The 57,671-nt window shown below is 73.2% G+C and carries 49 protein-coding genes and 1 pseudogene (1 of these 50 only partly in view); 33 read left to right on the top strand and 17 right to left on the bottom strand.

All coding sequences use genetic code 11. The features are described 5' to 3' along the window. On the bottom strand, positions 1–353 hold the start of the coding sequence (locus IF27_RS23480; protein WP_052851731.1) for a glycerophosphodiester phosphodiesterase. It extends 622 nt beyond the left edge of the window; 353 of the gene's 975 nt are visible here — the first part of the coding sequence; its start codon is at positions 351–353; its stop codon lies beyond the left edge, outside the window. Positions 354–537: 184 nt separating this feature from the next. Between IF27_RS23480 and uvrB the strand changes: the two genes are divergently transcribed. Further along, on the top strand, positions 538–2,637 hold the full coding sequence (gene uvrB, locus IF27_RS23475; protein ID WP_052851730.1) for an excinuclease ABC subunit UvrB: 2,100 nt from the start codon (positions 538–540) through the stop codon (positions 2,635–2,637). A gap of 24 nt (positions 2,638–2,661) precedes the next feature. On the opposite strand, the gene IF27_RS23470 is transcribed toward uvrB, so the two are convergent. Then, positions 2,662–5,961: a phosphodiester glycosidase family protein gene (locus tag IF27_RS23470; RefSeq protein ID WP_110946201.1), complete on the bottom strand. Its 3,300-nt coding sequence runs from the start codon at positions 5,959–5,961 to the stop codon at positions 2,662–2,664. 307 nt (positions 5,962–6,268) lie between these two features. Further along, the gene (gene uvrA, locus IF27_RS23465) at positions 6,269–9,196 is read right to left on the bottom strand and encodes an excinuclease ABC subunit UvrA (protein WP_052851728.1); all 2,928 of its coding nucleotides are present in this window, start codon (positions 9,194–9,196) and stop codon (positions 6,269–6,271) included. Between the two features lie 311 nt (positions 9,197–9,507). Between uvrA and IF27_RS23460 the strand changes: the two genes are divergently transcribed. The 12 genes from IF27_RS23460 to pgi all read left to right on the top strand — a co-directional run bounded on the left by IF27_RS23460 (position 9,508) and on the right by pgi (position 21,964). Beyond that, the gene (locus IF27_RS23460) at positions 9,508–10,218 is read left to right on the top strand and encodes a maleylpyruvate isomerase family mycothiol-dependent enzyme (protein ID WP_052851862.1); all 711 of its coding nucleotides are present in this window, start codon (positions 9,508–9,510) and stop codon (positions 10,216–10,218) included. Positions 10,219–10,258: 40 nt separating this feature from the next. Next, a complete protein-coding gene (locus IF27_RS23455) occupies positions 10,259–10,915 on the top strand; it encodes an MBL fold metallo-hydrolase (protein ID WP_052851727.1) in 657 nt (218 codons plus the stop codon). Between the two features lie 47 nt (positions 10,916–10,962). Then, positions 10,963–12,954: an excinuclease ABC subunit UvrC gene (gene uvrC / locus IF27_RS23450; RefSeq protein ID WP_052851726.1), complete on the top strand. Its 1,992-nt coding sequence runs from the start codon at positions 10,963–10,965 to the stop codon at positions 12,952–12,954. A gap of 67 nt (positions 12,955–13,021) precedes the next feature. After that, entirely contained in the window at positions 13,022–13,975 is a 954-nt protein-coding gene (gene rapZ / locus IF27_RS23445) for an RNase adapter RapZ (protein WP_223291184.1), read from the top strand. A 2-nt stretch (positions 13,976–13,977) separates the two neighbouring features. Continuing rightward, complete coding sequence (locus IF27_RS23440; RefSeq protein WP_052851725.1) at positions 13,978–15,033, top strand: gluconeogenesis factor YvcK family protein; 1,056 nt, start codon at positions 13,978–13,980, stop codon at positions 15,031–15,033. Beyond that, positions 15,024–16,001: a DNA-binding protein WhiA gene (gene whiA / locus IF27_RS23435; protein WP_052851724.1), complete on the top strand. Its 978-nt coding sequence runs from the start codon at positions 15,024–15,026 to the stop codon at positions 15,999–16,001. The genes IF27_RS23440 and whiA overlap by 10 nt, the downstream gene beginning before the upstream one ends. A gap of 187 nt (positions 16,002–16,188) precedes the next feature. Continuing rightward, positions 16,189–17,193: a type I glyceraldehyde-3-phosphate dehydrogenase gene (gap, locus tag IF27_RS23430; protein ID WP_052851723.1), complete on the top strand. Its 1,005-nt coding sequence runs from the start codon at positions 16,189–16,191 to the stop codon at positions 17,191–17,193. Between the two features lie 71 nt (positions 17,194–17,264). Next, a complete protein-coding gene (locus IF27_RS23425; protein WP_052851722.1) occupies positions 17,265–18,473 on the top strand; it encodes a phosphoglycerate kinase in 1,209 nt (402 codons plus the stop codon). 79 nt (positions 18,474–18,552) lie between these two features. Continuing rightward, positions 18,553–19,308: a triose-phosphate isomerase gene (gene tpiA / locus IF27_RS23420; RefSeq protein ID WP_052851860.1), complete on the top strand. Its 756-nt coding sequence runs from the start codon at positions 18,553–18,555 to the stop codon at positions 19,306–19,308. A gap of 123 nt (positions 19,309–19,431) precedes the next feature. Further along, the gene (gene secG / locus IF27_RS23415; protein ID WP_052851721.1) at positions 19,432–19,662 is read left to right on the top strand and encodes a preprotein translocase subunit SecG; all 231 of its coding nucleotides are present in this window, start codon (positions 19,432–19,434) and stop codon (positions 19,660–19,662) included. A gap of 107 nt (positions 19,663–19,769) precedes the next feature. Further along, on the top strand, positions 19,770–20,105 hold the full coding sequence (locus tag IF27_RS23410) for an RNA polymerase-binding protein RbpA (protein WP_079032138.1): 336 nt from the start codon (positions 19,770–19,772) through the stop codon (positions 20,103–20,105). A gap of 224 nt (positions 20,106–20,329) precedes the next feature. Further along, entirely contained in the window at positions 20,330–21,964 is a 1,635-nt protein-coding gene (gene pgi / locus IF27_RS23405; protein WP_052851720.1) for a glucose-6-phosphate isomerase, read from the top strand. A gap of 74 nt (positions 21,965–22,038) precedes the next feature. On the opposite strand, the gene pgl is transcribed toward pgi, so the two are convergent. From pgl to tkt, 5 genes and pseudogenes are all read right to left on the bottom strand, one after another. Further along, positions 22,039–22,782: a 6-phosphogluconolactonase gene (gene pgl / locus IF27_RS23400; RefSeq protein ID WP_052851719.1), complete on the bottom strand. Its 744-nt coding sequence runs from the start codon at positions 22,780–22,782 to the stop codon at positions 22,039–22,041. Continuing rightward, the gene (opcA, locus tag IF27_RS23395; protein WP_052851718.1) at positions 22,779–23,918 is read right to left on the bottom strand and encodes a glucose-6-phosphate dehydrogenase assembly protein OpcA; all 1,140 of its coding nucleotides are present in this window, start codon (positions 23,916–23,918) and stop codon (positions 22,779–22,781) included. The genes pgl and opcA overlap by 4 nt, the downstream gene beginning before the upstream one ends. Beyond that, a pseudogene (locus tag IF27_RS23390) lies at positions 23,915–25,340 on the bottom strand (glucose-6-phosphate dehydrogenase). The gene opcA and the pseudogene IF27_RS23390 overlap by 4 nt, the downstream one beginning before the upstream one ends. Positions 25,341–25,347: 7 nt before the next feature. Beyond that, a complete protein-coding gene (gene tal / locus IF27_RS23385; protein WP_052851717.1) occupies positions 25,348–26,469 on the bottom strand; it encodes a transaldolase in 1,122 nt (373 codons plus the stop codon). 35 nt (positions 26,470–26,504) lie between these two features. After that, positions 26,505–28,583, bottom strand: coding sequence for a transketolase (gene tkt / locus IF27_RS23380; RefSeq protein WP_052851716.1), 2,079 nt, complete (start codon positions 28,581–28,583; stop codon positions 26,505–26,507). Positions 28,584–28,964: 381 nt separating this feature from the next. Here tkt and IF27_RS23375 point away from each other — a divergent pair, with 381 nt between their 5' ends. Genes IF27_RS23375 through IF27_RS23365 form a run of 3 tightly spaced genes read left to right on the top strand, consistent with a single transcriptional unit; the run spans position 28,965 to position 31,426 of the window. Beyond that, positions 28,965–29,906 carry a heme o synthase gene (locus IF27_RS23375; protein WP_420822047.1) on the top strand — a complete coding sequence of 314 codons (942 nt, stop codon included), beginning with the start codon at positions 28,965–28,967 and terminating at the stop codon, positions 29,904–29,906. Between the two features lie 40 nt (positions 29,907–29,946). Next, positions 29,947–30,342: a hypothetical protein gene (locus tag IF27_RS23370; RefSeq protein ID WP_190233081.1), complete on the top strand. Its 396-nt coding sequence runs from the start codon at positions 29,947–29,949 to the stop codon at positions 30,340–30,342. Between the two features lie 40 nt (positions 30,343–30,382). Further along, complete coding sequence (locus IF27_RS23365; RefSeq protein WP_052851856.1) at positions 30,383–31,426, top strand: hypothetical protein; 1,044 nt, start codon at positions 30,383–30,385, stop codon at positions 31,424–31,426. Between the two features lie 13 nt (positions 31,427–31,439). Here the strand turns inward: IF27_RS23365 and IF27_RS23360 are convergent, their stop codons facing one another. From IF27_RS23360 to IF27_RS23345, 4 genes are all read right to left on the bottom strand, one after another. Further along, positions 31,440–33,095 carry an alpha/beta hydrolase gene (locus IF27_RS23360; RefSeq protein WP_223291183.1) on the bottom strand — a complete coding sequence of 552 codons (1,656 nt, stop codon included), beginning with the start codon at positions 33,093–33,095 and terminating at the stop codon, positions 31,440–31,442. 71 nt (positions 33,096–33,166) lie between these two features. Continuing rightward, positions 33,167–34,162, bottom strand: coding sequence for a COX15/CtaA family protein (locus tag IF27_RS23355; RefSeq protein ID WP_223291182.1), 996 nt, complete (start codon positions 34,160–34,162; stop codon positions 33,167–33,169). A gap of 52 nt (positions 34,163–34,214) precedes the next feature. Continuing rightward, entirely contained in the window at positions 34,215–34,985 is a 771-nt protein-coding gene (locus tag IF27_RS23350) for an ABC transporter permease (RefSeq protein ID WP_052851713.1), read from the bottom strand. Continuing rightward, entirely contained in the window at positions 34,982–35,920 is a 939-nt protein-coding gene (locus IF27_RS23345) for an ABC transporter ATP-binding protein (protein WP_052851712.1), read from the bottom strand. The genes IF27_RS23350 and IF27_RS23345 overlap by 4 nt, the downstream gene beginning before the upstream one ends. Before the next feature lie 188 nt (positions 35,921–36,108). Between IF27_RS23345 and IF27_RS23340 the strand changes: the two genes are divergently transcribed. The 8 genes from IF27_RS23340 to IF27_RS23305 all read left to right on the top strand — a co-directional run bounded on the left by IF27_RS23340 (position 36,109) and on the right by IF27_RS23305 (position 42,799). Continuing rightward, positions 36,109–36,927: a helix-turn-helix transcriptional regulator gene (locus tag IF27_RS23340; protein WP_052851711.1), complete on the top strand. Its 819-nt coding sequence runs from the start codon at positions 36,109–36,111 to the stop codon at positions 36,925–36,927. Continuing rightward, entirely contained in the window at positions 36,924–38,345 is a 1,422-nt protein-coding gene (gene sufB, locus IF27_RS23335; RefSeq protein WP_052851710.1) for a Fe-S cluster assembly protein SufB, read from the top strand. The genes IF27_RS23340 and sufB overlap by 4 nt, the downstream gene beginning before the upstream one ends. A gap of 100 nt (positions 38,346–38,445) precedes the next feature. Beyond that, positions 38,446–39,627 carry a Fe-S cluster assembly protein SufD gene (gene sufD, locus IF27_RS23330; RefSeq protein ID WP_052851709.1) on the top strand — a complete coding sequence of 394 codons (1,182 nt, stop codon included), beginning with the start codon at positions 38,446–38,448 and terminating at the stop codon, positions 39,625–39,627. After that, entirely contained in the window at positions 39,624–39,965 is a 342-nt protein-coding gene (locus IF27_RS23325) for a non-heme iron oxygenase ferredoxin subunit (protein ID WP_052851708.1), read from the top strand. The genes sufD and IF27_RS23325 overlap by 4 nt, the downstream gene beginning before the upstream one ends. A gap of 7 nt (positions 39,966–39,972) precedes the next feature. Further along, positions 39,973–40,737 (top strand): Fe-S cluster assembly ATPase SufC, encoded by a 765-nt coding sequence (gene sufC, locus IF27_RS23320; protein ID WP_052851707.1) that lies wholly within the window; start codon positions 39,973–39,975, stop codon positions 40,735–40,737. Continuing rightward, positions 40,734–41,993, top strand: a complete 1,260-nt coding sequence (locus IF27_RS23315) for a cysteine desulfurase (protein ID WP_052851706.1) — start codon at positions 40,734–40,736, stop codon at positions 41,991–41,993. Before sufC ends, IF27_RS23315 begins: the two co-directional genes overlap by 4 nt. Before the next feature lie 18 nt (positions 41,994–42,011). Continuing rightward, positions 42,012–42,464, top strand: coding sequence for a Fe-S cluster assembly sulfur transfer protein SufU (gene sufU / locus IF27_RS23310; protein ID WP_052851705.1), 453 nt, complete (start codon positions 42,012–42,014; stop codon positions 42,462–42,464). After that, the gene (locus tag IF27_RS23305) at positions 42,461–42,799 is read left to right on the top strand and encodes a metal-sulfur cluster assembly factor (protein WP_052851704.1); all 339 of its coding nucleotides are present in this window, start codon (positions 42,461–42,463) and stop codon (positions 42,797–42,799) included. The genes sufU and IF27_RS23305 overlap by 4 nt, the downstream gene beginning before the upstream one ends. 125 nt (positions 42,800–42,924) lie before the next feature. Here IF27_RS23305 and IF27_RS23300 read toward each other — a convergent pair whose 3' ends face one another. Continuing rightward, positions 42,925–43,161 (bottom strand): hypothetical protein, encoded by a 237-nt coding sequence (locus tag IF27_RS23300; RefSeq protein WP_052851703.1) that lies wholly within the window; start codon positions 43,159–43,161, stop codon positions 42,925–42,927. 161 nt (positions 43,162–43,322) lie between these two features. Here IF27_RS23300 and IF27_RS23295 point away from each other — a divergent pair, with 161 nt between their 5' ends. Genes IF27_RS23295 through IF27_RS23280 form a run of 4 tightly spaced genes read left to right on the top strand, consistent with a single transcriptional unit; the run spans position 43,323 to position 46,052 of the window. After that, a complete protein-coding gene (locus IF27_RS23295) occupies positions 43,323–43,643 on the top strand; it encodes a DMT family transporter (protein ID WP_052851702.1) in 321 nt (106 codons plus the stop codon). After that, positions 43,643–44,239 (top strand): TetR/AcrR family transcriptional regulator, encoded by a 597-nt coding sequence (locus IF27_RS23290; protein ID WP_052851701.1) that lies wholly within the window; start codon positions 43,643–43,645, stop codon positions 44,237–44,239. Before IF27_RS23295 ends, IF27_RS23290 begins: the two co-directional genes overlap by 1 nt. 10 nt (positions 44,240–44,249) lie before the next feature. Further along, complete coding sequence (dapD, locus tag IF27_RS23285) at positions 44,250–45,236, top strand: 2,3,4,5-tetrahydropyridine-2,6-dicarboxylate N-succinyltransferase (RefSeq protein ID WP_052851700.1); 987 nt, start codon at positions 44,250–44,252, stop codon at positions 45,234–45,236. Between the two features lie 42 nt (positions 45,237–45,278). After that, positions 45,279–46,052: an EI24 domain-containing protein gene (locus tag IF27_RS23280; protein ID WP_338058221.1), complete on the top strand. Its 774-nt coding sequence runs from the start codon at positions 45,279–45,281 to the stop codon at positions 46,050–46,052. 28 nt (positions 46,053–46,080) lie between these two features. On the opposite strand, the gene IF27_RS23275 is transcribed toward IF27_RS23280, so the two are convergent. The 3 genes from IF27_RS23275 to IF27_RS23265 form a co-directional block, all read right to left on the bottom strand. Next, the gene (locus tag IF27_RS23275; protein WP_190233079.1) at positions 46,081–46,620 is read right to left on the bottom strand and encodes a hypothetical protein; all 540 of its coding nucleotides are present in this window, start codon (positions 46,618–46,620) and stop codon (positions 46,081–46,083) included. Between the two features lie 156 nt (positions 46,621–46,776). Continuing rightward, entirely contained in the window at positions 46,777–47,670 is an 894-nt protein-coding gene (dapA, locus tag IF27_RS23270; protein ID WP_110946183.1) for a 4-hydroxy-tetrahydrodipicolinate synthase, read from the bottom strand. Between the two features lie 67 nt (positions 47,671–47,737). Further along, positions 47,738–49,591 carry an endonuclease/exonuclease/phosphatase family protein gene (locus tag IF27_RS23265; protein WP_052851697.1) on the bottom strand — a complete coding sequence of 618 codons (1,854 nt, stop codon included), beginning with the start codon at positions 49,589–49,591 and terminating at the stop codon, positions 47,738–47,740. Positions 49,592–49,831: 240 nt separating this feature from the next. On the opposite strand from IF27_RS23265, the gene IF27_RS23260 reads away from it, so the two are divergent. The 3 genes from IF27_RS23260 (at position 49,832) to IF27_RS23250 (ending at position 54,332) form a co-directional block, all read left to right on the top strand. Then, entirely contained in the window at positions 49,832–51,379 is a 1,548-nt protein-coding gene (locus tag IF27_RS23260; RefSeq protein ID WP_052851854.1) for a hypothetical protein, read from the top strand. A gap of 130 nt (positions 51,380–51,509) precedes the next feature. Beyond that, positions 51,510–52,607 carry a serine hydrolase domain-containing protein gene (locus IF27_RS23255; RefSeq protein WP_052851696.1) on the top strand — a complete coding sequence of 366 codons (1,098 nt, stop codon included), beginning with the start codon at positions 51,510–51,512 and terminating at the stop codon, positions 52,605–52,607. Between the two features lie 171 nt (positions 52,608–52,778). Further along, positions 52,779–54,332 carry a galactose-binding domain-containing protein gene (locus IF27_RS23250; protein WP_223291181.1) on the top strand — a complete coding sequence of 518 codons (1,554 nt, stop codon included), beginning with the start codon at positions 52,779–52,781 and terminating at the stop codon, positions 54,330–54,332. 70 nt (positions 54,333–54,402) lie between these two features. On the opposite strand, the gene IF27_RS23245 is transcribed toward IF27_RS23250, so the two are convergent. Further along, the gene (locus IF27_RS23245) at positions 54,403–55,224 is read right to left on the bottom strand and encodes an NAD-dependent epimerase/dehydratase family protein (RefSeq protein WP_052851695.1); all 822 of its coding nucleotides are present in this window, start codon (positions 55,222–55,224) and stop codon (positions 54,403–54,405) included. Between the two features lie 173 nt (positions 55,225–55,397). Between IF27_RS23245 and IF27_RS23240 the strand changes: the two genes are divergently transcribed. Both IF27_RS23240 and IF27_RS23235 read left to right on the top strand, forming a co-directional pair. Then, a complete protein-coding gene (locus IF27_RS23240; RefSeq protein ID WP_052851694.1) occupies positions 55,398–56,327 on the top strand; it encodes a 5-dehydro-4-deoxyglucarate dehydratase in 930 nt (309 codons plus the stop codon). Further along, on the top strand, positions 56,324–57,541 hold the full coding sequence (locus IF27_RS23235) for a hypothetical protein (protein WP_052851693.1): 1,218 nt from the start codon (positions 56,324–56,326) through the stop codon (positions 57,539–57,541). Before IF27_RS23240 ends, IF27_RS23235 begins: the two co-directional genes overlap by 4 nt. The last annotated feature ends 130 nt before the right edge of the window (positions 57,542–57,671 follow it).

Genomic DNA, 57,671 nt, shown 5'->3' with positions numbered 1-57,671 from the left:
GTCGTGTCGTGGAGCAGCACCAGCTCGCCGTCCGCCGTGCGCTGGACGTCGGTCTCCACCCAGGTGGCCCCGGCCTCGTCCGCCGCGCGGGCGGCGGCCAGGGTGTTCTCCGGCGCGTAGCCGGAGGCGCCGCGGTGGGCGACGACCAGCGGGCCGCGCCGGGGGAGGAGGCCGGACGACGTCACGTCCGTGGCGGGCCCCGCGTCGGCGACCGGCGCGGCGGCGGGGCGGGGGGAGGCGTGCGCCACGGAGACGCCGCCGGGCGCCCCGCCCGGCAGCAGCAGGGCGACGGCCCCCGCGGCGGCCAGGGCCAGGACCTGGCCGGACCGGCGGATGGCGGAATGCTTCGTCATGGGGGGACTCCAAGCTCTTCCGGAAGCGTTTCCAGGACGGACGGGCCGCGGCCGGGACCACGACGCCACGAGCCTCCCCAGCAGGGGAAACGCCTCGGCGGGGAAACAGTTACGTTCGGCTTAACAGACCGGAACCGTCCGTCATCGGAACCTGGTTGTCAGTGGCGGGTCGTACCGTGGGTGCATGCGGCCCGTCTCTCACATCGAACGCACCACGGCACCCTTCGAGGTCATCAGCCCCTACCAGCCGAACGGCGACCAGCCCGCCGCCATCGACGAGCTGGAGAAGCGGGTCAGCGGTGGCGAGAAGGACGTCGTCCTGCTCGGGGCCACCGGCACCGGCAAGTCGGCCACCACGGCCTGGATGATCGAGCGGCTGCAGCGCCCCACCCTCGTCATGGCCCCCAACAAGACCCTCGCCGCGCAGCTCGCCAACGAGTTCCGCGAGCTGCTGCCGAACAACGCGGTCGAGTACTTCGTCTCGTACTACGACTACTACCAGCCCGAGGCGTACGTCCCCCAGACGGACACCTACATCGAGAAGGACTCCTCGATCAACGAGGAGGTCGAGCGGCTGCGCCACAGCGCCACGAACTCGCTGCTCACACGCCGCGACGTCGTCGTGGTCGCGTCCGTCTCCTGCATCTACGGCCTGGGCACGCCGCAGGAGTACGTCGATCGCATGGTCCCGCTCACCGTCGGCCAGGAGATCGACCGCGACGCCATGCTCCGGCGCTTCGTGGACATCCAGTACACGCGCAACGACATGGCGTTCACCCGGGGCACCTTCCGGGTGCGCGGGGACACCATCGAGATCTTCCCCGTGTACGAGGAACTGGCCGTCCGCATCGAGATGTTCGGCGACGAGATCGAGGCGCTGTCCACGCTCCACCCCCTGACCGGCGAGGTCATCGCGGAGCACGACCACCTCTACGTCTTCCCGGCCTCGCACTACGTCGCCGGGCCCGAGCGCATGGAGCGGGCCGTCGCCGGGATCGAGGCGGAGCTGGCCGAGCGGCTGGCCGGTCTCGAAAGCCAGGGCAAGCTGCTGGAGGCCCAGCGGCTGCGCATGCGCACGACCTACGACATCGAGATGATGCGCCAGATCGGCACCTGCTCCGGCATCGAGAACTACTCGCGCCACATCGACGACCGCGAGAGCGGGACGGCGCCGCACACCCTCCTGGACTACTTCCCCGACGACTTCCTCCTGGTCATCGACGAGTCGCACAACACCGTGCCGCAGATCGGCGCCATGTACGAGGGCGACGCCTCCAGGAAGCGCACCCTCGTGGACCACGGCTTCCGGCTGCCGTCCGCCATGGACAACCGGCCGCTGAAGTGGGAGGAGTTCCTGGGGCGCGTCGGCCAGACCGTCTACCTGTCCGCCACCCCGGGGCCCTACGAGCTGTCGCGCGGGGACGGCGTGGTCGAGCAGATCATCCGCCCCACCGGCCTGGTGGACCCGCAGGTCGTGATCAAGCCGACCGAGGGGCAGATCGACGACCTGGTGCACGAGATCCGCGCCCGCGCGGAGCGTGACGAGCGCGTCCTCGTCACCACCCTCACCAAGAAGATGGCCGAGGACCTGACGGACTACTTCCTGGAGCTGGGCGTCCGCGTCCGCTACCTCCACAGCGACGTGGACACCCTGCGCCGCGTCGAGCTGCTGCGGGAGCTGCGGGCCGGGGAGTACGACGTCCTGGTCGGCATCAACCTGCTGCGCGAGGGCCTGGACCTGCCCGAGGTGTCGCTCGTCGCCATCCTCGACGCCGACAAGGAGGGCTTCCTGCGCTCCGGCACGTCCCTGATCCAGACCATCGGCCGCGCCGCGCGGAACGTCTCGGGCCAGGTCCACATGTACGCGGACCGGATCACGCCGTCGATGGAGCGCGCCATCGACGAGACCAACCGGCGGCGCGAGAAGCAGATCGCCTACAACGAGGCGCACGGCATCGACCCGCAGCCGCTGCGCAAGAAGATCAACGACATCGTCGCCACCATCGCCCGGGAGGACATCGACACCCGGGAGCTGCTGGGCACGGGGTACCGGCAGGGCGCCGACAAGAAGCAGAAGGCACCCGTCCCCAGCGCGGGGAAGAACCGCACGGTGGAGCTGACCGACCGCCCGGCCGCCGAGCTGGCGGAGACGATCGAGCAGCTCACCGAGCGGATGCGGGCCGCCGCCGCCGAGTTGCAGTTCGAGATCGCCGCCCGCCTGCGCGACGAGGTGTCCGACCTGAAGAAGGAACTGCGCCAGATGCGGGAGGTCGGCCTCAGCTGACGGCGGGGCGCGGCGGGCCGGTGGTCACCGGCGGACGGTGACCACCGCCTCCTGCCGCACCCCGGCGACCGTCACCGTCAGCGTCACCCGGCCAGGCCGCAGCCCCGTCAGCTCGCCGGTCGCCGGGTCGAACGCCGCCACCGCGTGCCGCCCCGCCGCCCGCGCCGGGCCCACGTGCAGGCCGCGCGAGCCGGTCCAGTCCACGCTGACAGGGAAGGCCGCCGGTACGTCACGGACACCGCTCGCGTCGCGCTGCGTCACCGTCGCCCCGGCGCGCACCGCGCCGCCCACCGCGACCTCTGCCGGGACGCCGAGGCGCAGCCCGTCCACGTGCGGCATCGTCCGGACGGACAGCCAGTCGGGCAGGGCCGACCACGGGGCGCGGCGGGCCGCCGCCTGCTCGGCGCGCGAGACCTCGTCCACCCCGACCAGCGCCCAGCCGGTGAAACCGCCGTCGCCCGGCGCGGCGGCCGGGCGCTTCCCCGCGTCGCCGCCGATGACGTACGGCACGCCGCCGAGGTGGTAGGCGTCGAAGACGCCGACGTGCGCGCCGAAGAACGCCGTCCCCTTGCCGGTGTCCCGGCGGAACCGCGCGAGCCAGTCCTCCAGCAGCGCCGCCTCAAGCCGGTCGGTCAGCTGGCTCGCGGGCTGCGCCGTCGTGTCCCGTGGCGGCACGTGCGCCATCACGACCACCGAGCCCACCGACGGATCGTCCGCCGCCGCGTCCAGCTCGGCCCGCAGCCGCTGGAACTGGCCGTACCCGGCGCCCCGCAGCGTGAGGGACGAGGTGTCCAGCGTGAGGAACCGCGTCCCCCGGTGATCGAACGTGAGCTGACTCGGACCGAACTCAGCCTCGAACTGCTCGATGCTGCCGCCCATCACCTCATGGTTGCCCGGCACGTAGAACCACGGCACGGCGTCGCCCAGCTCCTCCTCGATGACCCGCCGCCCGAACGCGAGGTCAGCTGCCGACCCCTCGTCCACCCAGTCCCCGTTCACGACCACGAAGTCCGGCTCGGCCGCGCGCACCTCGCGCAGCGTCCGGCGCGCGGTGGCGACGATCGGGCTGTCGGGCTCGCGCGCGACGAACTGCGCGTCCGAGACGACGGCGAAGCGCCAGTCACGGCCCGCCGTGTCCGCCGCCGTCGCGATCACCGGATCGGCCACCGGCCCCGCGTCGGGGAGTGACACGTCCGGCGGTGTCAGCGACCGCAGGCCGTCGATGACGACCTCGTCCGCGTACCGCTGGTCGGGCCGCGTCTCCGCCAGGTAGAAGCGCCGCACCGCCAGCGGGTACGCGACGCCGTCCGGCACCGTGAACGTGACCTCGCGCCAGCCCTGCCACGTGACATGGTCGCCCCGTAGCACCTGGTCGGTGCCCTGCGCGTCCACCAGGTGCAGCGACGGCCAGGCGCCCCGCCCGTCGCCCTCGATCCACAGCCGGAAACTCTGCGGCTGGCCGGGCACGGGGATGTCGGCGGGCGGCGACGCGTACGCGGCGCGGGTCGCGGTGCTCAGCCCGAAGTCGTACGCCATCCGCAGCCCGCCCCCCTGCTGACCGGCGGGCTCGGGTGTGAGCGAGCCGCCCGCGCGCGCATGGCTGAACCGCCACGCCGCCGCCTCCTCCGGGGCGTCGAAACCGGCGAGCACCGTCTCCGTCAGCCCGACGGTCACCCCCAGGACGGCCGTCGCCCCGCCCACCGTCACGGTCACCGTGCCCGCGCCCGACGTGGTGCCGGGCGCGGCGCGGACGGTGAAGCCGCCGCGCGCCGTGTCGGGCGTCACCGTGAACCGGTCCCGGTCGTAGGCGAGCCGCACGTCGTCCGGCTCGATCGGCGCCGTGCCCCCCGCCGCGTCGTGCCCGAGCACGCCGAACCGCCCCTGCGCCCCGGCGTCGGCGAGGCCCACGCGGGTCGTCGTCGGCGTGATCCGCGTCAGCTCGCCGAGGACGGTCAGGTCGAGGGAGCCGCGCGCCTCGCCGCGCTCGGCCGTCACCCTAGTCGTGCCGGGGGAGCGGGCGGTGAAGACGCCGGCGCCGTCCACGCGCCCGACGCCCGGCCGGTCCGCGCGCCACCGCGCCGGGGACCCGGCGGCCTGGCCGTACGTCTCGTCGTGCCCCGTCGCGGTCAGCCGCCGCGTCAGGCCGGGGAAGACGCGGTCGGGATGCCCGCCGGGGACGGGATCGGCCGTCGGCGCCGCCGCCGGGTCGGCGGCCGTGGTCACCCGGAAGCCGGTGATCCGGCCGCTGCCCAGCGGCGCCGTGAGCGCGAGGCCGTTGGGCACCGGGCGCTGCCCGCCGTCCGAGGGGCTGCCCACGAGGCGCGGCGCCGGGTCGCCCGGGGCGCGGGCCAGGAGCGTGGTGGACCCGCCGCCGTCCAGGTTGAGCGCGCTCCAGGCGCCCAGGTCGGCCATGAGGACGGCCAGCTCCGTGAGCGTGGTGCCGCCCGAGTGGGCCTGGCGGCCGTCCACGGTCAGGAGGTACATCTCCTGGCCGTTCCGTAAGAAGCCGACCGCCGTCCGGGGCGCGGTGGCGTTGTTCGGCAGCCCCTCCCAGTCCAGCGGCTCGCCCTCGGAGACCAGGACACCGCGCCCGCTCACGGCCGTACGGGGCAGCGGTCCGCCGTCGCCGGTGCGCGGCGCGTACTCCGTGTCCACGGTGTCGCCCGGTGTGAGCCCGGCCAGCGCCGCCGCGCCCGCCTCGCGGCCGAGGAGGACGTACGCGTCCTCGGGCACGGGGCCGCTGCCCGGCGCGTCGCGGACGGCGGTCACCTCGCCGCCGTCCGTCACCGTCACCTCGGTGACGCCGGTCGCGCCCGCCACCGGCAGGGCGCGGTCGGCCGCGCCCCACCGGGCGGTGTAGAGGCCGATGCCGCCGACCGGGACGTCGGCGGCGTTGTACCCGTCGAGCGGGACGGTGCCGCCGTCCGGCAGCGTCAGCGTGCCGTCGAAGTAGAGGTCGAGCACCCGGCCCGCGCCGCCCGGACCGATGCCCACGGCCTGGGACATCGGCGCGGAGGGGGACTGGACGAGACGGCCGTCCGCGATCCCCGCGCCCAGCGGCGCGCCGGTGGCGTTGATGTCGAAGAAGTCCCCGTTGACGGCGGCCACCGTGGTGCGGCCCGCGCCCGGGTCGTGCGCCGCGGCGAGTTCGCCGACGGTCGCCGCCTCGCTGACCCCGCCGGGGGCCAGGTAGTCGAGCCGCAGGTCGCGGGTGAGGTCCACGGTGAGCGCCTGGCCGCTCAGCCACTTGTCCGATTCGAGGCGGCGGAACGACGTCAGGTCGGCGCCGGGCGCGACCGGTTGCTCGGTGCGGACCAGCTCCATGCCGTCGCGGTCCGCCACGCCCGCCGGTGCGGACAGCGGCGCCGAGGCGGCAGGTGCCGTCGCCGCCCCCGGTGGGGCGAGGGTGAGCGTGAGGAGGGCCGCGGCCCCCGCCGCGACCAGCGCGCGTGCCCCGGACCGTGTGCGTACCGTTCCTGCCACCGGCAGCTCCCTCGAACGCGACCGCAGGACGCGCGGGCGGCGCGTCCGGCGGTCAGCGTTCCAAGGGAGCCGCCGCCGCGCCAGAGGGCCTTCCGGAACCCGGGGGGAACGCCGGATGACGCCTGGGGCGCGGTCGGTTGACGGGCGGTCAGTTCCTCGCGGCCACCGCCGCCTTCTTCTTGGCGGTACGGGCGGCACGCGTGTCGCGGCGGGCGGGGGCGGGCGCGTCCGAGACGGCGTCGCCCAGCACGTCACGCAGGAACTTGCCGGTGTGGCTCGACGGTTCGGCCGCGACGTCCTCCGGCGTGCCCTCGGCGATGACCGCGCCCCCGCCGTGACCGCCCTCCGGGCCCATGTCCACGACCCAGTCGGCGGTCTTGATCACATCGAGGTTGTGCTCGATGACGATCACGGTGTTGCCCTTCTCGACGAGGTCGGAGAGCACCGTGATCAGCTTCCTGATGTCCTCGAAGTGCAGGCCGGTCGTCGGCTCGTCCAGGACGTAGACGGTGCTCCCGGTGGAGCGCCGCTGCAACTCGGAGGCGAGCTTGACGCGCTGTGCCTCGCCGCCCGACAGCGTCGGCGCGGGCTGCCCGAGGCGGACGTACCCGAGGCCGACGTCGGTCAGCGTGCGCAGGTGCCTGGCGATGGCGGGCACCGCCTCGAAGAAGCCGAGGGCCTCCTCGATCGGCATGTCGAGCACCTCGGCGATGGACTTGCCCTTGTAGTGGACCTCCAGCGTCTCCCGGTTGTACCGGGCGCCGTGGCAGACCTCGCAGGGCACGTACACGTCGGGCAGGAAGTTCATCTCGATCTTGATCGTGCCGTCGCCCGAGCAGTTCTCGCAGCGCCCGCCCTTCACGTTGAACGAGAAGCGGCCCGGCTGGTAGCCGCGGACCTTGGCCTCCGTGGTCTCCGCGAACAGGCGGCGGACATGGTCGAACACCCCGGTGTACGTCGCCGGGTTGGACCGGGGCGTGCGGCCGATCGGCGACTGGTCCACGTGCACGACCTTGTCGAGCCCCTCGTCGCCCGCGACGCGGGTGTGCCGCCCGGGGACGGCCTTCGCGCCGTTCAGCTCGCGGGCCAGGTGCGTGTACAGGATGTCGTTGACCAGCGTGGACTTGCCCGAGCCCGAGACGCCGGTCACGGCCGTGAGCACCCCGAGCGGGAAGGCCACGTCGATGTTCTTCAGGTTGTGCTCCCGGGCGCCGTGCACCGTCAGCTGCCGCTTCGGGTCCACCGGCCGCCGCACCACGGGCGTCGGGATGGAGCGCTTCCCGGCCAGGTACTGGCCGGTGAGGGACGCGTCGTTGGTCAGCAGCTCCGACAGCGGGCCGCTGTGGACGACGTTGCCGCCGTGCTCGCCCGCGCCGGGGCCGATGTCCACGACCCAGTCGGACGTCCTGATGGTGTCCTCGTCGTGCTCGACGACGATCAGCGTGTTCCCCAGGTCGCGCAGCCGCACCAGCGTCTCGATGAGCCGGTGGTTGTCCCGCTGGTGCAGGCCGATCGACGGCTCGTCCAGGACGTACAGCACGCCGACCAGGCCCGAGCCGATCTGCGTGGCGAGCCGGATGCGCTGCGCCTCGCCGCCGGAGAGCGTGCCCGCCGCGCGGTCGAGCGACAGGTAGTCGAGGCCGACATCCACGAGGAAGCGCAGCCGCTCGTTGACCTCCTTGAGGACGCGCTCCGCGATCGTCTTCTCGCGCGGGCTCAGCTCCATGCGGCCGAGGAACTCGGCGCACTCGCTGATCGACATCCCGGCGATGTCGGCGATGGAGCGGCCCTGGACCGTCACCGCCAGGATCAGCGGCTTGAGCCGGGTGCCGTTGCAGGCGGGGCAGGGGGCCTCGCGCATGTAGCCCTCGAAGCGCTCCCGGCTCGTGTCGGACTCGGCCTCGGCGTGCCGCCGCCTGACGAACGGGATGACGCCCTCGAAGGCGGTGCTGTACGCGCGCTCCTGGCCGTGCCGGTTCTCGTACCGCACTTCGAGGCGGGCCTTGTGGCCGTGCAGCAGGGCCTTCTTGGCGCGCTGCGGGAGGCCGTTCCACGGCATGTCGGTGCGGAAGTTGAGCGCCTCGCCCAGGGCACCGATGAGGAGGTTGAAGTAGCCGCGGGTGTGGCCGTGCGACCACGGGTGGATGGCGCCGTCCTCCAGCGCGCGGTCCGGGTCGGGGACGATCAGCTCGGGGTCCACCTCCATCCGCGTGCCGATGCCGGTGCACTCGGGGCAGGCGCCGAAGGGCGAGTTGAACGAGAAGGAGCGCGGCTCCAGCTCCTCGAACGACAGGTCGTCGTACGGGCAGTACAGGTGCTCGGAGAACATCCGCTCGCGCTGCGGGTCGTCCTCGGGGAGGTCCACGAAGTCGAGGATCACCATGCCGCCCGACAGACCGAGCGCGGTCTCCACCGAGTCGGTCAGCCGCCGCTTGGCGCTCTCCTTCACCGTGAGGCGGTCCACGACCACCTCGACGGTGTGCTTCTCCTGCTTCTTCAGCTTCGGCGGGTCGGTGAGCTGGACGGTCACGCCGTCCACGCGGGCGCGGCTGTAGCCCTTGGTCTGGAGATCGGCGAAGAGGTCGGCGAACTCGCCCTTGCGCTCGCGGACGAGCGGCGAGAGCACCTGGAAGCGGCTGCCCTCCTCCAGGGCGAGGACCTTGTCCACGATGGCCTGCGGCGACTGCCTGGCGATCGGACGGCCGCACTCGGGGCAGTGGGGCTTGCCGATGCGGGCGAAGAGGAGCCGCAGGTAGTCGTAGACCTCGGTGATCGTGCCCACGGTGGAGCGCGGGTTGCGTGAGGTGGACTTCTGGTCGATGGACACGGCGGGCGACAGGCCCTCGATGAAGTCCACGTCGGGCTTGTCCATCTGCCCGAGGAACTGTCTGGCGTACGCGGACAGCGACTCGACGTAACGCCGCTGACCCTCGGCGAAGATCGTGTCGAAGGCGAGCGAGGACTTGCCCGAGCCCGACAGCCCCGTGAAGACGATGAGCGCGTCGCGGGGCAGGTCGAGCGAGACGTTGCGCAGGTTGTGCTCGCGAGCGCCACGAACGATGAGTCGGTCGGCCACGGCCGGATGGCACCTTTCGTCAAGAACGCGGGGACCCGCCCGGTGCGGGCACCCCTCCCCCAGAGTAGGACGCGTGTCCGGCTGACGGAGCCGTCGGCCTGGGGACCGGGAGAGACGGCCACCCTATAGGACGTACGTTCGATTACCGGCGCTTTCGCTTCTTCTTCACTCGATCGAGGGACCTTGTCCCGGGAGCGGAACCGGCCCCGCACCGTCACCCCGCGGCCCCTCCCGCGGTGGCGCGGATCACTCGAACCAGTGACCCCGCGGCGGTGCTGCGCCCCCGCCCCGCCGTGACTAGGGTGGCGACCGTGACCGGAAACCGGCCCGATCCCCACGCCGACCTCACCGCGCTCGCCGCCGCGACCGACGCCCTCGTCGCCGACGCCTCGGCCCTGGGACCGGCGGACGCCGCCGCCCCCTCCCGCCTCCCCGGCTGGACGCGCGGCCACCTCCTCGCCCACCTCGCGCGCAACGCGGACGCCCTCGTCAACGTCCTCGAAGGCCGCCCCATGTACCCGGACGACGAGGCCAGGAGCGCCGCCATCGCGCGCGACGCGGGCCGCCCCCTCGCCGTCCACCTCACCGACCTGCGCGAGAGCGCCGACCGCTTCGCCGCCGCCGCGGCCCGCCTCGACGCCGCGCGCTGGGACACCACCGCGACGTTCCGCGGCGGCGTCACGGGCCCGATGGCCGCCGTGCCGCTCCGCCGCTGGGTCGAGGTCGAGCTGCACCACGTCGATCTCGACGTCGGCCGCACCGTCGCGCAGCTCGGCCCCGCGTTCCTCGGCCCGGCCCCCGGCTACCTCGCCGACCGCTACCTGGACCACCCCGACGTCCCGCCCCTCGACCTGCGCGCCGACGACGGCCGCCGCTGGCGCACCGGCACGCCCGCCGCCCCCGGCACCGCCGCGCCCACCGTCACCGGCCCCGCCGCCGCGCTCGTCGGCTGGCTCAGCGGCCGGACCACGGGGACCGGCCTCACCACCCCCGCGCCCCTGCCGACCCTGCCGCCGCTGTGACGGACCCCCGCCCGGCCCCCGCCCTGGGAGACTGACCGCCATGCCCTACACAGGACACGTCACCGTCGGCGGGCCCGCCGCCGTCCACGAGCTGACCAAGCTGATCATCTCCAAGGTCGCGGTCGGCCCGACGGACAACAACGCGTACCTCCTGCGCTGCCGCGACACCGGCGTCCAGCTCCTCATCGACGCCGCGGCCGACCCCGCGACCCTCACCGGGCTCGTCGGCGACGCCGGTCTCGCCACCGTCGTGACCACGCACCGTCACGCCGACCACTGGCGGGCCCTCGCCGACGTCGTCCGCGTCACCGGCGCCCGCACCTGCGCCGGGCGCCTCGACGCCGAGGGCATCCCCGTCCCCACCGACGTCCCGCTCGACGACGGCGACGAGATCCACGTCGGTGCCTGCCGTCTCACCGTCCGGCACCTCACCGGCCACACCCCCGGCTCCGTCGCCCTCGTCTACGACGACCCGGAAGGGCACCCCCACCTGTTCACCGGCGACTCCCTCTTCCCCGGCGGCGTCGGCAACACCCACGGCGACCCGGCCGCCTTCGCCCAGCTCCTGCACGACGTCGGGACGAAGCTGTTCGACGCCCTGCCCGACGAGACCTGGGTCTACCCGGGACACGGCGCCGACACCACCCTGGGCACCGAGCGGCCCCACCTCACGGAGTGGCGCGAACGCGGGTGGTGACGGCGTGAAGTCACTCCCTGTCAGACCCGGGCAGTAGGGTTGCCGTCATGGCCGACCCTTCCAGCTACCGCCCGAAGCCGGGCGAGATCCCCGACTCGCCGGGCGTCTACCGCTTCCGCGACGAGCACCGCCGGGTCGTCTACGTCGGGAAGGCCAAGAGCCTGCGCCAGCGGCTCTCCTCCTACTTCCAGGACCTGACCAACCTCCACCCCAGGACCGCCACCATGGTCACCACGGCGGCCTCCGTGGAGTGGACCGTCGTCTCGACCGAGGTCGAGGCGCTCCAGCTGGAGTACTCCTGGATCAAGGAGTACGACCCCCGGTTCAACGTCAAGTACCGGGACGACAAGAGCTACCCCTCGCTCGCCGTCACCATGAACGAGGAGTTCCCCCGCGTCCAGGTCATGCGCGGCCCCAAGCGCAAGGGTGTGCGCTACTTCGGCCCGTACGGTCACGCCTGGGCCATCCGCGAGACCGTCGATCTCCTCCTGCGCGTCTTCCCCGTCCGCACCTGCTCCTCCGGCGTCTTCAAGCGGGCGGGCGCGATGGGCCGCCCCTGCCTGCTCGGCTACATCGACAAGTGCTCCGCCCCCTGCGTCGGCCGTATCACCCCCGAGGACCACCGCGAGCTGGCCGAGGAGTTCTGCGACTTCATGGCAGGTCGCACCGGCGCCTACCTGCGCCGCCTCGAAGAGCAGATGCACGAGGCCGCGGAAGAGCTGGAGTACGAGCGCGCGGGCCGCCTCAGGGACGACATCGGGGCCCTGCGCCGCGCGATGGAGAAGAACGCCGTCGTCCTCGCCGACGCCACCGACGCCGACCTGATCGCCCTCGCCGAGGACGAGCTGGAGGCCGCCGTCCAGATCTTCCACGTCCGCGACGGGCGGGTCCGCGGCCAGCGCGGCTGGGTCACCGACAAGGTCGAGCAGATCTCCACCGCGGAACTGGTCGAGAGCGCGCTCCAGCAGCTGTACGGCGAGGAGCGCGGCGAGGGCGTCCCCCGGGAGGTCCTCGTCCCCGCCCTGCCCGACCCGGCCGAGCCGGTGGCGGACTGGCTGACCGTACGGCGCGGCTCCCGCGTCAGCCTCCGCGTCCCGCAGCGCGGCGACAAGCGCGACCTGATGACCACCGTCGAGCGCAACGCGCAGCAGGCGCTCGTCCTGCACAAGACGAAGCGCGCCTCCGACCTCACCACCCGCTCCCGCGCCCTGGAGGAGATCGCCGACGCCCTCGGCCTCGACTCCGCACCGCTGCGCGTCGAGTGCTTCGACATCTCGCACCTCCAGGGCGACGACGTCGTCGCGTCCATGGTCGTCTTCGAGGACGGGCTCGCCCGCAAGAGCGAGTACCGCCGCTTCCAGATCAAGGGCTTCACCGGCCAGGACGACGTCCGCTCGATGCACGAGGTGATCTCGCGCCGCTTCCGCCGCTACCTGCGCGAGCGCGAGCGGACCGGCGAATGGGCCGTCGAGGAGCGCGAGCCCGACCAGGAGGCGGACGGCGGGACGCCCGGCTCCCTGCGCGACGATGAGGGCCGCCCCCGGCGCTTCGCCTACCCGCCGCAGCTCGTCGTCGTGGACGGCGGGCAGCCCCAGGTCGCCGCAGCCCGCCGCGCGATGGACGAGCTGGGCATCGACGACGTGGCCGTCTGCGGCCTCGCCAAGCGGCTGGAGGAGGTGTGGCTCCCCGGCGAGGACGACCCGGTCATCCTGCCCCGCTCCAGCGAGGGCCTGTACCTGCTCCAGCGGGTACGTGACGAGGCCCACCGTTTCGCGATCCGCTACCAGCGCGGAAAGCGGTCACAATCGATCAGGAGAAGTCCCCTCGATGCCGTGCCCGGCCTCGGGGAGACCCGCAAGAAGGCCCTGCTCAAGCACTTCGGCTCGGTCAAGCGGCTGCGCGCCGCCACACCCGAGGAGATCGCCGAGGTGCCCGGCATAGGCCCCAGGACCGCCATGACGGTCGCCGCCGCCCTCGCCGAGGGCGCGCCGACCGCACCCGCGGTCAACACCGCCACCGGCGAGATCATCGACGACTGATCCCGGCGGCAGGAAACCGTACCCACCCGACGCACACACGCCGAAGACAGGCGGGGGAAACCGCACCATGGACGCACACACCGGAGACCAGGAACAGACCGCCGCCCCGCCGGAGCAGCCGGGCACCGCGCCCGTGGCCGGGCTCACCGAGGAACTCATCACCACACCCGAACTCGTGATCATCTCCGGCATGTCCGGCGCGGGCCGCAGCACCGCCGCCAAGTGCCTGGAGGATCTCGGCTGGTTCGTGGTGGACAACCTGCCGCCCGCCCTCATCCCCACGATGGTGGACCTCGGCGCACGCTCCCAGGGCAACGTCGCCCGCATCGGGGTCGTCGTGGACGTCAGGGGCCGCAGCTTCTTCGACAGCCTCCGCGAGTCGCTCACCGACCTGGAGGCCAAGGGCGTCACCCGGCGGATCGTCTACCTGGAGGCGTCGGACAACGCCCTCGTCCAGCGCTTCGAGTCGGTCCGCCGCCCCCACCCGCTCCAGGGTGACGGGCGCATCGTGGACGGCATCGCCGCCGAGCGCGACCTGCTGCGCGAACTGCGCGGCGACGCCGACCTCGTCATCGACACGTCCGCGCTCAACGTGCACGAGCTGCGCGCCAAGATGGACGCCCAGTTCGCCGGGGGCGACGAGCCCGAACTGCGGGCCACCGTCATGTCCTTCGGCTACAAGTACGGGCTGCCTGTGGACGCCGACCACGTCGTGGACTGCCGCTTCCTGCCCAATCCGCACTGGGTCCCCGAGCTGCGCCCGTTCACCGGCACCAGCGAGGAGGTCGCCGGGTACGTCTTCAACCAGCCGGGCGCCAAGGAGTTCCTCGACCGCTACTCGGAGCTGCTGAGCCTCATCGCGACCGGCTACCGCCAGGAGGGCAAGCGCTACGTGACCATCGCCGTCGGCTGCACGGGCGGCAAGCACCGCAGCGTCGCCGTCTCCGAGCGGCTGGCCCGCAGACTCGCCGCCGAGGGCATCGAGACCGTGGTCGTCCACCGGGACATGGGGCGCGAATAGGAATGCCACGCAAGGGCGTCCGGCAGGCCCGGACAGCGGGGAGCCGCGACCGCGGCCGGCGTACCGCCCGGCCCCGGCTCGGCCGCGGCCGGGGCGCCCAGCCCAAGGTCGTCGCGCTCGGCGGCGGCATGGGCCTGTCGGCCTCGCTCACCGCGCTGCGCCGCATCACCGGCGACCTGACCGCCGTCGTCACCGTCGCCGACGACGGCGGCTCCAGCGGGCGGTTGCGCGACGAACTGGGCGTCCTGCCGCCCGGCGACCTGCGCAAGGCGCTCGCCGCCCTGTGCGGCGACGACGAGTGGGGCCGCACCTGGTCCGAGGTCGTGCAGCACCGCTTCAAGAGCGAGGGCGCGCTGCACGACCACGCCGTCGGCAACCTCCTGATCGTCGCGCTGTGGGAACAACTGGGCGACCACGTACGCGCCCTCGACCTGGTCGGCAAGCTCCTCGGCGCGCACGGCCGGGTGCTGCCCATGTCGGCGGTGCCCCTCGACCTGGAGGCCGAGGTACGCGGCCACGACCCGCGGCTGCCCGACGCGCTCAGCCGGGTGCGCGGCCAGGCCACCGTGGCGCTGACGCCCGGCGAGGTCAGGCAGGTCAACCTCGTCCCGGCCGATCCCCCCGCCGTGCCCGAGGCGGTCGAGGCCGTCCTGGACGCCGACTGGGTGGTCCTCGGCCCCGGTTCGTGGTTCTCCTCGGTGATCCCCCATCTGCTGGTCCCCGAACTGCTCGACGCCCTCACCCGTACCAAGGCGCGCCGGGTCCTGTCGCTCAACCTCGCACCGCAGCCCGGTGAAACTGATGGGTTCTCCCCGCAGCGTCATGTGGAGGTTTTGGTACAACACGCCCCTAAACTCGCCTTTGACGTGGTGCTGGCAGACCAGGCCGCCGTGCGGGACCAGGAGAGTCTGCGTGAGGCCGCCGAACGGCTGGGGGCCGGAGTGCAGCTGGCACCCGTGGCCGCACCGGACGGCACCCCCCGGCACGACCCGGAGCTGCTGGCCGCCGCGTTCGACCGTATTTTTCGGATGCATGGAAGGATCGGCCCATGGCGATGACGGCTGCGGTGAAGGATGAGATCTCCCGGCTTCCCGTCACCCGGACCTGCTGCCGCAAGTCGGAGGTGTCCTCGATCCTGCGGTTCGCGGGCGGGCTGCACCTGGTCAGCGGGCGGATCGTGATCGAGGCCGAGCTGGACACCGGGATCGCCGCACGGCGGCTGCGCCGGGACATCCTGGAGATCTTCGGCCACTCCTCCGACCTGGTGGTCATGGCGCCGGGCGGGCTGCGGCGCGGCAGCCGTTACGTGGTGCGGGTCGTCGCGGGCGGCGACCAGCTGGCGCGGCAGACGGGTCTGGTGGACGGCCGCGGCCGTCCGATCAGGGGCCTGCCACCGCAGGTCGTCTCCGGCGCCACCTGCGACGCCGAGGCCGCGTGGCGCGGCGCGTTCCTGGCGCACGGATCGCTGACCGAGCCCGGCCGTTCCTCCTCGCTTGAGGTCACCTGCCCGGGACCCGAGGCGGCCCTCGCGCTGGTGGGGGCCGCCAGGCGGCTCCAGATCGGGGCCAAGGCCCGCGAGGTCCGCAGCGTGGACCGCGTCGTGGTCCGCGACGGCGACGCGATCGGCGCCCTGCTGACCCGGCTCGGCGCCCACGAGTCCGTGCTCGCCTGGGAGGAGCGCCGGATGCGGCGCGAGGTGCGCGCCACCGCCAACCGGCTGGCCAACTTCGACGACGCGAACCTGCGCCGCTCCGCCCGCGCGGCCGTGGCGGCGGGCGCGCGCGTCCAGCGGGCGCTGGAGATCCTCGGGGAAGAGGTCCCCGACCACCTGGCCGCCGCGGGACGGCTGCGCATGGAGCACAAGCAGGCGTCACTTGAGGAACTGGGCGCGCTCGCCGAGCCGCCGCTCACCAAGGACGCCGTCGCGGGCCGCATCCGCCGCCTCCTGGCGATGGCGGACAAGCGCGCGCAGGACCTGGGGGTCCCCGGCACGGAGTCGAACCTGACCGAGGAGATGGTGGGCTGACGGACCGCCCGGCGGCCCGTGCGCCCGCCACCGGGACGGCCGTTCCGCCCCGCGTTTCCGGGGCCTGACACGGCTGGCCGGTGTCAGCTCCCGGAGCGCGGCGCGGTAGGGTCGTCCGTGGTCGGGGACATCCCATACAGCATCGCCGGTATCAGTTCCGCCGGCGTACCAACGAGGAGATCGGTTCGTGACGATCCGCGTAGGAATCAACGGCTTTGGCCGTATCGGTCGCAACTACTTCCGCGCGCTCCTTGAACAGGGGGCGGATGTCCAGATCGTCGGTGTCAACGACCTGACCGACAACGACACCCTGGTCCACCTGCTGAAGTACGACAGCATCCTCGGCCGCCTCAAGGAAGAGGTCAGCCACACCGACGACACGATCACGGTCGGCGGCCACACGTTCCGGACGTTCGCCGAGCGCGACCCGGCCGCCCTGCCCTGGGGCGAGGTCGGCGCCGACATCGTCATCGAGTCCACCGGCATCTTCACCAAGCGCGCCGATGCCGCCAAGCACCTGGCCGCCGGCGCCAAGAAGGTCCTGATCTCCGCGCCCGCCAAGGACGAGGACCTCACCGTCGTCGTGGGCGTGAACCAGGACCAGTACGACCCGGCCAAGCACGACGTCATCTCCAACGCCTCCTGCACCACCAACTGTGTGGCGCCGATGGCCAAGGTCCTCGACGAGAGCTTCGGCATCGTCAAGGGTCTGATGACGACCGTCCACGCGTACACCAACGACCAGCGCATCCTGGACTTCCCGCACAAGGACCTCCGCCGCGCCCGCGCCGCCGCGATCAACATCATCCCGACGACGACCGGCGCCGCCAAGGCCACCGCCCTGGTCCTCCCGCAGCTCAAGGGCAAGCTGGACGGCATCGCCCTGCGCGTCCCGGTCCCCACCGGCTCCGTCACGGACCTGGTCGTCGAGCTGGACCGCGAGGTCACCAAGGACGAGGTCAACGCCGCGTTCAAGTCGGCCGCCGAGAGCCAGCTCAAGGGCATCCTGGAGTACACCGAGGACGCGATCGTCTCCTCGGACATCGTCAACTGGCCCGCCTCCTGCACGCTCGACTCCTCGCTCACCATGGCGCAGGGCAAGCAGGTCAAGATCGTCGGCTGGTACGACAACGAGTGGGGCTACTCCAACCGCCTCGTGGACCTGACGGTCTACGTCGGCGAGCGGCTCTGACCGGTCCCCTCCAGCAGGGCTCGCAGCACCGCGCTGCGGGCCTTGCGCCACTTCAGGAGTCAACGAGAACCATGAAGACGATCGATGATCTCCAGGTCGCGGGCCGCCGGGTCTTCGTCCGCGCCGACCTGAACGTCCCGCTCTCCGGCGGGGCCATCACCGACGACGGCCGTATCCGCGCCGTCGTCCCGACGATCTCCGCGCTCGCCGCCGCGGGTGCGCGGGTGGTCGTCGCCTCGCACCTCGGCCGCCCCAAGGGCGCGCCCGACCCGCAGTACTCCCTCGCGCCCGTCGCCCGGCGGCTCGGTGAACTCCTCGGCAAGGATGTCGCGTTCGCCACCGACACGGTGGACGACGGCGCGCGCGCCACCGTCGCCGCGCTGGCCGACGGCGAGGTCGCCCTGCTGGAGAACCTCCGGTTCAACCCGGGCGAGACCAGCAAGGACGACGCCGAGCGCGGCGCGTTCGCCGACCGCCTCGCCGCCCTCGCCGACCTGTACGTCGGGGACGGCTTCGGTGCCGTGCACCGCAGGCACGCCTCGGTCTACGACCTCCCTGCCCGGCTGCCGCACGCGGCCGGTGGGCTCATCGCCACCGAGGTCGGCGTCCTGCGCAAGCTCACCGAGGACGTCGCCCGCCCCTACGCCGTCGTCCTCGGCGGCGCCAAGGTGTCCGACAAGCTCGCCGTCATCGGCCACCTGCTCCAGCGCGCCGACCGCATCCTGGTCGGCGGCGGCATGGTGTACACGTTCCTCGCGGCGCAGGGCCACCAGGTCGGTGACTCGCTGCTCCAGGAGGATCAGATCCCGGCGGTCCAGGAGTACCTGCGCGAGGCCGCCGAGCGCGGCGTCGAGTTCGTGCTGCCGGTGGACGTCGTGGTCGCCAAGGCGTTCCCCGACCTCGGGACGAAGGCGTCGGCCGACCCCCAGGTCGTGGCAGCCGACGCGCTGACCCCGGGCGTGATGGGCCTCGACATCGGCCCCGAGACGCGGAAGCTGTACGCGGCGAAGCTCGCCGACGCCGCCACCGTGTTCTGGAACGGCCCGATGGGCGTCTTCGAGCACCCGGAGTTCGCCGAGGGCACCAGGGCCGTGGCCCAGGGCCTGCTGGACAGCCCGGCCTTCACGGTCGTCGGCGGCGGCGACTCGGCCGCCGCGGTGCGCATTCTGGGCTTCGACGAGACGGCGTTCGGTCACATCTCGACCGGCGGCGGCGCGAGCCTGGAGTACCTGGAGGGCAAGGAACTGCCCGGCCTCGCCGCCCTGGAGGACCCGGCGTGACGCGGCGGACACACGGCGCGAAGGCGCACGGCGAAGTGACGAGAGAAGGTACGGCGTGACCGGCGGACGCATCCCGCTCATGGCGGGCAACTGGAAGATGAACCTCAACCACCTTGAGGCCATCGCCCATGTCCAGAAGCTCGCCTTCGGCCTCACGGACAAGGACTACGAGGCGGTGGAGGTCGCGGTGCTGCCGCCCTTCACCGACCTGCGGACCGTCCAGACCCTGGTGGACGGCGACAAGCTGAAGATCAGGTACGGCGCGCAGGACATCTCCGCCTACGACTCCGGCGCCTACACCGGCGAGGTCTCGGGGCCGATGCTGGCGAAGCTCCAGTGCGCGTACGCCGTCGTCGGCCACTCCGAGCGCCGCCAGTACCACGCCGAGGACGAGGCCGTCTGCAACGCCAAGGTGAAGGCGGCCTACCGCCACGGGATCACCCCGATCCTGTGCGTCGGCGAGCCGCTTGAGGTGCGCAAGGCGGGCACGCACGTCGCGCACACCCTGGCCCAGCTCGACGGCGGTCTCGCGGACGTCCCGGCCGAGCAGGCCGCGTCCGTCGTGATCGCCTACGAGCCGGTCTGGGCGATCGGCACCGGCGAGGTCGCCACCCCCGAGGACGCGCAGGAGGTCTGCGGCGCGATCCGGGCACGGCTCGCCGAGCTGTACGACGCCGAGCTGGCCGACGGTGTGCGCATCCAGTACGGCGGCTCGGTCAAGGCGGCGAACGTCGCGGCGATCATGGCGCAGCCGGACGTGGACGGCGCGCTCGTCGGCGGGGCCGCGCTGGACGCGGACGAGTTCGTCAAGATCGTCCGGTTCCGCGACCAGTAGGGGTCGCTGTACGCTGTCCGGGGTCGGTGGGAACGGCACGACCGCGCCCCCCGGCCCCGTGGCGCCGGTCACCCCGGTAGCCACGTCGAATGTCCGTCCGTTGGTGAGAGAGTTGGTTCAGTCGTGGAAACGGCGTTCCAGATCGCGCTGATCATCTTCAGCTTCCTGTTGGCCCTCCTCGTGCTCATGCACAAGGGGAAGGGCGGCGGCCTCTCCGACATGTTCGGCGGTGGCATGCAGTCCTCGGTGGGTGGTTCGTCCGTCGCCGAGCGCAACCTCGACCGGATCACCGTGGTCGTCGCCCTCGCCTGGGCGGGGATCGTCGTGGTGCTCGGTCTGCTCATGCGGTCCTGACCGCGGCCGGGCCCGTGCCCCGAAGTCAGTAACTCCCAGCACTGGACGTGCGTTGAGCCTTGCATAGACTGAGGACTTCGCAGGATGGCAGGCAGGGAGTTACGACCGTGGCAGGTGGCAACGCGATCCGGGGCAGCCGGGTCGGGGCGGGGCCCATGGGTGAGGCCGAGCGCGGCGAGTCCGCGCCCCGGCTGAGGGTCTCCTTCTGGTGCGCGAACGGGCACGAGACACAGCCCAGCTTCGCCAGCGACGCACAGATTCCGGATACCTGGGACTGTCCGCGCTGCGGCTTCCCCGCGGGCACGGAACGCGACGCGCCCCCGGCGCCGCCGCGCACCGAGCCCTACAAGACGCATCTGGCGTACGTCCGCGAGCGCCGCAGCGACGCCGACGGTGAGGCGATCCTCGCCGAGGCCCTGGCCAAGCTGCGGGGCGAGATCTAGCGGCACACGCCCCGGAGGACCCGGGTGCCGGCTCACGTGGCCGGCGCCCGGGTCCTCCGTGGTTTGCCCCACGCGGCGCTTTCCCGGATACGCGCAGGTCAGCGGGTGTTTCCGCCTGTCAGGGCGCGGCGGTGGCCCGGTGCGGGGGAGCCAGTGTGCGGGCCCGCGCCGGTGATCGGCTAGCGTGCGGCGCAGTGTCCTGCATGCATGGATAGAGGCGGATCATGAGGCTCGATCAGACGGCGGAGTGGCGTGCCCTCGCGGAGCACCGGAGCGCGCTCGGGGAGGTACGGCTGCGCGAGGTGTTCGACGCCGACCCCAGCCGCGCCGAACGGTACGGGGTCGCGGTCGGCGATCTCCATCTCGACTACGCGAAGCAGCTCGTCACCGACGAGACGCTGGGGCTGCTGCTGCGGCTCGCCGAGGCGACGGGGGTCGCCGGTCTGCGGGACGCGATGTTCCGGGGCGAGAGGATCAACGTGACGGAGGGGCGTGCCGTGCTGCACACGGCGCTGCGTGCCCCGCGTGACGCGGTGGTGGAGGTGGACGGGGAGAACGTCGTCCCGCGCGTCCACGCGGTGCTGGACCGTATGGCTGAATTCTCGCGCCGGGTCAGGACGGGGGAGTGGACCGGGCACACCGGGCGTCCGATCAGGGCCGTGGTCAACATCGGCATCGGCGGCTCGGACCTCGGCCCTGCGATGGCGTACGAGGTGCTGCGCCCCTACGCCGACCGCGGGCTGACGCACCGGTTCGTCTCCAACGTGGACGGCGCCGACCTGCACGAGGCCCTGCGGGACCTGGACCCGGCGCAGACGCTGTTCGTCATCTCGTCGAAGACGTTCACGACGATCGAGACGATCACCAACGCGACGTCGGCGCGGCAGTGGCTGCTGGACGGCCTCGGCGCCGGGCAGGAGGCCGTCGCCCGCCACTTCGTCGCCGTCTCGACCAACGCGGAGCGTGTCGCGGACTTCGGTATCGACACGGCGAACATGTTCGAGTTCTGGGACTGGGTCGGCGGGCGGTACTCGTTCGACTCGGCGATCGGTCTGTCGCTGATGATCGCGATCGGTCCCGATCATTTTCGGGAGATGTTGGACGGCTTCCGTACGGTTGACGACCACTTCCGTACGGCGCCGTTCGCGGAGAACGCGCCCGTGCTGCTGGGGCTGCTGGGCGTCTGGTACGGGGCGTTCTTCGACGCGCAGGCGCACGCCGTGCTGCCGTACAGCCACTACCTGTCGCGGTTCACGGCCTATCTCCAGCAGCTCGACATGGAGTCCAACGGCAAGTCGGTCACACGTGAGGGTGAACCGGTGAGCTGGCAGACGGGGCCCGTCGTCTGGGGCACGCCGGGCACGAACGGGCAGCACGCGTACTACCAGCTGCTGCACCAGGGCACCAAGCTCATCCCCGCCGACCTCATCGGCTTCGCCCGGCCGGTCGGCGAGCTGTCCCCCGCGCTGCGGGACCAGCACGACCTGCTGATGGCGAACCTCTTCGCCCAGGGCCAGGCGCTGGCCTTCGGGAAGACGGCGGACGAGGTGCGGGCCGAGGGCGTCGCGGAGGAACTGGTGCCGCACCGCACGTTCCCCGGTGACCGGCCGACCACGACCATCCTGGCCACCGAGCTGAGCCCGTCCGTGCTCGGGCAGCTGATCGCGCTGTACGAGCACAAGGTGTTCGTCCAGGGCGCGATCTGGGGGATCGACTCGTTCGACCAGTGGGGTGTGGAGCTGGGCAAGGTGCTCGCCAAGCGCGTCGAGCCCGCGCTCACCGAGGGCGCCGACGTCCCCGGCCTCGACCCGTCCACCGCCGCCCTCGTCGCGCGCTACCGCCGCCTGCGGGGCCGCTGAGCACGGCCACGCGAACGCCCCCCGCGCCTGACGGGCGCGGGGGGCGTCCTCGTGTGAGGCCAGGGGTGCCGCCGTCAGACGGCCCCGCGCAGCCCGGAGGCCGCCGCCACGTCCACGAGCCACAGCGTCCGCGACAGGCCGAACGCGCCCGCCGCGGGTGCGCGCAGCTCGCCCGGGTCGGAGAAGGCCGTCGCCACCGCGTCCGCCTTGTCCTCGCCCGCCGCGAGCAGCCACACCTCGTGCGCCGTGCGGATGGCGGGGAGCGTCAGCGAGACGCGGGTCGGCGGCGGCTTGGGCGCGTCGCGCACGGCCACGACCGTCCGCTCCGTCTCCCGCACGCCCGGCAGGCCGGGGAACAGCGACGCCACGTGCGTGTCCGGGCCGACGCCGAGCAGCAGCACGTCGAACGGCCCCGGGGTGGCCGCCAGCTCCGCCGCGTACGCCTCCGCCGCCGCCTCGGGGTCCGCGCCGTACGGCCCGTCCGACGCGGGCATCGGGTGCACCCGGTCAGGATCGAGCGGCACGGCGTCCAGCAGCGCGGCGCGCGCCTGCGTGTGGTTGCGCTCCCCGTCGTCCTGCGGCACGAAGCGCTCGTCGCCCCACCACAGGTCGATCCGGCCCCAGTCCACCGCGTCCCTGGCGGGCGAGGCGGCCACGGCGGACAGCAGCCCGTTCCCGTTCCGCCCGCCCGTGAGGACGACGGAAGCGGAGCCCCTGGCGGCCTGCGCGTCCACGATCCTGGTGATCAGCCGGGCCGCCACCGCCTGGGCCATGAGGTCCTTGTCGCGGTGGACGACCAGCTCGCGTGTCACGCTCATGCGGCGGGCTTCCCGTTCTTCCCGTTCTTGCCGTCCGCCTTCGGCTTCGGCTTCGCCGCCCTGCCCGCCGCCTTCGTGGGCGACGCGCGGGGCACCGGGGCCTTGGTGGACGTCGTCGCGGGCGCCTTGGCCACCGCCTTCGCGGGGGTACGCGTGCCCGTCGGCTCCGCCGCAGGCGGGGGCGCCGCCACGTCGGCCGCCGAGGCGCCAGGGGGCGTGTTCAGACGGCCGAGACCGTGCCGCACCGTCCCCGCGTACGCCTCGTCGGGGTCCAGGCGGCGCAGCTCCTCGGCGATCAGCTCCGCCGTGGAACGGCGGTGCAGCGCCACGTGCCGGTCCGGCTGGCCCGGCACGGCGAGGGTGGCCAGCGCGCCGTCCGGCCGGTCGAGGCAGATCACGCCGTCCGCGGTGGTGAGCCGCACCGCCGTGATGCCGGGACCCTCGGAGACGACGCGCCCGACCGTCACGTCGAGACGCTCGGCGAGCCACAGCGCCAGCAGCTCGGTGCTGGGGTTGTACTCCTCGCCCTCGACCTCGGCCGCCGTCACCTTCGTGTGCTTCTGGTCGAGCGCCGCCGCGAGCACGCTGCGCCAGGGCGTGACGCGCGTCCACGACAGATCGGTGTCGCCCGGCGCGTACACCTCCGCCCGCGCCACCAGCGCGGCCACCGGGTCCTCGGTGGCCGCCGCGTCGGTGATCCTGCGCTGCGCCAGGGTGCCGAGCAGGTCGTCCGCCGGGTGGGCGGGCGCCTCGTCCGGCCACCAGACGACGACGGGCGCGTCCGGCAGCAGCAGCGGCAGCACGACGCTGTAGGCGTGCCCCGACAGCTCGCCGTGCAGCCGCAGCAGGACGGTCTCGCCGTTCCCCGCCTCGCCGCCCACGCGGACCTCGGCGTCCAGCCGCGCCCCCGCGCGCTCCCTGGGGGAGCGCCCCGGCCGCTTGATGACGACCAGGATGCGCGAGGGGTGCTCCTTCGACGCCTCGCTCGCCGCCTTGAGGGCGTCGTAGTGGTTGCCCTCGTCGGTGACGATGACGAGGGTCAGCACCATGCCGACCGCCGCCCCGACCGAGCGGCGGCCCTGGACGAGCGCGGTGTTGATCCGGGCGGACGTCGTGTCCGTGAGGTCGATGTTCATGGGCGGCGCCAGCTCCGTCCGTCGCGTGCGAGCATCTCGTCGGCCTCCGCCGGGCCCCACGAACCGGCGGCGTACGGGGCCGGTCGTCCGTGCCGCGCCCAGAAGGACTCGACCGGGTCGAGGATCTCCCAGGAACGCTCGACCTCCTGGTGGCGGGGGAAGAGGTTGGCGTCGCCGAGGAGGACGTCGAGCAGCAGGCGCTCGTACGCCTCGGGGCTGGACTCGGTGAAGGACTCGCCGTACGCGAAGTCCATCGTGACGTCGCGGATCTCCATCTGCGTGCCGGGCACCTTGGAGCCGAAGCGCACGGTCACGCCCTCGTCCGGCTGGACGCGGATGACCAGCGCGTTGTGCCCCAGCTCCTGCGTCTCCGTCGCGTCGAACGGCGAGTACGGCGCCCGCTGGAAGACCACGGCGATCTCCGTCACGCGCCGCCCGAGCCGCTTGCCCGTGCGCAGGTAGAACGGCACCCCGGCCCAGCGCCGGTTGTCGATCTCCAGCTTCACCGCCGCGTAGGTGTCGGTCACCGACTGCGAGTCGATGCCCTCCTCCTCCAGGTAGCCCGGCACCTTCTCGCCGCCCTGCCACCCGGCCGTGGAGGAGGTGGTTCTGGATGACGTCACGCGCGGAGCCGATGCCGTCGTAGTACCCGGCACGCCCGCCGATGCCGATGTCCTCGGCCATGGTGATCTGGACATGATCGACATAACCCCGGTTCCAGATCGGCTCGAACATCGTGTTGGCGAACCGCAGCGCCAGGATGTTCTGGACCGTCTCCTTCCCCAGGTAGTGGTCGATCCTGAACACCTCGGCCGGCGGGAACACCTCGTGGACGATCTGGTTCAGCTCCTGCGCCGACTCCAGGTCGCGGCCGAACGGCTTCTCGATCACCGCGCGCCGCCACGAGCCCGACGGCGGGTCGGACAGCCCGTGCCGCTTGAGCTGCTGCACCACCGTGGGGAAGAACTTCGGCGGCACCGACAGGTAGAACGCGAAGTTCCCGCCCGTGCCGTGCTCCTTGTCCAGCTCCTCGATGCAGTTGCGCAGCTTCCCGAACGCCTCGTCGTCGTCGAAGTTGCCGGGGACGAACCGCATCCCCTCGGCCAGCTGCCGCCACACCTCCTCGCGGAACGGCGTGCGCGAGTACCGCTGCACCGAGTCGTGCACGACCTGGGCGAAGTCCTCGTCCTCCCAGTCGCGGCGGGCGAAGCCCACCAACGAGAAGCCCGGGGGCAGCAGCCCGCGGTTCGAGAGGTCGTAGACGGCCGGCATGAGCTTCTTGCGCGAGAGGTCACCGGTGACGCCGAAGATCACCAGGCCGGAAGGCCCGGCGATCCTCGGCAGCCGCCGATCCTGCGCGCTGCGCAGCGGGTTGGTGAACCCGTCCCGCGCCCGCGTGCGGTGCTTCGGGCTGTCGCTCACCCGTCCGTCAGCCCTTCCCGGTCCCGGCGAGGCGCTCCAGCTCGGCCTTGGTGGAGTCCAGCAGGCCGTTCCACGCGGTCTCGAACTTCTCCACGCCCTCGTCCTCCAGGACCTGCACGACGTCGTCGTAGGAGACGCCGACCCCGGCCAGCGCGTCCAGGTCCGCGCGGGCCTCCTCGTACGTGCCGCGGATCGTGTCGCCGGTGATCTCGCCGTGGTCCTCGGTGGCGCGCAGCGTCGGCTCCGGCATCGTGTTGACGGTGCCTGGCGCGACGAGGTCGGTCACGTACAGGGTGTCCTTGTACGCCGGGTCCTTGACGCCGGTGGAGGCCCACAGGGGCCGCTGGGTGTTGGCCCCGGCGCGGGACAGTGCCTGCCAGCGGTCGGCGGCGACGACGTCCTCGTACGCCTGGTACGCCAGCCGCGCGTTCGCCACGGCCGCCTTGCCCTTCAGCTTCAGGGCCTCGGGGGTGCCCGCGGCGTCGAGCCGCTTGTCGATCTCGGTGTCCACGCGGGACACGAAGAACGACGCGACCGAGTAGATCGTGGACAGGTCCAGGCCCCGGGCCTTCGCCTGCTCAAGACCGGTCTGGTAGGCGTCCATCACCTCGCGGTAGCGCTCCAGCGAGAAGATCAGCGTCACGTTCACGCTGATGCCGCGCCCGATCGTCTCGGCGATCGCCGGGAGACCGGCGCGGGTCGCGGGGATCTTGATGAACGTGTTGGGCCGGTCCACCAGCCAGGCGAGCTGCTTGGCCTCGGCGACGGTCGCCTCGGTGTCGTGCGCCAGCCGCGGGTCCACCTCGATGGAGACCCGGCCGTCGAGACCGCCGGTGGCCTCGTACACCGGGCGCAGCACGTCGGCGGCGTCCCGTACGTCGGCGGTGGTGATCATGCGCACCGCCTCCTCCACCGTGACCCGGCGGGCGGCGAGGTCGGACAGCTGCTCGTCGTAGCCCTCGCCCTCGGAGATCGCCTTCTGGAAGATGGAGGGGTTGGTCGTCACACCCACCACGTGCTGCTGGTCGAGCAGTTCGCCGAGGTTGCCCGAGGAGATCCGGCCGCGCGACAGGTCGTCCAGCCAGATCGCCACACCCTCGTCGGAGAGGCGCTTGAGTGCGTCGGTCATGAGAATCGCATCTCCTGCTTGTCGGTGTATCGGTGTCAGCGCTCGGCGGCCGAGAGGGCTTCCCGCGCGGCCTGCGCGACCGCCTCCGGGGTGATGCCGAACTCGCGGTACAGGGTCTGGTAGTCGGCCGAGGCACCGAAGTGTTCGAGCGACACCACACGCCCCGCCCCGCCCACGTAACGGTGCCAGGTCAGCCCGATGCCCGCCTCGACCGCCACGCGGGCGGCGACGGCCGGGGGCAGCACACTGTCCCGGTACGCCTCGTCCTGCTCGTCGAACCACTCGGCGCACGGCATCGACACGACGCGCGTGGGCACGCCCTCGGCCTGGAGCGCCTCGCGCGCGGCCACGGCCAGGTGCAGCTCGGAACCGGTGCCGATGAGCACGACGCGGGCCGCGCCGCCCTCGGCCTCGGTGTGGACGTAACCGCCCTTGGCCGCCGCGTCGTTCGGCGCGTACGTCGGCACGTTCTGCCGGGTCAGGGCGAGACCGTGCGGCGCGGGGGCCCTGCCGTGGCGCTCCAGGATCTCGCGCCAGACGATCGACGTCTCGTTCGCGTCGGCCGGGCGCACGACGTTGAGGCCCGGGATGGCACGCAGCGCCGCCAGGTGCTCGACGGGCTGGTGCGTCGGCCCGTCCTCGCCCAGACCGATCGAGTCGTGCGTCCACACGTACGTCACCGGCAGCTTCATCAGCGCGGCGAGCCGCACGGCGGGGCGCATGTAGTCGGAGAAGACGAGGAACGTGCCGCCGTAGATCCGCGTGTTGCCGTGCAGCGCGATGCCGTTCATCGCCGAGCCCATGGCGTGCTCGCGGATGCCGAAGTGCACGGTGCGGCCGTACGGGTCGGCCTCGGGCAGCGGGTTGCCCGTGGGGAGGAAGGACGAGGAGGCGTCGATCGTCGTGTTGTTGGAGCCCGCGAGGTCGGCCGAGCCGCCCCACAGCTCGGGCAGCACGCCGCCGAGCTTCTTCAGCACCTCGCCCGACGCCTTGCGCGTGGCGACCTGCGAGCCCGCGTCGAAGACCGGCAGCGCCTTCTCCCAGCCGTCGGGCAGCTCACCGGCGCGCACCCGGTCGAACTCGGCGGCGCGCTCCGGGTTGGCCTCGCGCCAGGCGGTGAACCGCTTGTCCCAGGCCGCGTGCTCCTCACGGCCGCGCTCGACGGCCAGCCGCGCGTGCGCGAGGACGGCGTCGTCCACGGCGAAGTCGGCGTCGGGGTCGAACCCGAGGACGCGCTTGGTGGCCGCGACCTCATCGGCGCCCAGCGCCGAGCCGTGCGCCGCCTCGGTGTTCTGCGCGCTCGGGGCGGGCCAGGCGATGATGGAGCGGGCGGCGATGAGGGACGGACGCCCCGTCTCCGCGCGGGCGGCGGTGAACGCCTCGTACAGCGCGGCCGGGTCGAGGTCGCCGCTCTCCTTCGGCGCTACGCGCTGGACGTGCCAGCCGTACGCCTCGAAGCGGCCGAGGACGTCCTCGGAGAAGGCCGTCGCCGTGTCGCCCTCGATGGAGATGTGGTTGTCGTCGTACAGCAGGACGAGGTTGCCCAGCTTCTGGTGCCCCGCCAGGGAGGCGGCCTCGGCGGCCACGCCCTCCTGGAGGCAGCCGTCACCGGCGACGGCCCAGACGGTGTGGTCGAAGGGGGACGTGCCCGGCTCCGCCTCGGGGTCGAACAGGCCGCGCTCGTAGCGGGCGGCCATGGCCATCCCCACGGCGTTGGCGACGCCCTGGCCGAGCGGCCCCGTGGTGGTCTCGACGCCGACGGTGTGCCCGTACTCCGGGTGGCCCGGCGTCCGGCTGCCCCAGGTGCGGAAGGACTTGAGGTCGTCGAGGGTCAGGCCGTACCCGGCCAGGTAGAGCTGGATGTAGAGCGTCAGGCTCGTGTGGCCGACGGACAGGACGAAACGGTCGCGGCCGGTCCAGTCCGGGTCCGACGGGTCATGGCGCATGAGCTTCTGGAACACCAGGTAGGCCGCCGGTGCCAGGCTCATGGCCGTGCCGGGGTGACCGTTGCCGACCTTCTGGACGGCGTCCGCCGCGAGGACACGGGCGGTGTCCACGGCGCGTTCGTCCAGGTCGGTCCATTCGAGGTCTGAGGTGGTCGCCTTGCTGCTCACCCTGCGTCAGGGCTCCTCTCCGCGTCTGTCAGGGCCGGTGACGGGACCGCTCCGCCTGGCGGCGGAGTGACGGCTCACCGGGCCGGTCCGAGCCTACCTCCGGCCCTTCCGCCACCTGGCGGCGAGAGGGTACCCGACGACGCTTCCAGGGTGCCCCGGATCGGCCCGTCCGGCACGCCGGGTGGGCCCCGCCCGCGGTCGGCCGCGCCGGGGCCGGATGGGGGGCCCGGCGACAAGCCGCGTAATCCGGGCGTCTAGAGTGACGGGGTGTACGCGAAGTCCCACCCGGCGGTTCACCGGACCGCATTCGCGTCTGCGCAGCTCTCCGCAGCGCAACCTTTCACTGGTAATTCCGCCGATGTCGTACAACCAGGGGTGTCCGTGACGGCCGTCGATTCCCGTCCCGTGGCAGAACGCCGGCAGGGCTCAGACCACGTGACCGCGGGAGCCCGGGTCAAGGCGTTCGTCGCGCTGACGAAGCCGCGCATCATCGAACTGCTCCTGATCACGACCGTGCCCGTCATGTTCCTCGCGGAAGGCGGCGTCCCCGACCTGTGGCTGGTGCTCGCCACCTGTGTCGGCGGCTACCTGTCGGCGGGCGGCGCCAACGCGCTGAACATGTACATCGACCGTGACATCGACGCGTTGATGGATCGCACCCGCAACCGTCCGCTCGTCACCGGTGTCCTGCGTCCCGCCGAGGCGCTGGTCTTCGGGATGTCGCTCGCCGTCGTCTCGACGCTCTGGTTCGGGCTGCTCGTCAACTGGGCGTCCGCCGCCCTGTCGCTCGGTGCGCTCCTCTTCTACGTGGTCGTCTACACGATGCTCCTGAAGCGACGCACGTCACAGAACATCGTGTGGGGCGGCATCGCGGGCTGCCTCCCGGTCCTCATCGGCTGGTCCTCGGTCACCGGCACGCTGTCGTGGGGTGCGGCCGTCCTCTTCCTCGTCATCTTCTTCTGGACGCCGCCGCACTACTGGCCGCTGTCGATGAAGGTGAAGGAGGACTACGCGCGGGTCGGCGTCCCGATGCTGCCGGTCATCGCGGCGAACACCGTGGTCGCCCGCCAGATCGTCGTCTACAGCTGGATCATGGTCGGCGTCTCCCTGCTGCTGTGGCCGCTCGGCTACGCGGGCTGGTTCTACACGGCGGTCGCCGCGGCGGCGGGCTGCTGGTGGCTGTGGGAGGCGCACGCGCTCCAGGCCAGGGCCCGGGCGGGCGTGCGGGGCGCGAAGCTGAAGGAGATGCGGCTGTTCCACTGGTCGATCACCTACGTCTCGCTCGTCTTCCTCGCCGTCGCCCTGGACCCGTTCATCAGCTGACCCCGCGCCCGCCCGGCTACCGGGCAGTAGCATGAGGCGTATGGCTGACACCGGTGAGAACACCCCGGCCCCGGCCGGGACGCCAGCGGAGACCGCCGCCCCCGTGGGGGACGGCGGCGGGACCGGCCGCCGCGTCGCGCGGCTCGCGAAGCGCGTACGGTCCTTCGCCGCCGCCCACGGCGGCGCCGCCGGGACCGAGGGGCAGATCGCGTACCTCGGCGCGCGCGGCCACCGTCTCGTCCTCGTCGGCGCGGACGGCGCCTGGGGCGACGTGGTCGCGCCCAGCAGGGCCGACCTGGCCGACGCCGCGGAGGCGGCGGGCGTCACGCTCCGCGAGGCGCTGGACGGCGAGACGGCCGCGCGGCTGCGCACGGGGCCCTACGAGTGGTCCCGCATGGCGGGCATACAGATCGGCGGAGGGCGGCACACCGCCTGAGCCCCGACACCTGGGAGTGGTTTCGCACGTTATGGGGGACATGCGCGCAACGCCCCTCGTGGACCAGTACAGCCACGGCGTGCTCCACGGCGAGCTGGGGCTCGGTGCCTTCACCCGCCGCCTCGCCGCGGCGACCGGTGTGCCGGAGGGAGCCGGGCGGGACGGCCCCCTCGACGCGGGGGCGGGCGGCGCGCTGCTCCGGCACTGCGCGCCGCTGCTCGGTCTCGACCCGGACACCCCGGCCGTGCGGTACCTCGCGCGACGGCGCGAGCTGGGCGCGTACGCGGCCGGTCGCCTGCTGCTGCGCGGCAGTGGCATCCGCGTCTTCCTGCTGGCCGAGGGCGCGGGCCCCGGCGGCACGGACGGCGGCGACGGCGGGGAGCTGACCGGGCCGGGCGACATGGCCTCGGCGGCCGGAGGCGCCGCCCACCCGCTCGCCGGGCTCGCCGCGCTCGCCGAACGGGCCGCCCTCGCCGCGGGCTCGCCCCGCGCCTTCCTCGACCGGGCCGCCGAGGCACTGGTCGCGGCGGCCCGTGACGCCGCCGCGTTCGTCTGCGCCGCCGACGGGCTCGCGGGCGGCGGCCTGCCCGAACCCACCGCCGTACGGCGGGCGGCGGCCCGCTGGCTCGCCGACCCACGGCGGCCCAGGCGCCCCGAGCCCACGCTGACCTCGCACCTGCTGTGGGGCGCGCTGGCCACCGGACGGCCCGTCCAGCTGCACTGCGACGACCCGCTGCCGCTCACGCCGCTGCTGCACGCGACGGCCGGGGCCGGGACCCTCGTCCTGCTCCCCGGCCGCGCCCACCACGGCGCGGCGGCGCGGCTCGCCGCCGTCTTCCCGCACGTCCACGCCGACGCCGGGCCCGACCCGGCGGACGCCCTCGCGCAGGCGCCGCCCGGCAAGCTCCTCTTCTCCACCGGCGCGGGGACGCTCCCCGAGCTGCACCTCGTCCGTGCGCGGGGGTTCCTGCGGGCGATGCAGGCGGCGCTCGACGGCCTCCCCGCCGCCGAGGCCGCGCGGATCGCCCGGCAGGTCGCCGGAGGAACCGCGCGGCAGGTCTACCGGCTGGGCGACGCGCCGTAGCGCGCCTCCCGGGTCACCCGCAGCGCGTGCCGTCCTCCGGCACGGTGCCCTCCAGCAGATGCGCGTTGACCGTCCCGACGACGCACTCGTCGCCCGTCGTGTACGCGCTGTGGCCCTCGCCGTCGTAGCTGAGCAGCGGCGCGACGTCCGGGCCGCCGATGGCCTCCTGCATGCGGGCCGCGCCCTCGTACGGCGTGGCCGGGTCGCCGGTCGTGGCGACCAGCAGGACGGGCGAGGCCGCGTCGGGCGCGCCGTACTCGGGCCGCTCCGTCTCCGCGGCGGGCACGGGCCAGTCGCCGCAGCCGGTCAGGCCCCACATCATCATCTCGCCGAAGACGGGGGAGAGGGCGAGGAGTTCGTCCTCGTGCTCCCTGGCCTCCTCCACACTCATGCCGGACGCCGGGTCGTCGGCGCACTGGATCGCGGTGAAGGCGTCGCCCTGGTTGCTGTAACGGCCCTGGCTGTCACGCCCGTTGTAGAAGTCGGCCAGGAGGAGCAGGAGGTTGCCCGTGCCCTGGAGCGTGACCTCCTGGAGGCCCTGGGTGAGGTACTGCCAGGCCTCCTCGGAGTAGAGGGTGGAGAGGATGCCGGTCATGGCCAGGCCGGAGGTCAGCTCGCGCCCGTCCGGGTCCGAGGTCGGCAGGGGGGCGTCCTCCAGGGAGTCCAGGAGGTCGGTGATCACCGCGCCGCCCGCCGCCGGGTCGGTGCCGGTGGGGCAGTCGGCGCCCTCGTGCTCGGCGCAGTCCGCGAGGTAGTGGTCCAGCGCCAGCTGGAAGCCCTCGGTCTGGAGGCCGACCTGGGTGAGCACGTCGGGCGAGGGGTCCACCACGGCGTCCAGGACGGTGCGGCCGACCGTGCCGGGGAAGAGGTGGGCGTAGACGGCGCCGAGCTGCGTGCCGTACGAGATGCCGAAGTAGTGCAGCCGCGCGTCGCCGAGGACATGACGCAGCACGTCCATGTCGCGCGCGGCGTTCGCGGTGGAGACGTGGGGCAGGAGATCGCCCGCGTTGCGCTCGCAGGCGGCTATGTACGCGGCGTCCTGCGCGTCGGCCTCGGCCAGCTCCGCCGCGGTCTCCGGCGGGCCGGTGTCCTCCTGCTGCTGCTCGTCCACGGCCTCGGCGTCGAGGCAGACGACGCCCGCGCTCTCGCCGACCCCGCGCGGGTCGAAGCTCACCAGGTCGTAGCCGCCGTCACGCAGCGCCTCGTACTCCCCCTCGAACGCGGGCAGCGTGGCGACGCCGGACGCGCCGGGGCCGCCGAAGTTGAAGACGAGGGAGCCGATCCGCTCGTCGGCGGGGGCGGTGGTGGCCGCGCGTATCAGGGCTATGCCTATCGTCCCGCCGTCCGGCTCGTCGTAGTCGAGCGGGACGGTGAGGGTCGAGCACTCCCAGTCCTCGCCGGGGGCCGTGCCCGTTCCCGTGCCCTGGATCGGGGTCGGCTCCTGGCAGGTCTCCCAGGACAGCTCCTGGAGCCCTATCGCGTCGGGCAGGCCCTCGTAGCTCTCCGTGGACCCCGTGGACGCGGCGTCCGTGGGCCGCACGCCTCCGGGCCTGAGGGTGTCGTTCGTGCAGGCGCCGACGAGCAGGGCGACGGCCGCGACCGCGGCGAGGGCCGCCGCCGCGCGTCCCGGACGGCGGCCCCTGTGTGCGAACGGCGTACGTGTCTTCACATTTTTCATGGGAGACAGACCGTACCGCCGAGCACTGACAGTCACTCCGGCGGGTGGCGCCGGGAGGCCCGTCAGGCGGTCGCGGGGACCCGCGGTTCGGCGGCCGTGCCGCTGTCCTCGCCAGGACCGGGCGCGGACGCCGTGGCGTCCCCCCGGTCGCGGACCGCGAGCAGCAGGCGCAGCGTGGCCACCCAGACCAGGCACGCGCCCAGTATGTGCATCCCCACCAGGAGCTCGGGCTCGTCCAGGAAGTACTGCGTATAGCCGATCACGCCCTGGCTGAGCAGCACGATCAGCAGGTCACGGGCGCGGGCCCGCGTGACGCTCGACGCGTCCAGCAGCCGCAGCGCGACGACCAGGGCGACCGTGCCGAGCACCACCACCCAGGCGGCGCCCGAGTGCAGGCGGGTCACGGTGTCCCAGTCGAACGGCATGCGCTCGATGTCGCTGTCGTCGCCCGCGTGCTTGCCGCTGCCCGTCACCGCCGTGCCGACGACGACGAGCACCGCGCCCGCGGCGGTCAGCGCCATGATCGCGCGCCGTACCGGCACTCCGACGAGCGGCCGGGGCGGGACGTCGCCCTCCCGCGACCTGATCCAGCCCAGCGTGGTCACGGTGAGCAGGGCCATGGCGGCGAGGAAGTGCGCCGCGACGATGAACGGGTTCAGCTCGGTGAGCACCGTGACCCCGCCGAGGACGCCGTTGCCCATGACCACGCAGAACTGCGCCCAGCCCAGACGGGTCAGCTCCCGGCGGCGCGGCTTCGCGCAGCGGGCGGCGACGATGAACCAGCCCACGGCGGCCGAGACCACGTACGCCATCATCCGGTTGCCGAACTCGATGGCGCCGTGGAGGCCCATCTCCCGCGTGGCGACGAGGCTCTCGTCGCTGCACCGTGGCCAGGTGTCGCAGCCGAGCCCCGAGCCGGTCAGCCGCACCGCGCCGCCGGTCACGATGATGACCACGCTCATGACGAGCGCGGTGGTGGCCGCGCGCCGGACGGTCCTCGGGTGGGGGGTCCAGCGTTCCGCGACGTACGCGAGGGGGTTTCGCACCGCTTTCAGCACCCGGCCATCGTAGCCCGGAGCTTGTGCGCCGATTCACGAGCCCCCGGACGGGCTACTCCCAGCGGAAGAACCGGGCAGCCGCCGCGGGGGCGAGGACCGCCCAGACCGCGAGGACGCCCGCGTCGCCCCAGGGCATGCCCGCGCCGTCGCGCAGCACGTCCCGCAGCCCGTCGGCCAGGGCGCCGACCGGCAGCAGCTCCAGGACCACGCGCACGCCGTCGGGGAAGTCGTCCAGCGGGATGATCACCCCGCCGAAGAAGACCAGCAGGACGAACACCAGGTTCGCGGCGGCCAGCGTCGCCTCGGCCCGCAGCGTCCCCGCCATCAGCAGTCCGAGCCCTGAGCAGGCGGCGGCGCCCAGCACCATCAGCGCGGCGACGGCGAGCGCGTTCCCGCGCGGCGACCACCCCAGGGCGAACGCGACGGCGCACAGCAGGGCCGTCTGGAGCAGCAGCGTGACGAGGACGGCGCAGGTCTTCCCGCACATCAGCCCCCAGCGCGGCAGAGGAGAGGCGGCCAGGCGCTTCAGCACGCCGTAGCGCCGCTCGTAGCCGGTGGCGATGGCCTGGCTGGTGAACGCGGTGGACAGCACGGCGAGCGCCAGGATGCCCGGCGCCAGGAAATCGACGCGGTCGGCGCCGCCGTCGTCCGGGAGGTCCACGAGGTCCACCGCGCTGAACAGGACGAGCAGCAGCGTCGGGATCACCGCGGTCAGCAGCAGCTGCTCACCGTTGCGCAGCAGCATCCGCGTCTCCAGGGCCGCCTGCGCCGTGATCATGCGGGAGACGGGGGCCGCGCCGGGGCGCGGTGCGTGGCCGGTCATGGCCGCAGCTCCTTGCCGGTCAGCTCCAGGAAGACGTCCTCCAGGGTGTGCCGCCGCGTGGTGATCCGGTCGGGCATCACGCCGTGCTGCGCGCACCAGGCCGTCACGGTGGCCAGCATGCGTGGGCCCACGTCCCCGGTGACCCGGTAGCTCCCCGGGCTCGGCTCGGTGACCTCGCTCCCGGCGGGCAGCGCGGCGCGCAGCGAGACGAGGTCCAGGCCGGGCCGCCCCGCGAAGCGCAGCACGTCGGCGGCGCCGCCGCGGCCGAGCTCGTCCGGCGTGCCCTGGGCGACGACCCGGCCGCCGTCGATGATGGCGACGTCGTCGGCCAGCTCCTCCGCCTCGTCCATGAGGTGCGTCGTCAGCACGGTCGTGACGCCGTCGGAGCGCAGCGCGCGGACGAGGTCCCAGGTGGCGTGCCGTGCCTGGGGGTCGAGGCCCGCGGTCGGCTCGTCGAGGAAGACCAGCTCGGGGCGGCCGACCACGGCCAGCGCCAGCGCGAGCCGCTGCTTCTGGCCGCCGGACAGGCGGCGGTACGGCGTGCGCGCGGCGGGGCCGAGGCCGAGGCGTTCGGTCAGCTCCGCCGTGTCGAGGGGGTGGGCGTGCAGCCCGGCCATGTGGCGCAGGATCTCCCCGGCGCGGACGCCCGGGTAGACGCCGCCTGCCTGGAGCATGACGCCGACGCGGGGCCGCAGGTGGCGCGCGTCCTTGACGGGGTCGAGGCCGAGCACGCGGACGCGGCCCGCGTCGGGGGTGAGGTAGCCCTCGCAGCACTCGACGGTGGTGGTCTTCCCCGCGCCGTTCGGGCCGAGCACGGCCGTCACGGTCCCGGCGCCGACGGTCAGGTCCAGTCCGTCCACGGCGGTGGTGGCGCCGTACCGCTTGACCAGTCCGCTGACCACGACGGCCGGTGCGGCGGCTCCTGTGGACTGCATGGGGGCGAGTCTAGGTCCGGGGACACGGCCGTCCGGCGGGGGGTCGCCGCCGGGTTACGGTGTGCGGGAGCAGCCGCCGTCCGCCCGTCGGCCGCGGACAGCTTAGGTAAGCCTTACGTGACGCACTCCATCCGCGCAGGTCAGGACGCGGCTTGCCGCTCTCCGGAGAATTACGCAACAATGGCGTTGTGAAAAACGGGAACGAGCGGCGCGACGCGCCCACGGCCGCCACGGCCGCGGGTGAGGCCGTCCCTTCCCCGGTACCGGCCGACGAGCAGTCGGGCACCCGGCACCGCGTGGTCCGTTCGATCCGCGATCACGGGCCCTCCACCGCGGCGGAACTGGCCGGTCGGCTCGGGCTGACCCAGGCGGCCGTGCGCCGTCACCTCGACGCGCTCGCCGCCGACGGGCTGGTGGAGCCGGGGGAGAAGCGGCTGCGCGGCTCGCGCGGCAGGGGGCGCCCCGCCAAGGCGTTCGCGCTCACCGACTGCGGCCGGGACGCGTTCGACCAGGCGTACGACGAGCTGGCCGTCGAGGCGCTCGGCTGGATCGAGCGGGCCGCCGGGGGCGGCGAGCAGGGGGCCGCCGCCGTACTGGCCTTCGCGCGGGCACGCGCGGCCGAGCAGGCGGAGCGGTACCGTCCCCTGCTGGAGGACGCGGCGCCCGGGGAACAGGTCGCCGCGCTCGCCGAGGCGCTGTCCGCCCAGGGCTACGCCGCCGCCGCGCACGCGGTGAAGGCCCCGGCGGGCGAGCAGCTGTGCCAGCATCACTGTCCGGTGGCGCACGCCGCCGCCCGCTACCCCCAGCTGTGCGACGCGGAGACCGAGGTGTTCTCGGTCCTGCTCGGCAGCCATGTGCAGCGTCTGGCCACCATCGCCCATGGTGCCGACGTGTGCACGACGTTCGTGCCGGGCGTCGCCGCGCCCGGCGGCGCGGACGGCGCGGCCACCGCCAGCGCACCCAAGACCACCGCAACAGCACGCATCGCCGGGAGGAACCCCGCATGACGCTCCCCACGGAGACCGCCCACCCCGAGCTCGACGGCCTGGGCAAGTACGAGTACGGCTGGGCCGACTCCGACACGGCCGGGGCAGGCGCCAGGCGCGGCCTGTCCGAGGACGTCGTCCGGGACATCTCGGGGAAGAAGTCCGAGCCCGACTGGATGCTCAAGCTGCGGCTGAAGGGCCTGAAGCTCTTCGGCAAGAAGCCCATGCCGAACTGGGGCTCCGACCTGAGCGGCATCGACTTCGACAACATCAAGTACTTCGTCCGCTCCACCGAGAAGCAGGCCCAGAGCTGGGAGGACCTGCCGGAGGACATCAAGAACACGTACGACCGGCTCGGCATCCCCGAGGCGGAGAAGCAGCGGCTGGTCGCCGGTGTCGCGGCACAGTACGAGTCGGAGGTCGTCTACCACCAGATCCGTGAGGACCTGGAACGGCAGGGCGTCATCTTCCTCGACACGGACACCGCGCTGAAGGAGCACCCCGAGCTGTTCCAGGAGCACTTCGGCACGGTCATCCCGACCGGTGACAACAAGTTCGCCGCGCTCAACACGGCCGTCTGGTCGGGCGGCTCCTTCATCTACGTGCCGCCGGGCGTGCACGTGGACATCCCGCTCCAGGCGTACTTCCGGATCAACACCGAGAACATGGGCCAGTTCGAGCGGACGCTGATCATCGTGGACGAGAACGCGTACGTCCACTACGTCGAGGGCTGCACGGCGCCGATCTACAACTCGGACTCCCTGCACTCGGCCGTCGTCGAGATCATCGTGAAGAAGGGCGGCCGGTGCCGCTACACGACGATCCAGAACTGGTCGAACAACGTCTACAACCTGGTGACCAAGCGCGCCGTCGCCTACGAGGGCGCCACCATGGAGTGGGTGGACGGCAACATCGGCTCCAAGGTCACCATGAAGTACCCGGCCGTCTACCTCATGGGCGAGCACGCCAAGGGCGAGACGCTGTCCATCGCGTTCGCCGGTGAGGGCCAGCACCAGGACGCCGGGGCCAAGATGGTCCACATGGCGCCGCACACCTCCTCGAACATCGTCTCCAAGTCGGTGGCGCGCGGCGGCGGGCGCACCTCGTACCGCGGCCTGATCGAGATCAGCGAGGGCGCGTCCGGCTCGAAGTCCAACGTGCTGTGCGACGCGCTGCTCGTGGACACGATCTCCCGCTCCGACACGTACCCGTACGTGGACGTCCGCGAGGACGACGTGACGATGGGCCACGAGGCGACCGTCTCCAAGGTCAGCGACGACCAGCTCTTCTACCTGATGAGCCGCGGGCTGTCCGAGTTCGAGGCGATGGCGATGATCGTGCGCGGCTTCGTCGAGCCGATCGCGAAGGAGCTGCCCATGGAGTACGCCCTGGAGCTGAACCGGCTGATCGAGCTCCAGATGGAGGGCTCGGTCGGCTGACGCCGGTCCCGTCCCGGTCCTGCCGGGACAGTCCGACACCCAGGTACAGGTCAAGCAGAGCCGATCACGGCCGATCAAGAGAGTGAGCACGACGAGACCCATGGCCGATGCCCAGAGTATTCCGGCAGGCGCCAGCGCGGGCGGGTCGGTCGCGGTGGCTGCCGAGTCCACCGTCGCGACCCGGATGAGCGCCCCCCCGTCGTTCGACGTGGCGGACTTCCCCGTGCCGCACGGACGCGAGGAGGAGTGGCGCTTCACGCCGCTCGAACGGCTGCGCGGCCTGCACGACGGGACCGCCGTCGCCGACGGATCCCTGAAGGCGGACCTCACGCTGCCCGCGGGCGTCACCGCGACCACGGTCGGCCGTGACGACCCGCGGATCGGCCGCGCGGGCAAGCCCGTGGACCGCGTCGCGGCGCAGGCGTTCAGCTCCTTCGAGAAGGCCACCGTCGTGACGGTCCCGGCCGAGGCCGTGCTCGCCGACCCGGTGCGCCTCGTGCTGCACGGCGAGGGCGGCGCCACGTTCGGCCACACGATCATCGAGATCGGCGCGTTCGCCGAGGCCGTCATCGTCGTGGACCACACGGGCGACGCGGTCCGCTCCGCGAACGTCGAGTTCCAGATCGGCGACGGCGCGAAGGTCACCTTCGTCAGCGTCCAGGACTGGGCCGACACCGCCGTGCACTGCTCGCAGCACAGCGTGTCGGTCGGCCGCGACGCGACGTTCAAGTCCGTCGTCGTCACCTTCGGCGGCGACCTGGTGCGGATCCACCCGCACATCGAGTTCGCCGGTCCCGGCGGTGAGGCCGAGCTGTACGGGCTCTACTTCACCGACAACGGCCAGCACCACGAGCACCGCCTCCTCGTGGACCACAACCAGCCGAACTGCCGCAGCAACGTCGCCTACAAGGGCGCGCTCCAGGGGCGGGACGCGCACGCGGTGTGGATCGGCGACGTCCTCATCCGCGCCGCCGCCACCGGCACCGACACGTACGAGCTGAACCGCAACCTCGTCCTCACCGACGGCGCCCGCGTGGACTCGGTCCCCAACCTGGAGATCGAGACCGGCGAGATCGTCGGCGCAGGCCACGCCTCGGCGACCGGCCGCTTCGAGGACGAGCAGCTGTTCTACCTCATGGCGCGCGGCATCCCGGCGGACGAGGCCAGGCGCCTGGTGGTGCGCGGCTTCTTCGCCGAACTCGTCCAGCAGATCGGCGTCCCCGACGTCGAGGAGCGGCTCGTCGCCAAGCTCCAGGCCGAGCTGGAGGCGTCGATCGCATGACCGTGACCGAAGGCTTCGTGCGGGCCTGCGCGCTGGACGATCTGGAGACGGACGTCCCGCTGCGCGTGGAGCTGGGCGGTGTCCCGGTGTCCGTCGTCCGCACCGAGGGCGAGGTCTTCGCGGTGCACGACATCTGCTCGCACGCGAACGTCTCGCTCTCCGAGGGCGAGGTGGAGGACTGCCAGATCGAGTGCTGGCTGCACGGTTCGAGCTTCGACCTGCGCACGGGCAAACCCTCCGGGCTGCCCGCCACCCGTCCCATTCCCGTTTACCCCGTCAAGATCGAGGGAGACGGCCCCGACGCGGCCGTGCTCGTCTCCGTCACCCAGGAGTCCTGAAGGCACCATGGCAACGCTTGAGATCAACGACCTGCACGTCTCCGTCGATGCCGAGGGCGGACCCACCGAGATCCTGCGCGGGGTCGATCTGACCGTGAAGCAGGGCGAGACGCACGCCATCATGGGCCCCAACGGTTCCGGCAAGTCCACCCTGGCCTACTCGCTGGCCGGTCACCCCAAGTACACCGTCACCGGCGGCACCGTCACGCTGGACGGCGAGGACGTCCTCGCCATGTCCGTGGACGAGCGGGCCCGCGCGGGTGTCTTCCTCGCCATGCAGTACCCGGTCGAGGTCCCCGGCGTCTCGGTCTCCAACTTCCTGCGCACCTCCGCCACCGCCGTCCGCGGCGAGGCCCCCAAGCTGCGGACGTGGGTCAAGGAGGTCAAGGAGGCCATGGCCCGGCTGGAGATGGACCCGGCCTTCGCCGAGCGCAACGTCAACGAGGGCTTCTCCGGCGGTGAGAAGAAGCGCCACGAGATCCTCCAGCTGGAGCTGCTGCGGCCGAAGGTCGCCATCCTCGACGAGACCGACTCCGGCCTCGACATCGACGCGCTGCGCATCGTCTCCGAGGGCGTGAACCGCGTCCGTGAGTCCGGCCAGGTCGGCACGCTGCTGATCACGCACTACACGCGCATCCTCCGCTACATCAAGCCGGACCACGTGCACGTCTTCGCGGCGGGCCGCGTCGTCGAGTCGGGCGGCGCCGAGCTGGCCGACAAGCTTGAGGCCGAGGGCTACGAGCAGTACACCAAGGGGGGCGGCGCGTCATGAGCCATGACCTGCCGGGTCTCCTGGACACCGAGGCGATCCGGAAGGACTTCCCGATCCTCGGCCGCACGGTCCACGACGGCAAGAAGCTCGTCTACCTGGACAACGCCGCCAGCTCGCAGAAGCCGCGCCAGGTGCTCGACGCGCTCAGCGAGTACTACGAGCGCCACCACGCGAACGTCCACCGCGGCGTCCACGTGCTCGCCGAGGAGGCCACGGCCCTGTACGAGGGCGCGCGCGACAAGATCGCCGCGTTCGTCAACGCGCCGAGCCGCGACGAGGTGATCTTCACCAAGAACGCCTCGGAGTCGCTCAACCTGGTCGCCCACATGCTGGGCTGGGCCGACGAGCCCTACCGTGTGGACTCCTCCACCGAGATCGTCATCACCGAGATGGAGCACCACTCCAACATCGTGCCCTGGCAGCTGCTCGCGCAGCGCACGGGCGCGAAGCTGAAGTGGTTCGGCCTCACCGACGACGGCAGGCTCGACCTGTCGAACATCGACGAGATCATCACCGAGCGCACCAAGGTCGTCTCCTTCGTCCTCGTCTCCAACGTCCTCGGCACCCACAACCCGGTCGAGGCCATCGTCCGCCGCGCCCAGCAGGTCGGCGCGCTGGTGGTGCTCGACGCCTCGCAGGCGGCGCCGCACATGGCGCTCGACGTGCAGGCGCTCGGCGCCGACTTCGTGGCCTTCACCGGCCACAAGATGCTCGGCCCGACCGGCATCGGCGTGCTGTGGGGACGGCAGGAGCTGCTGGAGGACCTGCCGCCCTTCCTCGGCGGCGGGGAGATGATCGAGACCGTCACGATGGAGCACTCCACGTACGCCCCGGCGCCGCACAAGTTCGAGGCGGGCACGCCGCCGGTCGCGCAGGCGGTCGGGCTCGGCGCGGCCGTGGACTACCTGGGCGGCATCGGGATGGACCGGGTCGCCGCCCACGAGCGGGCGATCACCGGGTACGCCCTCGGGCGGCTCGCCGAGGTGCCGGGGCTGCGGATCATCGGCCCCGCCACGGCCGAGGACCGGGGCGCCACCATCTCGTTCACCCTGGGCGACATCCATCCGCACGACGTCGGGCAGGTGCTCGACGAGCAGGGCATCGCCGTCCGGGTGGGCCACCACTGCGCCCGTCCGGTCTGCCTGCGCTACGGAATTCCGGCGACCACGCGAGCGTCGTTCTATCTGTACTCGACACCGGCCGAGGTGGACGCCTTGGTCGAGGGGCTTGAGTACGTGCGTGGCTTCTTCGGATGACGAGGGCGGATTGAGGACGTGCAGCTGGAATCGATGTACCAGGAAGTGATCCTGGACCACTACAAGCACCCCCACGGGCGCGGCCTGCGGCCGGGCGACGCGGAGGTGCACCACGTCAACCCGACGTGCGGTGACGAGATCACCCTGCGCGTCCGGTACGACGGGGCAACCGTCGCCGACGTCTCCTACGAGGGACAGGGCTGCTCCATCAGCCAGGCCAGCGCCTCCGTGCTGAACGAGCTGCTGGTCGGCAAGGAGCTGACCGAGGCGATGGCGGTCCAGGCGACGTTCCTGGAGCTCATGCAGTCCAAGGGGCAGATCGAGCCGGACGACGCCATGGAGGAGGTGCTGGAGGACGCGGTCGCGTTCGCCGGTGTCTCCAAGTACCCGGCGCGGGTCAAGTGCGCCCTGCTCAGCTGGATGGCGTGGAAGGACGCGACCGCGCAGGCACTGGAGAGGGAGAAGCTGTGAGCGACACCGGGACGACCGCGACGGCGCCGGCGAGCGAGGAAGAGGTCCGCGAGGCGATGATGGACGTCGTCGATCCCGAGCTGGGGATCGACGTCGTGAACCTCGGGCTGATCTACGGGGTGCACATCGACGACGCGAACGTCGCGACGATCGACATGACCCTCACCTCGGCCGCCTGCCCGCTCACCGACGTCATCGAGGACCAGGCGCGGTCGGCCACCGACGGCCTGGTCTCCGAGCTGAAGATCAACTGGGTCTGGATGCCGCCGTGGGGCCCGGACAAGATCACGGACGACGGGCGGGAGCAGCTGCTCGCGCTCGGCTTCAACATCTGAGGGCGGGGGCGGCCTGGTGCCGCCCCCGACACTGCGCGGAAGGGGCGCGGGTGGTGACCGGACCGGTCGCCGCCCGCGCCCCTTCCGCGCTCTCCGGCCCGTGCGCCGCCGGGGTCGGGGTGCCGTCAGGCGCGGTCCACCAGCATGGCGTGGCCCTGGACGCGCGCGCAGTGCGCGCAGCAGTAGAAGTGGCCGTCCTCGGTCTCCAGGCCGTGCCCCATGATGCGGCAGCCGCAGTTCTCGCAGATCGGCGCCATGCGCTGCACCGCGCACTCGAAGCTGTCGAAGACGTGGACCTCCCCGGCCGCGCGCACCTCGAAGGCCATCCGGTAGTCGTTGCCGCAGGTCTCGCACTCGGCCATCGGTCTCGTTCCCTCCTGTGACGTCCCGGGCGCGGGGGTGGGTGGCCCCGGGGGCGTGCCCGTGTCCGCGGCAAGGATGGCGCCGCCCGCGGGGGCGGCGGGCGGTGGCGCGCGCGGGGGTCACTCCAGCGGCCGGACAGCCTATGTGTACGCTTGTACATATGACGTACGTACTGCTCGCCTGCGCGATCCTCGCCGAGATCGCCGGGACCACCCTGATGAAGGTCAGCGACGGCTTCAGCAAGCTGTGGCCCACTCTCGGCACGACCGTCTGCTACCTCGTGGCGTTCCTGCTGCTCGCGCGCACGCTGCGCCAGCTCGACGTCGGCGTCGCGTACGCCATCTGGTCCGGCGCGGGTACCGCGCTGATCGCCGCGATCGGCATCCTCTTCCTGGACGAGCCCGCGACCCTGGCGAAGGCGCTCGGCATCGGCCTGGTGATCGCCGGGGTCGTCGTGCTGAACGTCGGCGGGGCCCACTGATGGCCGCGGCGGCCCGCCGTGCCCGCCGTCACGACCCGGACCGCCGCGAGCGGATCGTGGACGCCGCCGTCCGCGTCGTCGAGCGGGACGGCATCGCCGCCCTGAGCCACCGCGCCGTCGCCGCGGAGGCGGACGTGCCGCTCGGCTCGACCACCTACCACTTCACCGACCTGGACGCCCTGCTGACCGCCGCCCTGGAGCGCGTCAACGACGGCTGGCTCGGCTGGCTCGCGGCCTGGCTCGGCGACGCCCCGCCGGACGAGGCGCCCGCCGACGCCGCGGTCCGCCTCATCGACGACTGCCTCGGCCCCCGCCTCGCGCAGACGCGTCTGGAGTACGAGCTGTACTTCGCCGGGCTCACCCGTCCCGTCGTCCGGCCGCTCGCCGCCCGCTGCCTGGACGACATGGCCGTGCTCGTGCGCCCGCTCGCGCCCGACGAGGCCACCGCGCGCGCCGTGGTCGCGCTGCTCGACGGCCTGCTGATCCAGCTCATGCTGACCGGCAGGCCGCACGACCCCGGGCAGACGCGGGCGGCCTTCGCCCGGCTCGTGCCCGGGAACCGGACCGGTTCGCCGCGCGGCCCTTCCACCCGTTAGCGTCGGGCACATGACCGACGCAACCACCTCCGCCCCCGGCGCCGTCGCCGCCGGACTCGCCACCCTCGCCCCCGACGGGACCGTCCTCGACACCTGGTACCCCGCGCCGGAACTGGCCGACGAGCCCGGCGTCACGGGCACCGAGCGCCTGACCCCTGAGCGGGCCGCGGAACTGCTCGGCGCCTCGGCGCCCGCGGCCCTCGGCCCCGACGCGCGCCGAGGCGTCGAGGTGGTGGCGGTCCGCACGGTCATCGGCTCGCTGGACGGCAAGCCCGTGGACGCGCACGACGTCTACCTGCGGCTCCACCTCCTCAGCCACCGCCTCGTGCGGCCCCACGGCCTCAGCCTCGACGGCGTGTTCGGCCTGCTCGCCAACGTCGCCTGGACCAACCTCGGCCCCGTCCCGGCGGACGGCGTCGAGCGCGCCAGGCTCGCCGCGCGCGCCGAGGGCGTCCGCCTCTCCGTGACGAGCGTGGACAAGTTCCCGCGCATGACGGACTACGTGGTGCCCGCCGGGGTGCGGATCGGCGACGCCGACCGCGTGCGCCTCGGCGCCCACCTGGCCCCCGGCACCACCGTGATGCACGAGGGCTTCTGCAACTACAACGCGGGCACCCTCGGCACCTCCATGGTGGAGGGCCGCATCAGCGCGGGTGTCGTCGTCGGGGACGGCTCGGACATCGGCGGCGGCGCGTCCATCATGGGCACGCTCTCCGGCGGCGGGAAGCAGACCGTCGCCATCGGCGAGCGGTGCCTCCTCGGCGCCCAGGCGGGCATCGGCATCTCCCTGGGCGACGACTGCGTCGTCGAGGCCGGGCTCTACGTGACGGCCGGGACGCGCGTCACGCTGCCCGACGGCGCCGTCGTCAAGGCCCTCGAACTGTCCGGCGCGGACAACCTCCTCTTCCGCCGCAACTCCACCACGGGCACCGTCCAGGCGCTGCCGAGGACCGGCACCTGGGGCGGCCTCAACGCGGCTCTGCACAGCCACAATTGACGCGTTCGTCGGCCACGGGCCCGGGGCGCTAGCCTGACCGGCGTGAACGGATTCCTCGCCGGCCTGCGCCTCCTGCTCCAGGGACAGCGCTGGGTGTTCCGGCGCCCCCGCAGGCTCCTCTTCGGCCTGCTGCCCGCGCTGATCACCCTGGCCGTCTACGCCGCGGCGCTCGTGGCCCTCGCCCTCTGGGCGGGGGACCTCGCCGTCTGGGCCACGCCCTTCGCCGACGACTGGGGCAGCCCCTGGCAGTCACTGCTGCGCACCTCCTTCGCGCTCCTGCTCGTCGGAGCCGCCCTGCTGCTGGCCGTGATCACCTTCACGGCCGTGACGCTGCTGGTGGGCGAGCCGTTCTACGAGTCCCTGTCGGAACAGGTCGAGGACTCGGAGGGCGGTGCGCCCCCGGGGCCCGACCGGCCGCTGTGGCAGGACCTGGCCGTCTCGCTGCGCGACAGCGCCCAGGTCCTGCTGCGCGTCCTGCTGTTCACCGTCCCCCTGTTCTTCCTCGGCTTCGTCCCGGTGCTGGGGCAGACGGTCGTCCCGGTGCTCGGCCTCGGCGTCTCCGGCTTCTTCCTGACCGTCGAGCTGTCCTCGGTCGCCATGGACCGCCGGGGCATCTCCGTGCCGGACAGGATGCGGCTGCTGCGCGGGAGGCTCGCCGTGACCCTGGGGTTCGGGCTGCCGCTCGTGCTGGCGTTCCTCGTGCCCGTGGTGGCCGTCCTGCTGATGCCCGGGGCGGTCGCCGGGGCGACGCTGCTGGTGCGCGACCTCACCGCAGAGCCCCCGGTCGCGGCTCCCGTGACGCTCGGCAAGGCGTGAATCCTCCCGGCCCGGCCAGCCAGCCCGCTCAGCCCCGCCCCGCCTCCGCGCCCGACCCCGGCCGGACGGGACGGGGCCCGGGTATCCCGGCCGCCCGTCCCTCCCTGCGCCACATCCGGGGACCGACGGCGAAGATGAACAGGACAGCGCCCAGGAGGAAGTAGCTGTCCACGACGGTCCCCGACCACGTGGCCCAGCCGGTGTTCACATGACCCCGGTCGTCGTCGAACATGCCGTAGGGCATCGCGCCGCTGTGGATGAGCACCTGGTCCACCGTCCCCGCCACCCCGCGCACCACGAGCAGCGGCACGCCGACCCACAGGCCGCAGGCGGCCAGCGGTGACGGCAGCCGGGGCGATCGGACGAGCAGCAGGACGGCCGCCACGCACAGGACGATCACGACGGCGTTCGGCAGCAGATTGGCCCACCCCGTGACACCGGTGCCCGGATCGGTACCGACGCCGTGACGCCCGTTGTCGAAGATCGCCCACACATGACCCGCGGCGAACAGAACGGTCCAGACAAGTGCGGCCGGTACGGCCCAGCGGCTGACGGAAAACCTCTTCATGTCACGCAGAGTAATCGGCGCGGACCCGCCCTGTCGTCACCCTCCCGGGGGAAAACCCGTCCCTCTGAGGGTTGATACCGCGATCACGACGCCTGGCCGGACCACGCGGTTGTCACGCCTCGTGATCGCCCGGCCCCCCGTCGGCTCACCCGCGCCTCACGCCGCCACCGCCCCCCGCAGCGCGGCGGCCAGACGCTCCGTCAGCTCGGGCCCCGCCGCCAGCAGCGGCGAACGCACCGGCCCGCCCGGCAGCCCGGCCGCCGCGAACAGCGCCTTCACCGCCACGGTCGCCGGAACCTCGCCGAACACCGCGTCCACCAGCGGCAGCAGCGCCCGGTGCAGCCGCGCCGCCTCCTCCGCGTCCCCCTTGTCGAAGGCGTCGATCATCGCCGTGACCCGCACCCCCACGAGGTTGGCGACCGTGCTCACCACGCCGCTCGCCCCGATCGACAGCAGCGGCAGGGTCAGCTCGTCGCTCCCCGAGTAGTACGCGAGGTCCGTGTCCGCCAGCACGAGACCCGACTTGAGCAGGTCGAAGGAGCAGTCCTTGACCGCCACGACCCGCGGATGCTCCGCCAGGCCACGCAGCGAGTCGGCCGTCAGCGCCGTGCCCTCGCCCGTCCGCGCCGGGACGTCGTAGAGCATCACCGGCACCTCAGCCGCGTCGGCGACCGCCCGCAGATGGTGGACGATCCCCTCCTGCGTCGGCCGCGAGTAGTACGGCGTCACCACCAGCAGGCCGTCGGCCCCCGCCGCGCCCGCGGCCCGGCCGAGCGCCACCGTGTGCCGGGTGTCGGCGGAACCGACGCCCGCCACGACCGAGGCGCGGTCGCCGACCTCCTCCACCACGGCCCGCACCAGGGCGGTCTTCTCCGCGTCGGAGGTGGTCGGCGACTCGCCGCCCGTCCCGTTCACGACCAGGCCGTCACAGCCGCCGCGGTCCACGAGATGGGCCGCGAGCCGCCGCGCACCGGCCAGGTCGAGCGAACCGTCCCCGGCGAACGGGGTGATCATCGCCGCGAGGGTGCGGCCGAAAGGAGCATCACGCATGCGCCGAGTCTGCCCGCCGCCCCACGCCCCGTCCACCGACAACCGCCCACGGCGCGCGGCGCCCGGCTCACGGCCGGAAGCGCAGCACCTGCGGGTCGTGGTCGCTCGCCTGGTCGGCGAACTCCGCGTTGATGTGCACGATGTCGTAGTCGAACCGCCGGATCGAGGGCGACACCAGGGTCTGGTCGAGCACCTGCGAGTTGCCCTGGAAGACGTACGTGTAGCGCTCGTCACGCGGCAGGCTGTCCACGGCCGACCGCAGCGCCCCGTGCCGGGTCAGCGCCCGCGTCACCGGCGAGAACTCGAAGTCGTTGATGTCCCCGAGCACCACCACGCGCGCCCGCCGGTCCACCGCGGCGATGTCCCGCACGAAGCCGTTCAGCACCTCGGCCTGCCGCAGCCGCTGCTCCTCCGAGACCCGCGCCGGGGGCTGGAAGCGCCCGGACAGCGGCTGGTCCCCGCCCTTGGACGCGAAGTGGTTCGCGACCACGAAGACCGTCTCGCCCCGGAACACGAACTCCCCGGCCAGCGGCTTCCTGCTGTCCGTCCACGCCGCGTCCTGCGGCGCGACCCGCCCGGGGGAGTGCGTCAGCGCCGCCGTCCCGCCCCGGCGCACGACCTCGGTGGCCGTCGTCGCGTCACCGCCCGCGCGGTCCGTGAAGGAGACGCGCTCCGGGTTGTAGAGGAACGCGGTGCGGATGTTGCCGCCCGGCTGGCCGCCGTCCGCGCCGTCCACCGGATCGACGAGCCGCCACGCGTACCGCGGGCCGCCCGCCGCCTCGATCGCGTCCGTGAAGCGCCGCAGAGTTCCCTCCGCGCCCACCGTGCCGTCGTCCGTCGGGCCGCTGTCGTCCTGGATCTCCTCCAGGGCCAGGATGTCGGGCGACGCCAGGTTGTCCGCGACGGCGGCGGCCAGCCGCTCGTACTTGGTGGCGGGGTCGCCCGGGTTCAGGTTCTCGACGTTGTAGGTCGCGACGGCCAGTTCGTCGGCACGCTGCTCGCGGGTGCGCTCCGGCGTACGCCCCCCGTCCGCCACCGTGCCGATCTCCCGCGCGGCCAGCGTGTAGCCGCCGAACTCGTCGAAGTCCAGCGGCCCTGTCGTCGTCCCCGTCAGCACGTCCCCTGTGTCGGCCCGGGGGAACGGCTCCTGGGCGACGGGCACCAGCGACTCCACCTTGAGGCGCCCGCCGTTCTGCGCGTCGTACGACCCGTAGCGCACGCCGCCGCCCGCCGTACGGTTCTCGCGCGGCTCGACCGTGACCCACAGCTCGTAGTACGGCGTGCTGGGCCCGACGACGGGCACGTCCGTGACGCTGACGGCCATGCCCTCCAGCGACTCGTAGAGGTCAAGCGCGTACTTCCCCGGCCGCAGTGCAAGGCCCTCGATGCTGCCGCCCGCCGCGCGGTCGCCCCGCGGCGCGTACCGGTCGGGGACGGCGCGCGCGTCCAGCCGCACGGGCGCGGGCAGCGGGTTGCCCGACGAGACGACCGTCACCGTCGGCCGCGACAGCTGCGTCACCGACTGGCCGCCCGAGCCCTCGCCGCCGTAGTAGTACTCGCCGACGTCGGCCGTCACCAGCACGGCGTCGCCCACGGCGACCTGGGGCGTCGAACTCGTGAAGACGAAGACGCCCTCGCTCGTCGCCCGGTCGCGGTCGGGCGACGGGTCCTGGATCCAGAAGCCGCGCGAGCCGTACGTCCGCACGCCGGTCACGACGCCTGGCACGTCGGTGACCCGCTGCCCGGCGTACGGCGACAGGCGGGTGGTGCCCTGGACGTCGTGGACACGCACGGCGTCCGCCGCGTCGGCGGCCGAGGAGGGGTGGGCGAGGAGGGTGGCGCACAGACCTGCGGCGAGCACCGGCCCGAGGGCTGCGGTGGTCGCACGGAACGTGACTCGGGGACGGCGTGCTGCGGTCAAGGGTTCCTCCGGGAACGCGACGACGCTACGCGCGTCAAACTCCCGTAGCCGGGGCGGTCGTGTCAACGCCCCCCGGATGAACGGACGTCGCACTCCCGGCCCGCGCGCCGTCCGCTCCCGCGCGGCCCGGGGCGGCTGACTTCGCGTCAACGGCAGCCCTCCGGCTCCCTTAGGCTGGTGCACTGCCCCCTGTGGTCCCGATGAGGAGCGATCGTGAACTCCGGTGACGCGCGTCCCGTCATGCCGCCCGTGCGGCTGCCCTCCGACGCCGAACTGGCCCGTGAGGCGCTTGCCGCCCCCCTGCTGGCGCGCGCCGTCACCCTCGCCCGCTGGGCGGAGAAGGGGGTGCCGGTCGGCGCGGGCGGTGAACTCCTCGCCGACGACCTCGCCTCGGCGGCGGCGGCCCTGGGCTTCGCGCCCGACGACGAGGGCACGGGGCTCGCCTCCGACGCCTGGAACTTCGCGGTGGACAGCGGCCTCGTCCACGTCACCGAGTCCGACGACGACGCGGGGGACGACGACGAGCACGACGACGAGGCGGGCGTCGGCCCGGCCGACGACACCCCCGTCGGCACCGCGACCGCGGGTGAGGAGCTGGAGCGGCTGACCGCGGGCGACCCGTCCGACGTCCTCGACATCTGGACGGACGGCGTCGAGGCCGTGCTCGGCGACGCCGCGACGCCCACGTTCGAGGAACTGCTCGGCGGCCTCCCCGGCCTCGGCGACGCCCTCACCGCCGACGGCGAGATCGACCCCGAGGCCATCGACCTCGACGCCCTCGACTGGGACCCGGACGAGGAGGCCGACTTCCTCGACTCCGCGCTGGCGAGCCTCTACCTGTTCGCCGTCACCGACGAGGCGGGCCAGGGCGTCTCCCTGGTGCCGCTGCCGATGGTCGCGGCGGCCTCCGTGCTCCCCGACGACGTGGAGGAGCTGTCCGAGTCGGACCTCGACGAGCTGTCGGCGGCCGTGCTCAAGCTGGACGACCGCTTCACGACCCTCGCCGGGACCGGGCTGCTCGACTACCGCCCGGTGGACGAGTCGGTGCTCGCCGAGGCGGGCGACGTGACGGACGTCTCCGGTGCGGCCGACGACGCCGAGGACCCGGACGACGACGACATGACCCGCTACGGCCTGGCGCGTCTCACGCCCCTCGGCCTCTACGGCGTCCGCCGCCGCATGCTGGACGCCGGGGTGGACGCCCCCGCGTTCGGCGAGCTGGCCGACGCGGACGCCGCCGCCCTCCTGGCCGCCCTGCCCTACCGGCCCGAGGCCATGGCGCGGGAGGAGGCGGAGCTGTGGCTCGACGGCCGCGACCCGCTGCCCGCCGCCCGTCAGCTGCTGGAGGCGGCGCGCGGCGACGACCCGGCCGCCCCCGGCCGCCGCCTCGGCTGCCAGCTGGTGCTCTCGCTGCTCGGCGACCCGGCCGAGCCCGCCGTGCGCGACGTCCTGGACGACCAGCAGCTCGGCGGCCTGGCCCGCGTGTGGCTGGCCGAGCGGGGCGCGGCCGACGTGCCCCAGCCGGACGAGGACATGGTCTTCTGGCTGACCATCGACACGCTCGCCGCCCAGCTCGCCGCCTTCGGCGACGAGGAGGAGGCCGTCGAGCTGCGGGAGCTGGTGTCGGGGCTCGCCGGGCAGCACAGCGACTTCTTCGAGCGCGCCTGGCGCACCGAGCACCCGGCGACGGCCGACGTCCTGGAGGCGGTCGGCCGCCTCCACCCGGACCGGCAGCTGGCCAAGCAGGCGCGCAAGGCCGCGTTCCGCTCGCGCTCCCGGGAGCAGTGAGCCGCGCCGCCGCACCACCACGCGCGGGCCGCCGTCCCGGATCGCGGGCGGCGGCGCGGGGTAGCACGGGGTAGGGGGCCCGCGCAGACGTCCGCGGGCGCGTGTCCCGGGCGGGAGGCGGAGCAGCGCGGTGCCACGCGTCGGCGGTACGGTCGCCCCCGGGTACGAGCCGGTACGGGACGCGTTCGCCGCCGTCCTGGCGTCGGAGCCGGGCCACGCGGCCCAGCTGGCGGCGTCCGTGGACGGCTCCCCGGTGGTCGATCTGTGGGGCGGGCCCGGGCTCGACGGCGACTCGCTGCTCGGGGTCCTCTCCGTGACCAAGGGCGTCGCCTTCCTCGCCGCCGCGCTCCTGATCCAGAGCGGCGAACTCGATCCCGGTCGCGAAGTCCGCTCCTACTGGCCGCAGTTCGCCGCCGAGGGCAAGGCGGGCGTGACCGTCGGGGAGCTGCTGACGCACCGCGCCGGGGCGATCGGTACGCGGGAGGGCTTCAGCCCGGCCGAGCTGGCCGACGACGCGCTGATCGCCGGACGTGTCGCGGCCCACGCCCCGTACTGGCGCCCCGGCAGCGCCTTCGGCTACCACTCGCTGGTCATCGGCGCGCTGACCGGCGAGCTGGTGCGGCGCACGACGGGGCTGACGCTCAAGGAGTTCCACGACCGGCGCGTACGCGTCCCGTTCGGCGTGGACCTCCACCTGGGCCCGCCCGCGCGTGACGTGCGGCGGGTCGTGGACGTCCTGCCGCCGCTGGCGCCGCCCCCCGGGCCGCCGCCCGCCGCCGACAGCCTCCTCGGCATCGCCTCCAGCGCGCACCACCCGGCGTTCCTGCCGCCGCATCTGCTGGTCAACGACCCCGTGTTCCGCGCGGGCGGGCAGGCGTCGGCGGGCGGCGTCGCGTCCGCGCGGGGACTCGCCCGGTTCTACGCGGTCGCGAACGCGCTGCTCACGCCCGCGACCCGGCGCGCCGTCGCCCGGCCGCACGCCGTGGGGCACGACCTGGTGCTCGGGACGGCACGCGCGTACGGGCTGGGCTTCCTCGTGGCCTGGCCGTCACCGGGCGGCGGGGCGTTCGGGCACGACGGGGCGGGCGGTTCGGTGGGGCTCGCCGATCCACGGCACGGTCTCGTGTTCGGCTACACCCGCCGCCGCTTCCCGTCGCGGGACGCCGCGGCCGACGGCGTACGGCTGCTGCGTGCCGTCCGCGGCTGCGCGCGGGCCCGCCGTGGCTGAGCCCGGCTTCTTCCGTGTGGGCATCGGTATTTGACGGTTCGACACTAATATTTTGCGATCATCCGTTGTCTTTTTGCGCGGACTCTGGACGGCGCACGCCGCCGCTCATACTCTCTGGGCGCTCGGGCGAGAGATCCACCTTCCCCTCACGACGCCAAAGGGACGTGACCCGTGACTCCGATTCCGCCCTCATCCCCCGCCGACCCCTCCCTCATCGCCGCCGAGATCGGGCGGCGGCGCCTGCTGGCCCTCGGCGCGGGCGCCGCCGCGGCCGGTATCGGCTGGACGGCCCTCGGCCCGGCGGCGGGCCCCGCCCGCGCGGCCGACCTCCCGCCCGCCTCCTACGACGTGCACCTCTTCTACTACCCCTGGTACGGCGCGCCGTCGCGGCACGGCAGCTGGCTGCACTGGCAGCAGGGCGGCCACCAGCCGCCGCTCGACGTCGGCGCGGACCTCTACCCGACGCTCGGCCCCTACGACTCGGGGGACGCGGCCGTCGTCGCGCAGCACATGGCGTGGGTACGGCAGGCCGGTGTCGGCGTCGTCGCGACGACCTGGTGGGGCCAGGGCGGCTACGAGGACCAGCGCGTGCCGCTGCTGCTGGACGTCGCCGCCCAGTACGGCGTCAAGGTCGCCTGGCACCTGGAGCCGTACGGCAGCCGTACCGCCGCCTCCACCGTGGACGACATCCGCTACATCAACGCCCGCTACGGCGCGCACCCGGCCTTCTACCGCGACGCGCGGCACGGCGACCGGCCCGCGTTCTACGTCTTCAACAGCCTGGCCATCACCGACTGGTCGCCGCTCGCGCAGGTCAACGCGGCCAACATCGTGCTGACGCAGACCACCGACGTCTCCAAGGCCACCTACTTCGGCGGCCTGTACAACTACTCGGTGCCGACCGACTTCAACGGCTGGAAGGGCATCGCCGACTGGTGCCGCGCCAACGGCCGGATCTGGGCGCCGTCCATCGGCCCCGGCTACATCGACGACCGCGCCGTCCCCGGCAACACCACGATCACCATCCCGCGCGAGAACGGCGCGACCTACGACCGGCTGTGGGCGGGTGCCCTGTCCCCCGACAACGGCGGCTCGCCCGACTGGGTGTCCATCACCTCGTTCAACGAGTGGCACGAGGGCTCCACCATCGAGCCCGCCTCGTCGAACCCGCCCGCCGGGCACAACTACCAGACGTACGTGGGCGCCTGGGGCACGACAGGCGCCGCGGCCGAGGTCTCCTACCTGGAGCGCACGCGCCACTGGGTCGAGGAGTTCACCGGTGGCGGCGGCCCCACCACGCCGCCCCCCAACCCGGACCTCGCGCTGCGCAGGCCCGTCACGGCGAGCGGCTGGACGCAGGGGTACGCCGCGGTCAACGCCGTGGACGGCGACCCGGTCTCGTACTGGGAGAGCCCCAACCACGCGTTCCCGCAGTGGATACAGATCGACCTCGGGAGCGTGCGGGACGTCTCCCGCGTCGTCCTCGGCCTCCCGCCGCAGCCCGCGTGGAACGCGCGGACGCAGACCGTCGCCGTCCAGGTGGAGGAGCTGGGCATCTGGCGCACGGCCGCCCCCGCCGCGGGCCGCGCGTTCAGCCCGGCCACCGGCAACACGGCCACGATCACGTTCCCCTCGGTCCGCAGCCGGTACGTCCGGCTCACCTTCACGGGCAACACCGCCTGGCCCGCCGGGCAGGCGTTTCGCGTCGAGGTCTACGCCACCTGAGCGGCCCCGCCACCAGGCCGGTCCCGGGCGGTGACGTCCCCCCGCCCGGGACCACGGCGGCCACGGCGGCTCAGCGCGGCCAGATCGGCGGGTCCGTGACGAAGTGGCCGCCCAGGTACGCCTGGTCGGGGCGCGTGGTGTCCAGCTCGCCCTCCCGCGCGATCAGCGCCTCGGCGAAGACCTCCGAGTCGTCGCGCGGCTCGTAGCCCAGCGCCTTGGACGCCGACAGGTCCCACACGGCGCGGGTGTTGGCCGACGAGCCGTAGACCACGGTGTGGCCGACGTCCTCGGCGCTCAGCGCCGCGTGGAAGAGCCGCGCCCCGTCGGCCGGGCTGAGCCAGACCGACAGCATCCGCACCGAGGTCACCTCGGGGAAGCACGAGCCGATGCGCACGGACACCGTCTCGATGCCGAACTTGTCCCAGTAGAACTGCGCCAGGTCCTCGCCGAAGCACTTGGAGAGCCCGTAGAACGTGTCGGGCCGGTGCGGCGTGGCGACGGGGACGCGCGGCTCGTCCGGCTTCGGCCACGGCGTGTGGCCCACCGCGTGGTTGCTCGACGCGAAGATCACCCGGCGCACGCCCTCGGCGCGGGCGGCCTCGTACAGGTGGTAGGTGCCCTCGATGTTGGCGCGCAGGACCTTCTCGAACGTCGATTCCAGCGAGATCCCGGCCAGGTGGAGGATCGCGTCGCAGCCGCGCACGGCGGCGGCGAGCGCGTCCCGGTCGTGGAGGTCGGCGGTCACGGCGTCGGGCGCGCCGGGCACGGGCAGCGCGTCGAACAGGCGCAGCCGGTAGCCGTACGCGGGCAGCAGCTCCCGCATGAGCGTCCCGACACCCCCCGCCGCGCCGGTGAGCAGAAGCGTGCGATCGGTGTGCTGAGCTGCGGTCATCCCGGCTCCGTCCCTCGGTGCGTTCCCTCGCGCGGCGTTCATATATGGGGACAGGCTAAAGAGAGACTACCCGCACGTCAACGGCAACTTGACCGCTCAATCGGCCCTGAACTAGCGTGTTCGTTCAGGAATATGGACACCGATCACCACTGTGTACGGCCAGGGAGATGTGCATGACCGAAGCCGCGCTCGCCGGACGCCTCGGGGGACTGCTGTTCTTCCCGGTGACCCCCTATGGTCCCGACGGCTCCGTGAACCTCGACGCCTACCGCGCCCATGTCCGCGCCGGGATCGACGCCGGCGCGGGCGCCGTCTTCGCCGCCTGCGGCACCGGCGAGTTCCACGCCCTGACGCCCGACGAGTTCGGCGCCGTCGTCGCCACCGCCGTCGAGGTGACGGCCGGGGCCGTGCCCGTGGTCGCCGGGACCGGGTACGGCACGGGCATGGCCGTGGACCTCGCCCGCCGTGCCGAGGCGGCGGGCGCCGACGGCCTGCTCGCCCTGCCGCCCTACCTCGTCGTCGCGCCGCAGGACGGCCTCGTCCGCCACTACGCCGCGATCGCCGCCGCCACCGCCCTCGACGTCATCGTCTACCAGCGCGACAACGCCGTCTTCACGCCGGAGACCGTCGTCCGCCTCGCCCGTACCCCGGGCATCGTCGGCCTGAAGGACGGCCTCGGCGACCTCGACCTCCTCCAGCGCACGATCTCCGCCGTCCGCGCCGAGCTGCCCGGCAGCGCGTTCCGCTACTTCAACGGCCTGCCCACCGCGGAGCTCACCGGCCTCGCCTACCGCGGCCTCGGCGTGCACCTCTACTCGTCCGCCGTGTTCTGCTTCGCGCCCGAGATCGCCCTCGCCTTCCACGCCGCCCTCGCCGCCGACGACCGGGAGACGACGACGGCGCTGCTCGACGGCTTCTACCGGCCGCTGGTCGAGCTGCGCAACCAGGGCCGCGGCTACGCCGTCTCGCTCGTCAAGGCGGGCGTGCGGCTGCGCGGCCTGGACGTCGGCCCGGTCCGCGCCCCGTTCAGCGAGCCCGAGCCCGCGCACGTGGAGCGCCTCGCCCGGCTCGTCGAGACCGGCCTCACGCTGGTGAAGCCGTGACGGCCCTCCCGCGCGCGGGCGCGTTCGTGTACCCCTGGGACGTCGCGGGCGACCCGGCCGCCGCCGACCGGCTCGCCTCCCTCGGCGTCGCCCAGGCGACCCTGGCCGCCGCCTACCACTCGACGCGCGCGCTCACCCCGCGCCACCCGGCGCACCGCGTCGTCACCGCGCGGCACGCCGCCGTCTACTACCCGCCGGGCAGCCGCTGGTCGCGCCGCGCGCTGCGGCCGTACCCGCAGGGCTGGCTGCCGGGCGAGGACCCGTACGGCGAGGCGGCGGACGCCCTGGCCGCCGCGGGGCTCGACGTCCACACCTGGGTGATCCTCGCCCACAACACCCGGCTCGGCGAGGAACATCCGCAGAGCACCGTCGTCAACGCCTACGGCGACCGCTACCCCTGGGCCCCCTGCATCGCCCGCCCCGAGGTGCGCGACTACGCCGTGACGCTCGCCGCCGAGGCGGCCGTGCGGCCGGGGGCGCGCGGCACCGAGCTGGAGTCCTGCGGCTGGTACGGCCTCGACCACCTCCACGCGCACGACAAGATCGGCGGCGCGGGGCTCGGCGGCGTCGGCGGCTTCCTCATGTCCCTGTGTTTCTGCGACATCTGCCGCGCGGGCGCCGCCGCCCACGGCCTCGACCCCGACGCGCTGCGCGCGCAGGTCGCGAAGGCGCTCGAACCGTTCTGGACGGACGGCCCCGCCAGGCCGCGCCCCGCCTACCGGGCGGACGAGTGGGCTGCGGTACGCGAGCTGCTGGGGGAGGAGACGGCCGCCGCCGTGGCCGCCTGGCGCGGCGCGACCGCCGACCGGTTCCAGCGGGCGGCGGTCGCCGCCGTCCGTGAGGAGGCGGCCAGGCGGGGCGTCGAGGGCTTCCGCGTCCTGCTGCACGCCGACCCGGCGCCGCACCGCTGCGGCGCCAACGCGGGCGTGGACCCGGCCGGTGTCCTCGCGCACGCCGACGGCGTCGTCCTGCCCTGCGCCGGGGGAGCGACGGCCCGCGCGGACGTCCTCGCCCCCTTCGCCCCGCACCGTGACGCACATCACACCGTCGTGGCCAACTTCCCCGTGGTCGCGGGGATGGGCGGCAGCCCCGCCACGCTCGCCGACGACGCGCGCCACGCGGCCGGGCTCGGCGCCACCGAGCTGCGGCTCTACCACTTCGGCCTCGCGTCGGACGCCGACCTGGACGCCGTGGCGGTGGCCCTGGGCGGCTGAGGCGGAGGGCGCGATTCCGTAACGGTGCCGCATCGTGTTACACAGGGAAAACCTCCCCACGCTGCTGAGCAGGCAGAATCCCGGGGTCCCCGTACACCCGTTCCCCCCACCCCGTTACCGAGGATGACGT

The organism is Streptomyces avicenniae (assembly GCF_000719135.1).
Classification (GTDB): domain Bacteria; phylum Actinomycetota; class Actinomycetes; order Streptomycetales; family Streptomycetaceae; genus Streptomyces; species Streptomyces avicenniae.
This window is presented reverse-complemented; position numbering and strand designations above follow the sequence as displayed.

Excerpts from the sequence above, each read along its gene's own strand:
- uvrB (WP_052851730.1), top strand. The coding sequence starts at position 538 with ATGCGGCCCGTCTCTCACATCGAACGCACCACGGCACCCTTCGAGGTC.
- IF27_RS23470 (WP_110946201.1), bottom strand. The coding sequence starts at position 5,961 with ATGGAGCTGGTCCGCACCGAGCAACCGGTCGCGCCCGGCGCCGACCTG.
- IF27_RS23455 (WP_052851727.1), top strand. The coding sequence starts at position 10,259 with ATGCCCTACACAGGACACGTCACCGTCGGCGGGCCCGCCGCCGTCCAC.
- uvrC (WP_052851726.1), top strand. The coding sequence starts at position 10,963 with ATGGCCGACCCTTCCAGCTACCGCCCGAAGCCGGGCGAGATCCCCGAC.
- rapZ (WP_223291184.1), top strand. The coding sequence starts at position 13,022 with ATGGACGCACACACCGGAGACCAGGAACAGACCGCCGCCCCGCCGGAG.
- IF27_RS23440 (WP_052851725.1), top strand. The coding sequence starts at position 13,978 with ATGCCACGCAAGGGCGTCCGGCAGGCCCGGACAGCGGGGAGCCGCGAC.
- whiA (WP_052851724.1), top strand. The coding sequence starts at position 15,024 with ATGGCGATGACGGCTGCGGTGAAGGATGAGATCTCCCGGCTTCCCGTC.
- IF27_RS23425 (WP_052851722.1), top strand. The coding sequence starts at position 17,265 with ATGAAGACGATCGATGATCTCCAGGTCGCGGGCCGCCGGGTCTTCGTC.
- tpiA (WP_052851860.1), top strand. The coding sequence starts at position 18,553 with ATGGCGGGCAACTGGAAGATGAACCTCAACCACCTTGAGGCCATCGCC.
- pgi (WP_052851720.1), top strand. The coding sequence starts at position 20,330 with ATGAGGCTCGATCAGACGGCGGAGTGGCGTGCCCTCGCGGAGCACCGG.
- pgl (WP_052851719.1), bottom strand. The coding sequence starts at position 22,782 with ATGAGCGTGACACGCGAGCTGGTCGTCCACCGCGACAAGGACCTCATG.
- opcA (WP_052851718.1), bottom strand. The coding sequence starts at position 23,918 with ATGAACATCGACCTCACGGACACGACGTCCGCCCGGATCAACACCGCG.
- tal (WP_052851717.1), bottom strand. The coding sequence starts at position 26,469 with ATGACCGACGCACTCAAGCGCCTCTCCGACGAGGGTGTGGCGATCTGG.
- IF27_RS23370 (WP_190233081.1), top strand. The coding sequence starts at position 29,947 with ATGGCTGACACCGGTGAGAACACCCCGGCCCCGGCCGGGACGCCAGCG.
- IF27_RS23365 (WP_052851856.1), top strand. The coding sequence starts at position 30,383 with ATGCGCGCAACGCCCCTCGTGGACCAGTACAGCCACGGCGTGCTCCAC.
- IF27_RS23350 (WP_052851713.1), bottom strand. The coding sequence starts at position 34,985 with ATGACCGGCCACGCACCGCGCCCCGGCGCGGCCCCCGTCTCCCGCATG.
- IF27_RS23345 (WP_052851712.1), bottom strand. The coding sequence starts at position 35,920 with ATGCAGTCCACAGGAGCCGCCGCACCGGCCGTCGTGGTCAGCGGACTG.
- sufB (WP_052851710.1), top strand. The coding sequence starts at position 36,924 with ATGACGCTCCCCACGGAGACCGCCCACCCCGAGCTCGACGGCCTGGGC.
- sufD (WP_052851709.1), top strand. The coding sequence starts at position 38,446 with ATGGCCGATGCCCAGAGTATTCCGGCAGGCGCCAGCGCGGGCGGGTCG.
- IF27_RS23325 (WP_052851708.1), top strand. The coding sequence starts at position 39,624 with ATGACCGTGACCGAAGGCTTCGTGCGGGCCTGCGCGCTGGACGATCTG.
- sufC (WP_052851707.1), top strand. The coding sequence starts at position 39,973 with ATGGCAACGCTTGAGATCAACGACCTGCACGTCTCCGTCGATGCCGAG.
- IF27_RS23315 (WP_052851706.1), top strand. The coding sequence starts at position 40,734 with ATGAGCCATGACCTGCCGGGTCTCCTGGACACCGAGGCGATCCGGAAG.
- IF27_RS23300 (WP_052851703.1), bottom strand. The coding sequence starts at position 43,161 with ATGGCCGAGTGCGAGACCTGCGGCAACGACTACCGGATGGCCTTCGAG.
- IF27_RS23295 (WP_052851702.1), top strand. The coding sequence starts at position 43,323 with ATGACGTACGTACTGCTCGCCTGCGCGATCCTCGCCGAGATCGCCGGG.
- IF27_RS23290 (WP_052851701.1), top strand. The coding sequence starts at position 43,643 with ATGGCCGCGGCGGCCCGCCGTGCCCGCCGTCACGACCCGGACCGCCGC.
- dapD (WP_052851700.1), top strand. The coding sequence starts at position 44,250 with ATGACCGACGCAACCACCTCCGCCCCCGGCGCCGTCGCCGCCGGACTC.
- IF27_RS23275 (WP_190233079.1), bottom strand. The coding sequence starts at position 46,620 with ATGAAGAGGTTTTCCGTCAGCCGCTGGGCCGTACCGGCCGCACTTGTC.
- dapA (WP_110946183.1), bottom strand. The coding sequence starts at position 47,670 with ATGCGTGATGCTCCTTTCGGCCGCACCCTCGCGGCGATGATCACCCCG.
- IF27_RS23260 (WP_052851854.1), top strand. The coding sequence starts at position 49,832 with ATGCCGCCCGTGCGGCTGCCCTCCGACGCCGAACTGGCCCGTGAGGCG.
- IF27_RS23245 (WP_052851695.1), bottom strand. The coding sequence starts at position 55,224 with ATGACCGCAGCTCAGCACACCGATCGCACGCTTCTGCTCACCGGCGCG.
- IF27_RS23240 (WP_052851694.1), top strand. The coding sequence starts at position 55,398 with ATGACCGAAGCCGCGCTCGCCGGACGCCTCGGGGGACTGCTGTTCTTC.